Here is a 45000-nt window from a genome sequence, read left to right on the forward strand (position 1 = left end):
GTAAGCGCTCCATGAATCCCACATTCCAAGCGCTTATCTGATGCTCGATGCTGTGCTCCCGATTCTCTCAGGAGCACGTTCGCCATGATGCGACCCGACGCCAAAGTCGAAAAAGTCTATCTCTACCCCAAACCCGTCGACTTCCGAAAATCCATTGACGGCCTGGCTGCCCTGGTCGAGTTGGATATCAAGGTCGCAGTCTTTGACCCAGTGCTTTTTGTTTTCCTCAACAAGCCACGCAACCGCGTGAAGATCTTGTACTGGGAACGCAACGGCTTCTGCCTTTGGCTCAAGCGCCTGGAGTCCGAACGTTTCAAAACATCGCCTGACGTGACGGACGAAGCGATTGTCCTGACTGTCCAGGAACTCAACTGGATGCTCGACGGTTTTGACCTCTGGCGTAACCGTCCTCATCAGGTTTTGACGCCGCGATTCGTGGCCTGATTCGGTATAATCCAGGGCATGAAATCCATGCCCGACAACCTTCCCGACGATCTCCAACTGCTCAAGCAAATGCTTGCGAAGATGCAGTCGCGGGTCGGTTTTCTTGAAGAGGAAAACGCGCTGCTGCGTCAGCGCTTGTTCGGACGTAAGTCCGAGCAGACGGCTGATCCTGCCACGCCTCAGCTAGCCCTTTTCAATGAAGCAGAAAGCATCGCGGACATCGCCGACGAAGACACGGAAGAAGAGGTCGTCGCACCCACCAAGCGCCGTGGCAAGCGCAAGCCGCTGCCCGCTGGCCTTCCGCGCATCGAGGTCATCCACGAACTGCCCGAACATGAGCTGACTTGCACCTGCGGCTGCCGCAAGCATGCCATCGGTGAGGAGATCAGCGAGCAGCTTGAAATCGTCCCGATGCAGATCCGTGTCATCAAACACGTCCGTAAAGTCTATGGTTGCCGCGACTGCGAAGCCGCTCCGGTCACTGCGGACAAGCCAGCTCAGTTGATTGAAAAAAGCATGGCCAGCCCGAGCGTTCTGGCGATGTTGCTGACCACCAAGTATGTGGACGGCTTGCCGCTTCATCGATTTGAAAAAGTATTAGGTCGCCACGGCATTGATATCCCTCGCCAGACCTTGGCACGCTGGGTTATCCAGTGCGGCGAGCACTTCCAGCCGCTGCTGAATTTAATGCGCGATAGCCTATTGGCCAGCCGCGTCATCCACTGCGATGAAACGCGGGTGCAGGTGTTGAAAGAGCCTGACCGCGAGCCAAGCAGTCAGTCGTGGATGTGGGTGCAAACCGGCGGCCCGCCGGATAAGCCGGTGATCCTTTTTGACTACTCCACCAGCCGTGCGCAGGAGGTACCGACTCGCCTGCTCGATGGCTATCGTGGTTACGTCATGACTGATGATTATGCCGGTTACAACGCGCTGGGCGCCCAAGCTGGAGTTGAGCGTTTAGGATGCTGGGCCCATGCGCGCCGTAAATTCGTTGAAGCGCAGAAAGTGCAGCCCAAAGGTAAAACAGGACGCGCGGATATCGCGCTGAATCTGATCAACAAGCTTTACGGCATCGAACGCGACCTAAAGACTTGCGGCGACGCTGAACGCAAGATCGGCCGTCACGAACAAAGCCTGTCGATACTGGCGCAGTTGAAAAGCTGGATCGAAAAGACGCAGCCACAGGTCACCGCTCAGAACGCCTTGGGCAAGGCTATCAGTTACCTCGCCAGTAACTGGAGCAAGCTGGAGCGATACGTCGAGGAAGGCTACCTGCCGCTCGACAATAACGCCGCTGAACGCGCGATCCGCCCCTTCGTGATCGGAAGAAAAAACTGGCTGTTTAGCGACACGCCCAAGGGCGCGACGGCCAGTGCTCAACTTTACAGCCTGGTCGAGACCGCCAAAGCCAACGGCCAGGAGCCCTATGCGTGGCTGCGCCACGCACTCGAACGCCTACCGACGGCGACATCGGTTGAAGACTACGAAGCCTTGCTGCCGTGGAACTGCTCACCTGCATCGCCTAGCTGAGCGCGCCACCCATATTGAGCACGGTGGGGTTTATGGAGCGCTTACAAATCTAACGTCGCAAATGACGAATGATAAGACGCTACAAAAAATAATGGCGAAGTACGTCGAGGATGTGACTAAAGACGGTTGGGCGATGGCTGGGGGTTTTTATCAGCGCCTCTCTGGAATTCGGCAAGAGATGGGAGCTATGTTTGCAGAGCCTGTTGCGGTTGCAACGCAGCCGAACCTGAACATGCTGCCTAGAGGCACGAGGGGCCAGTTGGCGTTAAACAGCTATCAGACTGTATATCAGGCAATCATTAGCAAGTCGCTTGATGGCTCAAACTATAAGCAGCCCGTCACGCCCAATGCAGCAGACATTAAAGCGGCTTTAGCGCCGGCATCGCTGGATGATTTGAACATCGATACCTTGGGTAGTCGTGGCGACAGCATTATGAGCAACTTTATCGGCTGGGGTATGGAGCGAGTTACGGCCACGCTAATTGGTACAGACGGTGATGTTGATGCAATTGCCCGGATCAAGACGACTGGTGACGTTCTGGCACTTATGCAGGCATCCGCTATCACAACAAATCGCATCGTGCATACTGCGCTATCAGGTGCTAAAGCGGTAGCTGCTGGGGTTGGGTCAGTATCATTTTTCGGAACTAGTATTGATGCAACTCCGTTGGCTGACACATTGCTTGAATGGGTTATCTATAATTTCTTAAAGCCACTTGTTGAAGTTGCTAGCTGGGTAGGAATACTAGCATTTTACTTTGGTGTTTTTCTGCCATCTCTGCCCTACACCATTTTCATTATTGCCGTGGTCGGGTGGGTTCTTGGTGTTCTGCAAGCAGTTGTGGCTGCGCCACTTTGGGCGCTGATGCACATGACGCCAGAGCGTTCTTTTGTCGGTTCGCAGACACAAGGTTATTTAATGCTGTTATCGCTGTTTGCTAGACCTGTACTGATCGTTTTCGGTTTGTTTGCAGCGATGGCAATAGCAAATCCAATCCTGCTGTATATCAGTAAAGCGTTTTGGGCAATGCACGCGGCCAATGTGACCAGTGCGGAATCTTTGGGCTGGTTTGTTGAGTTCTTCCAATGGCGCAACTGGTTAATCATGTATGGCCTGCTATTGCTGCCTGTCATATACATGATCTTTGGACTATCTCAGACTCTGCCGGATGTTGTCTTGAAATGGATCGGCATCGGCATCGACTCTATGGGGTCTACGGAAGCTACTGGTGAGATGCGAAGCAACACAGAAAAATTGGGGCCAAGCAGCTTGGGCGGTAGTAGTGGCGGAACAAAGCCAATTCCCGGAGGAGGAACATCTGGTCTTCGAGACGATAACGGCAATAACGATGGTGGTGATCGAGGTGGCCGAAAAGGCAGTGGGGTTCCCCTTAACATAGGCCCACAAGGCGTTGGTCCTAATATGGCTGATGAATCATTAGGTGGTGCGTCCTCTTCTGAACCCTCGACTCGGCCCGGCGGCCGAGAAGGTGAGAGTCTGATGCTGGGCCCACGAGATGGTGTTTTGCCTGAGACTTCTGCTAATCCTGCGGAGGCGGATGGAAAAAGTTCTTCGTCCGAAGTCAAAAAAATCAATAGGCAGAATCGTAACGCAAACGACGACAAGCCCATAATTTCTTAAAGGAATAGAAATCATGTCATATGACTTTAACGCAGAAACCACTGGGGTAATTATCGGCCGCAGGCAGGGTTATCAAAAAGGACGTAATGAAGGTTATGACGCAGGTTTTGAAGATGCAAATAGCCAATGGATTGAGGTTAATAACAAATGGAAAGCGGGCTATGCCCAGCTTAAAAAAGAAAATGAACAGCAGGCAAAGACCATAAAAGAGGCAAACTTTGCAATGTCTAGCCTTGCGATTATTGCAATTAGCACAATGCATGGCTTAGGCAATGCAAATGATAAAGAAATAAACAAAGTTGTTCTGCGCTATTGCGAGCTTTCCAAAAGTTGGTTGGATGGTGGTTACATACGCACCGCTCCCGCTCAGGAACCTGTCCTTCTACAACTTTCACCTCACATTTGCGAGGTGATGCAAGGGTGGTGTGATCGAATAATCGAAGCACACAGGCGAGAAAAGCTACACATCCCTCACCACGACGCACCAAAGTAGTTTCGCGGCCCGTGAGGGCCACTAGTTTTTATCACTGACCCTGGAGGTTGGAACCATGAAACAAGTATGCATTTTAGAAGAATCTCCCTCTCAGGACATCCTGGCGGTGCTCATCGCCGTGGCCGAAAAGGTTTTGACTAATATCCCTGTAAAACGTCGCCGTTGCGCGCGTAAGGTGTTTTGAATGAGTTTTTTTAAAACTGCTCAGAAAGCTGCAAAATTCGCTTTCGTGTCTATGCCACTCTCTGTCTTCGGATGGCGCAATATTTCATCTAATCACCGGCATTTGAAAGACTTGGTAAGCACGATAAGAAACCCGCACTGCCCTATGTGCGACAAGGGAGTGATGTTCGTTCATCGCGACGCGGAACCGGATGAAAAATCGCTTTACCCCTGGACTTGTTCCGCGGACTGTGGCTTTGGCGTCCTCACAAAGCGAGACCAGAAATCAATTACGGAAGTGTTGCTGCCGCTGATCACTAAAAAGGGGCGTACTCAACTTGACGGCATGAGCGAAGAAGAGCAAACCAGTCTAATCAAGTCACACACGCGACAATCTCGAATGTTCTGGGCATTTGCCATGTTTTGTCCGCTTATCGCTGTGCACAGCCTGGCAACAAGTGGAGTGGTCCTCACTTGCATCAGTATTTTGTCGATGACACTGCCCTTCTCAATTCTTGCTGTCAAATGGAGCTATCGGGCATGGCAGGTGCGCACTGGCACGCTGTACGTGGAAGGCGCATTTAAACAGTTCGTGACGCGTGGCCTTTGGATTCCGGGGATAGACATATGATTAAGCAAAAAAAAATCGAGGGAGGGCTTGTTGTCGGGGATGCGGTCTACTGGACTGCGCTTGAATATGCTGCGGATCAGTTCTTGGCCCGCGAGGCTGCCGCAATTAAGAACAGAACCTGCAGGGATGTTTCCACCCGCCCCGCTAGGGCCATAGGGGCTTTGCCCCTCTGGACTCCCCAGATCTGCCTTGCGACGCGGCGGGAAGCTGACGGGAAGAGCGCCCATCAGCCTCCCTTGCATAGGCTGGGGTCGTTCCAACCGCATCAAGGGTAAAGGCTTCGCCCCGGCGCTCCGTTCATCGGGCAGGCCCGATGAGCCGGTGCGGCGGCCCTTGACCCGGCTCTCCACTTCACTCAAGCAGAAACGAAAAGGATTCACGAAATGAGCCAGGGGTAGCTCATGCTTGAGCGATAGCGTCCATGGTAACCAACCAAGGGAACGAATCTTGATCGGGCATGCGCTATTTGAGCAACAGCCTCGGACATTAATATTTTAGCAATCACTTAGCCCCAAACTACATCACTGCAATATCTAAACGTAACTGCCGAACACTACTGATCATAGCCTTGGCTGACTTTAGCTTATCCCACGAAACCTCAGTCATTTCACCGACCTCGATAATCTCTTCAATAATACTTTCTGCTAGTATTATCAACTCATCAACTCTGCGCTGAAGTAGACGATTCTTTCTGACAACAACTCTACTCGGCCGATTTAAACCGAGCAACTTAATCAAATAGTTGGATGGATCTTGTTTAGCAGTCAGCTTTCCATCCACTTCCACAAAAAAGAAATCAAGCCTTTTATGTTGAAACGGGTCAATGAAACCGAACGCACCTTGAAAGCTAACGCCCGATAAAATATCTACCGGCCAGTGAGAAGATTTGCTTCTATTACATTTGGCACAAGCAGCGACTAGGTTCGTCGGATCATTAGTTAAGTGTGGAAATTTTTCTTGTGGCCTAAAATGGTCTAGCGCAAACCCCTCGTGACCACATTCATCCAATTTTACATCGCAGTAAACACATCGATACTGGCAATCTTCATGAATCTGATCTTTGTAATAAGAATAACCATGATAGCCACCACATTTTTTTACGTCATATTTTTCGCAACGCACTATTTCTGGAAAAAATGTCATGACTTAGTTCTTCTTAAAGTTATTCTCAATTTCTTGAATCTTAAGCTCAAGCGCGTCTAGCCTTTTAAGCTTCTCATCACTATATATCTCGCTAACTTCGAATGGAGCAGAGCGTAAATAGTCTAATTCTAGAAACTCAGACTTTTCATCATCATCAAGACTGGATGACATCGACTTTCTCAAAAGTAATTCGAAACGATTCTCTCTGATCGATGAAACATCCAAAAAACTATCAATCCTTCTCAAAACCCGCGCACCAACAATATCCTTCCGGGCAGGTAAATCTTGCTTACTTAAAATATCTTCGACATTTATTTCGCCCTCTATCAACTCCTCTGAGTCAGGATAGCTAGTAAGTATATATATTGGGACTTTCTTATTCAGCCCACGAAGATATTCTGCCAATTCAATACCCAGGTAAGTAGCAACTCCTGACTCTTTTAATTGTTCATCTAGCACAATGCTAACTACACCATCATCCTCTACCAGAAATCTCATATCACTTAATTTCGGTCTTGGAGGAACTCCTATTACTACCGGCGAAGACGGATCCTTAGGAAAGCACTCCTGCAGCATCAGGCTATAGGTTTCACGCTGATCGTCATCTTCATCCACAAAAAAAATTTTCACAATTAAATCCCTGTATTAATTGCTGGTACTTTTATCAGAAACCGAGCGCCACCTAAATCGCCTCTAGACGCTAAGGCGATACTGCCCTTAGAATGTTCTTCTACAAATGTCCTTACAATAGAAAGCCCCATACCTGTCCCAACGGTATCCCCCTTCCTATTCCTTTTAGTGGAAAATGTTGCTTTGAAAACATGACTTTCTACGCCTGCCTCAACGCCGCACCCACTATCTTCAAACTCTATGATTCCAAAACCATCTTCAAAGCCAATTTTAATGTTTATTTTTCGTTTGTCAGCAGGGGTGTCAGATAATGCCCAGCAAGAATTTGTAATAAGATTGGCAAATATACTCTCCCAATCAATTTCGTAAGCTTTAATCTTTAAACCGGAAGATGTGGTGTCATTCAATGCAACTGTAATTTTTCTTTTATCTAGCATTTCATCAAAACTAGTAAGAACGTTAGCAACAACAACAGACAAATCAATTACCCGCCTATTTCGCTTATCGCGCTTAACATTACCGAGAGAAAAATTACCAAAGACTTTAATATAGTTCAGCGATTTTTCAATTGAATCAAAACGCCTATTAGCAAAATCTACCGTATCCACCGGAAGCATGAAAAAGCCTTCAACCATTTTACTTCTGAGCAATGCGCCATTTGTAATCGCATTAGATATAGCCGCGAGAGTTTCATGCCCAAAGGAAACAGACAAAATTCCTAAAGATGCCAAATTAGCAAGTGTGTCCTTCTCAGCCTCCAACTCGTCCATTCGTCCTTTAACTAAAGCTGTACGCTGGCTCTCCTCAGCCAGGGTAGATTCAATCACCTCTAATTGCTTCTTCATCTCCAAGTCGACAGAGCTATCTTTGAGTTTTCCTATTCGCTCCATGACATCTTTATAAGCACTTTCGCTCTCAACAAGGACATCAGAAAGCACTACTTTTTGAGGACGTAGCTTTTTTTCTACCAAAGCATGTGACTGGATATGCCTCTCGAATAGTTCTATGCACTTTAAGGAAAATTTCCTTAACTGAAAATACGCGGGTGTCTCTGTTAACCCTTCCCTATTTGTTTGATCAACGAGGTTAGGGTTCGCTTCTCTACCTATAAAAACTGCACCTACAACCTGGTTATAGCCGATCCTCCAGTTATCCATAGTTATACTTTCGGGATTAATGACCCGACGCATCGCTAACCCAAGCCAGTCACCATCTCCGCTAGGATCACCATAGGGTTTAACTCTGAAATTATCTCTATAAACCCTCACACCCTGGTTGCTTTTCAAAAATGCTCTTATCTCTTTAGGTTTAAATTTATTCGTATCCACCTCTTTACTGGACAGATTACGCATAAAGTAAACGCTGAAACGCAGCGGACCACAGAGCGGCATTTTTTCCGAATTAGCCATCCAGCTCCCCCACTCGGACGGCTTAGGGGGCAAACTTAGATTTCCATTTCTATCATATATAGCGACTGAAACATTTAAATCCTCTGTAATTTCGGCCTCTAACCTCCACTCCGCCGCTTCTAGAAAATGGTCTGAAGCTACATAACCATCTAAATCAGGCTGATAACCGCCTGTATCAAACTTTACTCTGAATCCAAGCGTTTTAGAAAACGGTGACACCAATAATGACAACTCTTTTCGCAGCTCAAATAAAAACTCGTCATCCCAATTATCTTTGAGCCCTGATAATATATATTGAGATCCTTTACCTTTTCCCTCCAAAGGAAACGAGTTATCCTCAAGAACTAACGAATCAATCTCAAAAACGTCATGCCTGATACTATCCAGCTCAACGCTTTTAATCTGGTTGTATTTATTCCAGTCCACATCAACTTCAAAAATCTTGTCACTTTCTTCAGTTTTAGTAAAAAGATTCAATTGAGTGCACAGACGGTCGATACCTAAACGTCCAAGCCCCTTAGCGCCTGTGTAAACTCGCTCTCTTACACTTTTTCCAACTTCGTACTTATGCGTAGTACCAATTCGCATCCATCTCGTTAGCAAATTATCTTTATCCATACCATCACCATCATCGGTGATGGTCAACACGGGCTCATTAGTATCCAGGCCACTAAACTTTATAATTACTTCATCCGCGTCCGCATCGTAAGCATTTTTCACTAACTCACTTACCGCAACTAGAGAGCTAGATATACTCTCCCGTCCCAGCTGAATAGCAACCCGCGCCTCAACACTAAAAGGATGCCCTCCCAAACTATTCCTTTTGCTCATACCACTCCCCTATTGGTAGGCTCTTGATTACGCCAACAGTTAAATGCCTACATCTTATTTTTGAGTTTATATAATCATTCACTTCGGAAGTTTTAAATAGCTTTAGTAAGGATATACAAGCTTCCATGGTTCCGTCGTTCGGGCATACTGCAATTATATGGTTTTCTACAGCGACAGCATCCTCGCAATCTACAATAGTTCCTACAACACGAAATTTATCCTTCGGGCTTGACGTTCTTCTAACAGCTATAAACGGACATTTTACTTTCCGCCCAGGGTGCCTAATCCTTTCCGCCAACTGCGTTACTGTAGACCAAGGAGGTAGAATTTTAGCGTGCGCAAACGGCGCATCAATACCAACCAAAGGATCTCTATGAGGCACTACTGGCCCTACGCTAACGGTAAATTTATCAGCTAGAAGATGAATACACTCCCCAACATCATCGGCGCCCAGATTTTCCTCGACATTCAGTTCAGTTTCTTTCGCTCCGCTAAACACAAACACGTCGATTTGAACATCTTTTTCGAAGCTACCGAAGTCTTCAATTTTTGGGTTAACAAGGTTGAATACTTTATTCCGCCAAGTGTTGTATCTGCTACCACTTTTTAAAACGTCTGGAAGAATACCTAAAATCCTCCCCCCGATCGGAATTATATCAATTGCATGCGCCGTGAATAGTGCAGCTGCGTTTGACTTTCCCGATGTCCACCTCACACCTTGGGGAGTATCAATCGGGCAAAATGGGGGGTTCATTACCACATTATGAATTACACCAGAATAGTTATGGTATTCAACTAAAAAATCTCCAACCTTAATATTACTCAGCAGTGCCATCGCATCTTTTAACTTAATGCCGCAACTAGGGATCGCACCTTTTGAAATCGCCAAATTAATAATTTTCTTTTTCGCAACGCTCACAAATTCACAATTAATATCAAGACCGTATAGTATCTTGTTCCATTCAGTTAGACATTCAGCTAGTGAGTCCTTAGCCTCAAAACCATTCGCAAACTCAACCAATAGATTTCCGGTACCACAGGCCGGATCGAAAACATTACTATTAGCTATGAAATCTATTTTCGATATCGCTAACTTTGCTAATTCGTGTGGAGTAAAAAAAACTCCTTGACGCTTCCTCTGCTTTGCCCCCATAACGGACAAGAGACGTTCTTCTTCTTCCTGAATATTCTCAAAACTAACTAAACGGTACTCGTCTTTCTCTATAACTTGAGTTTGTTTGTGCCTATAAAATTGTTCAGCCGCTCGCAAGCTCTGGACTCGTTCCTGAGCGCTCATGCTGTTTCTTTCACAGAAGCAGCGCAGGGTGGAGTTTTTTCAGAAAACCTAATCTCCATTCCTAATACAGAAAGTACTGCGAGAATTTTCCTTGCCCCAAATTCCGAGCTACGCCCCCTTTCCAATCGGGAGAGGGATTCCTGGGTGATCCCAGCCAGCCCCGCGACGTATCCCTGCTTGACTCCAAGGACTTGGCGGCGTTTCGCGATAGCTTCGCCCAGCTCATACAGCGTTTCCATCAATGGCACTCGTGTTTTTTGACGTATATGTCAAAATTTAACCTTTTTTTTTCTCTAACGCGAGCGCGCTGACTTAGGCACTGAACGCCTGACTGAGAAGACGGAACAATTCTGCTGCTAAATAGCCCATGCGGTTGAAAAAACCCAGTAGGCCTAATGCTCCAAGCGTCAACCATGTCTCGCTCAAGCTTCGATTCATCACCTGCCATCCTCCTGCAGAGCAGCCCGCCTAAGGGGCGATCAAGGTAAAGGGGCGCTTTTCGCTAAGCAAATGGATATGGCAAATATGGGGGTACAAATAGGGGTATTTTCCACCAAAACGGGAAAATTCCCTGCTTCATTATTCACTCAAAGTATTGATATTAAACATATTTTATCGATAAAAACGCGTCCTAGCCTCTTTAACGTGTGATTAACGTCTGATCCGCTAAAGACGTCACTGCCCGCAGTGACACTGCCTTAAGCCCAAAAAGCCCCGTTGATCGGGGCTTTTTGCGTTTCAGGGCAAGCGTCAGCGCATGGCCTGCGTGCTAACCTCATCACTGACAAACGGGATCGGGCAAACACAGCCTGCTGCCGAACCAGAATCGACAAGAACCACACAGTGCGCGCCGATAACTCATGAAAATTCTTCTGCTGGGAAAAAACGGTCAGGTGGGCTGGGAGCTGCAACGCTCGCTGGCAGTGATGGGCGAAGTCATTGCGCTTGATCGTCAGACGGTATCAAGCGCCTATGGCGAACTCGCCGGTGATCTGGCCGACCTGACCCTGCTGCGCGATACGGTCCGCCGTGTTCAGCCTCAGGTCATCGTCAATGCTGCCGCCTATACCGCCGTCGACAAAGCCGAGACCGAGCGTGAGCTGGCGCACCGGGTCAACGCCCTCGCCTGCCAGGTCATGGCGCAGGAGGCCAGCGCCCTGGATGCCCTGCTGGTTCACTACTCCACCGATTACGTCTTTGACGGCTCGGGAAGTACGCCCTGGAAAGAGATCGATGCGGTGTCGCCCGTCAATTACTACGGCGCGACGAAACTCGAAGGCGAGCAGTTGATCATCGCGTCGGGGTGCAAACATCTGATTTTCCGCACCAGTTGGGTCTATGCAGCCCGCGGTAATAATTTCGCAAAAACAATGTTGCGGCTGGCCAGGGATCGCGATGCACTCAGCGTTATCGCGGATCAGATTGGCGCACCTACAGGCGCTGAATTGCTGGCCGATATAGCGACAGCGGCTTTGCAGCAGACGCTCGCACGACCGCAGTTGTGCGGGGTTTATCATCTGGCGCCCGCAGGGGAAGTGTCCTGGCACGCGTATGCGAGCTACGTCATTGATGTGGCCCGCGCCCAGGGTCAGACGCTAAAGGTGCAGTCCATCAACCCTATCGCGACGACCGAGTACCCGACACCGGCAAGGCGTCCGCTGAACTCGCGCCTGAATACCGAGAAGCTGCAAAACAATTTTTCGCTGCATTTGCCCGACTGGCAAACTGGCGTTACCCGAATGCTTACGGAAATCCTGACCCCATGACGTCCATCAATCGTAAAGGCATCATCCTGGCGGGCGGCTCAGGCACACGCCTGCACCCGCTGACCCTTGGCGTATCCAAACAGATGCTGCCGATCTACGACAAACCGATGATTTTCTATCCGTTGTCAGTGCTGATGCTGGCAGGCATGCGTGAAATCCTGATTATCTCAACGCCCGATGACTTGCCCGGTTTCCGCAAGTTGCTGGGCGATGGCAGCCAATACGGCATCACACTCAGCTACATCGAGCAACCCAGCCCCGACGGACTGGCGCAGGCGTTCATTCTGGGCGAGTCATTCATCGGACAAGACCCCTGCTGCCTGATTCTGGGCGACAATATCTTCTACGGGCAGCATTTCACCGACAACCTGCGTTCGGCCAATGAGCGAACCACAGGAGCGACGGTCTTCGGCTATCACGTTTCGGACCCTCAGCGCTTTGGCGTCATCGAGTTCGATGAAAGCGGCAGAGCCCTGAGCATCGAAGAAAAGCCAGCGACGCCGAAGTCCAACTACGCCGTGACCGGCCTCTACTTTTACGATAACCAGGTCGTGGACATCGCCAAGCGCATCAAGCCTTCGGCCCGTGGCGAACTGGAAATCACCGACGTAAACAGCGCCTACCTGCAACAGCGCGAACTGACCGTGGAACTGCTGGGGCGTGGTTTCGCCTGGCTCGATACCGGTACACACGAGTCGTTGCTGGAAGCCAGCCACTTCGTGCATACCATCGAGCAACGTCAGGGACTGAAAGTGGCCTGTCTTGAAGAAATTGCGTACACCAACGGCTGGATCACCGCTCAGCAACTGGGTGAGCAGGCCGAGAAACTCAAAAAAACGGGCTATGGGCAGTATCTGCAGAAGCTTCTGGATCTGGGATCGTTTTAATACGGCCGACCTTTACACATTGATAGCGCAGGGTTGCGACTTTTATGTGTTCAGATCTTCCCAGGGTGGCCGTGCTGCTGGCCGCCTACAACGGCATGTCGTGGCTGGAAGAACAGCTCGACTCCATTCAGAGGCAGGCGGCGGTCGCCGTCAGCGTCTTCATCAGTGTCGACGCGTCCAGCGATGGCACTGAAGCCTGGTGTGCGGCCTACACGCAGCGCCACTCCAACACGACCTTGCTGGCACCAGCAGGTCCATTCGGGGGCGCAGCCGGCAATTTTTTCCGCTTGATTCGCGATGTGGACTGTTCGGACGTCGACTACGTCGCGTTCGCCGATCAGGATGACATCTGGTACGCGGACAAGCTTGATCGCGCCGTATCGACCTTGAAGTCAGGGCACCTGGACGCTTACTCCAGCAATGTCGTCGCCTTCTGGCCAGATGGGCGACGCCTGCTGCTGGACAAGGCTCAGCCTCAAGTGCGCTGGGACTACCTGTTCGAAGCGGCAGGGCCAGGCTGCACCTACGTCATGACGCGTCGCCTGGCAAACGCACTGAAGGTGTCAGTGCGCAATCAATGGGACCTGCTACAGCACGTCGACCTTCATGACTGGTACTGCTACGCCTTCGCCCGCACGCATGATTTCAAATGGTTCATTGATCCCGTGCCCGGCCTGGATTACCGACAGCACGGGCACAACCAGATCGGAGCGAATGCCGGCCTTGTACCGTTCACCGCCAGGTTGAGGCGAATCGTGAATAACTGGTGGCCCGAACAGGTGATGCTCATCGGACGTCTGGCTGGCAACAGCACGATGTTCGAACCGCAACGCACAAGACGCCTGTCCTTTCTCAGGCTGATCCCCAAAGCCGGCCAGTGCCGCAGGCGGACACGGGACAAGTTTCTGTTTGTGATTGCGTGCCTGGCGGCCGCCCTGAGACGCTGACCCGCCGAACTCACACCTTCCCCAGGCACACGGCCAGCAACAGGCTCAGATTGCCCCGCAGCGTCTGTCGATAGACGCCCGCCTCGCGAAACGCTCGTATACGCCCGAGAACGCCTTGACTGCGACTCCTCTCGAAACACGCCAGTACGTATCGATTCTCTTCGGTCAGTACGTGCTCAAGCGTGTGCAGAATCGAAAGGTTCGAGTCATTCCACTGCATGAAGCGTCCCGACAGCATTTTGTAGACACGCATCACCCGGTCCCGAGCGCTTGCATTGGCGCCGATCAGGTTGGCGCCATGCTGTCGGTAATCAAGGCTAGGCGCAGCCTCATAGATCACCCGCCCGCCACAACCGGTCACCAACAGGTAGGTCAGCCAGTCGTGAGCGACCACGGGAGTCTGCCTGGGGAGTTGCAAAAGCAGACTGCGAGCAGCCTGATTGATCAGCATCGTGTTGGCGCCCGCCAGGCTCTGGACCAATGCATTACGGAAGGACGGCGGTTTATCGAACAGCGCCGAAACGCCAATCACCTGTAGCCGGGCATCGACCAGACGGGTCCGGGAGCAATAGAGCGCAGGGGTCTGCTCACTGACGCCCGCAAGGCCGCTCACGCCGCGCATCAGCTTGTCGCTGAACCAGACATCATCCTGATCGCTGAACGCGAAGTAGTCGGCGCTCAGCTCGACGCGCTGGACGAGAGAAATGAAATTCTCGGCAAAGCCTCTGCAAGGGCCGCTGAAGACGGTAAGACGATGATGCCCCCAACGGCGCTGGTACTCGGCAAGAATGTCGCGGGTCGGGTCGGTCGAGGCGTCGTCGGAAACGTAGAGCGCCCAATTCGAAAAGGTCTGTGCGGCAAATGAATCGAGTTGTTCCCTGAGGTACGTGGCTCCGTTGCAGGTGCACATCAGGATCGCCACACGGGCAAGGTCTTTGGCGCAGCGCCCGGTCGAGCGAGGAAGGTTATCCGGTGACGGCTCAGCGTCGTTCGCCATGGCATTCTCGGTGGTCTGCGTGTGGGAACTTCACCTTTAAGGCCTGGCCATTATGCCGCCCTGCCCGACTGCCCGTCAGCTCTCCTGACGTTCGTGGCGCGCCCGTTGGTCGCACAACACCCAGCCTTCAGAAACGAAAAAGGCCGGACCGAGAATCCCGGACCGGCCTTGATGACGCGTGTGTGACGCTGTCAGCTCAGACGGAATCGCGCGGTGTTGTCGTTCAACGCCCGACTGCCCTGGCTCAGCGTATCTGCTGCGCGGTTGACCGCACGCGCCCCTTCGAGCAAGCGCCCGGCAGCCTGATCGACCTGCTGGATGTTGCTGCTGACTTCATCGGCCGTCGATGCCTGTTCTTCCACCGCGGTGGATATCTGCACCAGCGTGTCGGTAACGCCCTGCACCGCCGTGGCAATTTCGCCCAGCCGCTCACCGAGCCCGGTAACCGAGCGTGCATCATTGACCGCCTGACCACAGGCAGCTTCCATCAGATCAACGGCCTGCGTCACGGTAGCGCGCAGGCTGTCCACGGTGCCGGCAATCTGCGCCGTCGACGCCTGAGTGCGTTGTGAAAGGCTGCGCACCTCGTCGGCGACCACCGCAAAGCCGCGACCCTGCTCCCCTGCCCGTGCAGCCTCGATAGCGGCGTTGAGCGCCAACAGGTTGGTCTGCTCGGCAATGCCGCGAATGGCATCCACCACCGATTGAATCTGCTGGCCCTGTTCGCTGACACGGCCCAGTGCAGCGGCGGTTTCGGTCAGGCGCTGATTCAGTTGCTGAATACTGCCGGTGGTGCGCTGGCTGTCCTGGCTGCTCTGCTCGGCGATGGCACGGGTGTGCCGTGCGCTGGCCGAGGCCTGCTCACAACTTCTGGCAACACCCTGAGACGTCGCTGCAAGCTCCGTGGCTGCCGCCGCAATCTGACTGATTTGCTGCTGCTGATCCTCGACTTCGTTGAGCGTACCGCTGGACTGAGCATTGAGCGTCAGCACTGCATCACCCACCCGCACGGTTTCCTCATTCACACCCAGCAAGCTGGTGCGCAACTGCACGACCGCAACGTTCAGCGCGCGACTGATAGCGGCCAGTTCATCGCGCCCCTGCACAGGGACCTCAACACACAGGTTGCCGTCGCGCAGGGATTCGGCGAGTGTCGTGATACCGCTGGCACTCTGACGAATCGATGACTGCAGGCAGGCGAACAGGTACATCGCCAGCAGCATCAGTACCCCGAAGACCACTGCCAGCGGGATGAACTCCATGTTCGAGGAGTCATGGTAATAATCGAGCCGGTCATAAAGCGCGGTCAGCGACTGATTGCGGAAATCCGCCATGCTTTTGGTCATGTTGTCGATGCTGCGCTCAAACTCTTGCGGCTTGAGCTTGATGCTGCCACCGAAGACGCCGTCATCGAGCACCTTCAACTCAGCGTTCAGCACCTGCGTCATGGCCGCGTACTGCGTAGCCCACGCCTGCATTTGTGCCGGCAGCTTGGACATCAGCAGAGCGCCAGCCTTGTTCATCTGATCCTTCGCATCGTCGATACGACTGCGCAGGTCGCGCATCTGCAGACGGCTTTGCAGGCTGAATTGCCCCGAGGCGACCGAGGTCTGGCCAATACTGGACATGCGCCCGATACGCTCGATGAGGTCCGGCACCTGTTGGGTGGACAGCTGCATCAGCATGTAGGTTTCAAGCCAGGGGTCGAGGATCAGCCCGCTGTCCATGGCGATCTGCTCGCGCAAGGCCTGCACGTTACTCAGGGCGGTGGTGAAACGGTCGTACCCGTCCGGCCACCAGCCCACAGTGCGCAGCGAAGCGGTGTCCATGCCGGTAACGGACCCCTGAAGCGTCTTGTAGCGGTTCATGGTGTCGTCGGGGGCACTTTCCTTGATCAAGGCCGAGCTCAGGTTTTCAAGCGCCTTGGCAATGCGCGGATTGCCTGCATCGACATTGGCCATCGCCGCGCGGGCTTCCGGGGTCGGTTCCTTGAGGATGTCGGCAGCCTTCCAGCGCGCCGCATGATCACGTTGGGCGGACAGCTCGACGTTCAGCTCATCAAGCGCCATCAATTGCCGTACACCTGACTGCTCGCCGGAAATGACGGCCAGCTTGTTGCGATAATCAGTAGCGATCACCCAGCCGCTGCCCACCAGCGGCAGCATGAACAGCAGGAACAAGACCTGAAACTTGCGAGCAAAACCAAAATGCCCCATCAAGCGCATGCCCGGTGACAAAAGACTGTTCATGTCCTGCAACTCCCCGTGTACACCTGCAACAGCGCAGCAGGTGTTTTTTTATAAAACGCTAACGGCAAAATGCCATGTAATTGATTCAGTTGCGATACTCGTCGCCTCACATTGGTACGAAAAGTGAGGTCGCTATTCTTTTTTTGTGTTGAAAAGCACTGTAATTGACGTATCACACGTAATGAAGCAAGAACCGGACCGAACTGACAGCTCTGAGAATCTCTTTTGCCCATGAATAATTGATTTTGTATTGGCACTATGAAAAGTAAGCTTCGCTCCCGGACAACCGGTTCAACCCACTGAGATTTCTGACATAGGAGGCCTTACCCATGAACACGCCTTCAGCCTCGCCACGCATAGCCGTACAGCCGTCAAAACCCCAGTTGAGCAAAGAGCAGAAAAGATTCAACACGTTGATGGAAAAGCTCGAAACGAGGCGCGCGCTGCTGCAGCAGTGGCTTACCGCCTGGACGCCCTGTGAGCAAATCTGGGCCTGCGAGCTGATTCCACTGTTCAAAGAACAAGAGGAAAACGACGTCGAGCGGGTTCACCTGCTCGACCAGGCCAATGATCGATTCCGCCTGAACAAAAAGGATCGCACCACCCTGCAAGAAATCATCTGTGAATTGATCACAGGGCTCTTGAGTGCAGGGCATCAGGGTGAACTGAAAAGCCTCTACCTCAAATACACCGGCAACGACTACGACGAAGACGCGCGCCAGGCAGACGAGAGGTTCCGGGCGTCACTGGAAGAAACATTGGGTGTGGAGTTGGGGGACGACGTCGATCTGAGTTCCCTGGACGATCTGACAGACATCATCGGCGAACAAATCAGGGCACGGGACGAAGCGGCACAGGGTGACAGACAACCGAAGAAGCCGTCCGCCAGCGAGGTGCGTCGCGAGCAGGAACAGGTCGAAAGCAGTCAGTCGGTGCGCGAGATCTACCGCAAGCTGGCCAGCGCGCTGCACCCCGACCGCGAGCAGGATGCCGATGAGCGTGAGCGCAAGACATCACTGATGCAAAGGGTCAACGACGCCTACGCCAACAATGACCTGCTCGCGCTGCTTCAAATGCAGATGGAAATTGAGCAGATCGATCAGGAGCACGTCGACAGCCTCTCGGAAAAACGCCTCAAGCACTTCAACCTGATACTGCGCGATCAACTGACCGAGATTGAAGACGAGATCCATGACCGCAAGATGGCGATCAGGGAACGGTTCATCATGGAGCCCGATACCGACATCAGACCCAAAACGGTGGTTGCCAAGTGCAGGAAACGCGTTCAATTGGTGAATGAGCATGTCCAGGGCATGCGCGAAGAGCTGCAACTGCTCACCGATCCAGGAGAACTCAAGGACTGGCTCCGTTATCAACGCGACCTGATGATGGAGCTCGATGACTTCGACGAATTTATCGACATGAATGGACCCGATCCGTTTCGCGATCAGTTCCGCTAACCCCCTGAAAAAGCGGCCTCGAAAGCGGGTCACTGGCTAACCGGTTGATCACACGCAATTATTTTTCACATCGACGCTTGACACATATGCGTTCTGCGCGAATAATGCGCGCCACTTGGCTACATAGCTCAGTTGGTTAGAGCATAGCATTCATAATGCTGGGGTCCGGGGTTCAAGTCCCTGTGTAGCCACCAAGTACCGGTTTACAGACGTCTACAGCAGTCTCTAAACCACCTCAAGAAGCCCGCCTCGTGCGGGCTTTCTTGTTTCTGGCTGTAAGCCTTTTCTCTACCTCTACCTCCCCACCGTGTATCCCAGCGTCTATCTTTCGCAAGAAATTGAACGGAAGGGATACAAGCCGTTGGCGTCTACACGGACAGGCAGATTTTGCGCACGACTTCGCGCACTCAGGTTGGGGTACCAGGCCCTACTAAGCCCTACGCCCTACGCCCTACGCCCTACGCCCTACGCCTCTGGCGCAAGGTTCGCGTACTTGCCGTGAAGTGCGGCGAGGCTTGCTGCAAGTTCGCTTTTGCGAAACGGCTTGGTGAGCCGCGGAAGATCCGGGTCAAGGACCTCACGTTCGGCATACCCGGAGACCAGCAGGATCCCGGCTCCAGGCCTTGAGGAGCGGACCATCCGGGCCAGATCGGTTCCGTTGATGCCCGGCATGAGGTGATCCGTGATCAGCAGATCAAATACCCGCCCGTTGGCCATCAGTTGAATGGCTTCTTCGCCTGACCCGGCCTCGATCACGCGGTAACCCAGCTCGTCCAGCATGTAAGAGGTGCTTGCCCGTACCAGCTCCTCATCGTCGACCAACAGCACGATCCCGCGCGTCGATGGCGGCTCTGACACCTCGGCAATGCGCAGAGCCGATGTCGGCACCGTCATGCTGCGCGGCAACCACAACTCCACGTTCGTCCCGGAATCTGGCGAACTCTGAATCGTGAGAGCACCGTTCAACTGTGATGCCAGCCCGTGCACCATCGATAGACCCAGGCCAGTCCCTTTGCCGACACCCTTGGTGGAGAAGAATGGCTCCACCGCTCGGCTAAGCGTGGCAGCGTCCATGCCAGTGCCCGTGTCTGCGACAGTTAAACAGAGGTATTCGCCTTTCGGCAGCTTCGAACGATGCCCATCGCCGACCAGCGCCGTGCGGGCAGAAATACGCAAGGTGCCGCCCCCAGTCATCGCGTCACGTGCGTTCACTGAGAGGTTGAGAAGAGCCATCTCAAGCTGGTTTTGATCGGCAATGGCGGCGGGTAGATTCTCTGGAGCATCGACGACCACCTTTATCTTGGGCCCTGTCGTGCTGGCCACCAGATCGCCCATATCGCTGAGCAACCTCGCCACATCAACTGGAACCGTCTGCAACGGCTGACGGCGCGCGAAAGCAAGCAGTCTCTGTACTAGCGTCTTGGCACGCTCCGCCGATTGCATCGCGCCCGAGATGAGACGTTGCTCTCGTTCGCCACCCACGCCACGTCGCAGGAGCAGATCAAGCGTGCCAACGATGGGCGTGAGCAAGTTATTGAAGTCATGGGCGACGCCGCCGGTAAGCTGCCCCATCGCTTCCATCTTCTGGCTCTGGCGCAGCGTCTTCTGAACCTCCTCGCGCTCGGCGATGGCCTGGAGAATTCGGCCCTCAAGTGTGTCATTGAGCTCCCTCAGCTTCTCCTCGGCAGCCTTGCGCGCTGTGATTTCGATTGCCGTGCCGGTGACGCGCACACAGTTACCAGCCGCATCGAACACCCCGCGCCCCTTGGCCGCGATCCAGCGAACGATACCGTCCTCTCGGCCAATCGTGCGGTAGTCGACCTCATAGAGCGCGCGACGCTTTGGATCGGCGGCCGCCAGGAAGGCATGGATCGTCGCGTCACGATCCTCGGGATGCAAACCATCATAGAAGTCCTGCAGCGTGACCGTCACGTTAGCCGAGATGCCGAACATCGCTTTGGTTTGTGAAGGCCAGACCAGCGTGTTGTGAACCAGGTCCACGTCCCAGAAACCCACATCGGCGTGGTCAACGGCAAGTCGCAACCTCGACTCGCTGATACGGATCGCGGAATCCGTTCGTGCACGGTGAACGATCAGCCCGACCGTATGAGCTACGAAGTCGATGATCTCAGTGTCCGCCGGCAAAGGCTCACGCAGCTCACGGTGGTACAGGACGAAAGCACCCAGCAGCGCGCCCTGCGCCGAGCGGATAGGGATTGACCAGCAGACGAGCAGCTCATGTCCGGCGGCCAGGTCGCGGAACTCGCTCCAGCGTGGGTCGATCATGATGTCGGCCACTGCCGTTAATGCGGTCTGGTAGCCCAGGAACGGGGCGACAGCAATGGCTTTGACAGCGTCAGTGTAAGCGTCAGGCAGACTCGGGCCGGCGCAGTGCTCCACGTGTTCCCCGTCCTCATCCAGAAGCAAGATGCTCCCCACGAATCCTGATATTGACAGCGCTTCCACCTCACGGACGATTGCATCCAGAGTAGCGTTCAGGGTTATTACTTCTACAGCCAGCTCCAGGATCCGGTTCTGAGTGGCCGCTAATGCTGCCTCGTGATTGCGTGCCTGGGTCAGACGCGCATTCTCGATAGCGATCGTTGCCAGTCGCGCCAGACTTTCCAACCGTTTGATCGTATCGGGATCATGATCGCGAACGTCCGACCAGTAAGCGCCCAGCGCCGAGATCGGAACAGGTCTACCAATGGGCACCATCACGAGGCTTCGGACAAAAGTCGGCGTGTAAGCGTTCTGCGGGATACGTGGATCGAGCCAAACATCACGGATCGCAACCGTCTCACCGTGGCGAATCGCCCAACCAGAAATGCAGTGGTCGATCGGGAAGCTCTGACCTTGCCAAAGGGGAGACACTGCATCTTCGGCGACATAAGAACAGCGGCCTTTATTTTCGATGACAACCGCAATGCCCTCCGCGCCCACCGCAGCGCGCGCCGTGTCCCTCAACACAGCGACGACCTCGTCCACCGAGGCTGCACTGGTCAGCCTCTCACTGGCATTCAGCACATGAGACAGGCGATCGTCACCGATCAGATCCTTGGGAACATTAAGCAAACGGATCTCCCAACGGCCACAGAATACTGTTCAGCGGCATGGTTCAAATTGAAGGAGGGAAAGAGATGCTGAAGCGCTACTCTCTTTTCGCAATGGTCGAATTTCAGTCTCTCAGAAAATCGTGTATCAAGCATCACCATAGCGGTGGTCAAATCCGATGCACACAACGGGTCAACTCGAACTCAAATGGGTAGTCAGTGGCAATGAAAGCTGGGCACCCGGCATAAAATCGGCCACGGAATCGACATGCAAACCAACGCCAAAAATCGACTATTAGCAGGCTCTTGTCATTGCGGAAACGTACGGGTGTTCATTCCGCATTTGCCGGATCATGCGATCCAGTGTAATTGCTCGATATGCCTGAGACTCGGGGCGCTCTGGGCTCAGTACGAAGCCGGTGCAGTCACGTTCGAAGGGCACCCTGAAAAAACCTCATCGTACGTTTGGGGCGAGAAAACATTGAGGACAATCCGTTGCAACAATTGTGGATGTGTCACGCACTGGGAAGCCATCCTGCCTGAACCAGGTGTCGGGGTTGGCGTGAATATCAATAATTTCGATCGGGAACTGATCGGGATGACGCCCATACGTCATTTCGACGGTGCCGATAGCTGGACCTATCTAGACTAGGGCTGTCGCGTGTATCGGCAGGACGCTCACACTTATGACCCGTTCTACCGAGGCAACAAGGCCGTCGATGAGTGTTCGGAAGTAGACGGGTTCAGGAGAGTGCCGGACTTTTCCGCCCGCCTATCCCAGGCGCTTCATGGACAATTCCATCTGCCCCATGAGGTCTCTCTGCTCTTTCAATGAGAGCACCAGCCGTGCGATGGACCTGCTGGTCGAAAGCTCGGACAGTGGCATCCCCGTGACATAAAGCTGCAGGTCGCCTGATTCGGGGTTGAGAAGCTTGACGGAAAAGGTGTCGTTCGCCGCCATGACGCATTCGCACCGCGAAGGCGAAAAAGCTGTTTCAAGAATTCGTTGAAGATCGGGCTTTGAATACATCGTGCATCCTCCGCTGACTAAATCGCTTCATCCAGAGCTTTATCCAGAATAGACGACTACCACGCCAAATAGCCAGGCAGATGTTCGACGTTCGAAACCCTGGCGGGTAACTACAAGAGTTGCCTACCCAATCCTATTAAGAACAAGCTCATGATTGTTCTTATCTATCACTAAGGTTACATATTATTAATTAGGCCCGCTGTCACCTCTGACGTATGGTCTCGAATCTCAGGATGATGACGCAATGACATCATCGCTAGACCCCGGTACTCCGAGACCATCCCATGAAAAAACCAGTCCGCCTCGCTACCCGCATCGGTCTCGGCTTCGCCGCGATCGTATCGCTGCTTGTCCTGATCACGGCCGTGGGTATCCAGCGCGTCGGCGTGATGGACGCCACACTGCAGGACGTCAATGACAACGCAGCCAAGGTCCAGCGCTACGCCATCAACTTTCGGGGCAGCGTACACAATCGGGCCATCGCCATACGCGATGCCGTGCTGGTGAACAACGATCAGGACCTGGCCGTCCATCTGGCTGAGGTCACGAGCCTGGAAAAAGCCTACGCCGATTCGGCGCAACCCATGGACATGCTGATCAGTTCGTCCGGGGTGACACGTGAAGAGAAGGACCTGCTGCGCGCGATCAAGGACACGGAAGTGAAGACGCTGGCCTCGACCAAGGCTGTGATAGACCTGCGTCGCGCCGGTGACATTGCGGGAGCACAGGCCCTGCTGCTCAGTCGCACGTCAGGCGATTACAGCGAATGGTTGAAGCGCATCAACGCACTGATCGATTACGAAGAAGCCACCATCAAGGCTCAGCTCAATGAGGTGCAGACAACCGCTGGCCGGTTTTCCGGACTGATGCTGCTGGCCACCGGTGCGGCCTTGCTGCTGAGCATCGTGCTGGCGTTCTTTATCGTTCGCTTCGTGAAATCCACACTGGGCGCCGAACCTGTCGAAGTCGCCGAAGCGATCCGGCGGCTGGCCGCCGGCGACCTGCGGCAGACCATCGTCACACACTACCCCGATAGCGTGATGGGTGTGCTGAACACCACACTTGGCCGACTCGCCGACACCATCACTCAGGTGCGCCTGTCCGCGCACGAGGTCAATCAGTCCTCCAGCCAGCTTTCGGCGACCTCCGCACTCAACAATGACCACATCAGCCTTCAGACCCGCGAGGCCGAGCAGGTTGCGATTGCCATCAAGCAGATGGCGGCAACGGTGAGCGAGGTTTCCGACTATGCCTCCAGAGCAGCAACGGCCACCCGCGAGGCGGACAGTGAGGTCGAGAGCGGCAACCGCCTTGTGGCCGATACCACGCAAGCCATCGAAGCGTTGGCAACTGCGCTGGGACAGACCACGGTCACTGTCGAAGAGGTGTCCAGGCACAGCGAAAGCATCGAGACCGTCATTGAAGTCATCAACTCCATTGCATCACAAACCAATCTGCTGGCGTTGAACGCAGCCATCGAAGCGGCTCGTGCAGGCGAGTACGGGCGAGGGTTTGCCGTGGTGGCCGATGAGGTACGTTCGCTGGCCAACCGTACTCAGCAGTCGACCCAGGAAATTCGTGAAATGATCGGCAACCTGCAAAGCGGAACCGAGGCTGCGGCACAGACCATGCGCAATTGTTGCGACCTGGTCACCCGGACAGTCACACAGACCCGCAACGCCCAGAGTGCGCTGTCGAAAATCAGTCAGGAAGTGAGCGCCATCAATCAGATGAACGCCCAGATTGCCAGCGCCGCCGTCCAGCAAAGCGCCGTTGCCGAAGATGTTGCCAAAAACATCGGGCGCATTCACGACTCGACAGTCAGGTCGGCAACGGGATCGCTCCAGATCGCAGGCGCCAGCAAAGCGCTGGAATTGCTCGCCGACCACCTGACCCAAAAAGTAGCCATTTTCAACGTGGGTAACGGCTGAGCGACGGGCCCGGCATCTGCCCAACGTTTTCACCTGAACCAGCCAAAAAAACGGGCAGCGCCTAGCCGTAAAAATATCGGCAGTTGAAAAAGCATACGTCGTATGATGGCACTAAGACATCGTCTACGCTGTCGTAAAAGACTCGTTGTTATGACCCGGTGCCGCATGCTCACTCCCGCCCTCGACCGTCCAGGCCTTGAAGACTCGCAGACGCTTGCCGAAGTAGAGCGAACGATTGCCTCAGGGGTGAGCAGGTTGAGGTTCAGCCCGGCGCTCGAGCAACGGTATGAGGCGGATACGCAGCAACAGCGACGTCGCTTCATCACCGCTGTCGGCATCGTCGGTGCGGTGGTCTACAACCTTTACCTGATCAGCGACTGGCTGATGCTGCGTGACGTCTTCGTCTATGCGGCGGTAGGCAGGCTGTGCGTGGTCACCCCGATGTTTATCGTCATGCTGCTACTGATTCAGCGCATGAAGTCCAGACGGGCCATGGAGACGACTGCGGCGATCGGCACGGTACTGTCGTCACTGATGCCGCTGGTGGTCATGTTGTACAGCGACACCCCCTATAAACTCCATTACCAGTTAGGCATGCTGCTGGTCATGGTGTACTGCACGATGATCCAGCAACTGCCGTTTCGCTACGCCGCCGTTGCAATGCCGTGCATGCTCACCATCCTGCTCGTCATCACCCACCTCGCAGCCTTCCCTGATGCCATGACCTGGCAGGCCAATGCATTGCTCTTCTTCTGTACCGTGGCCCTGCTGTTGATGGCGTCCTACTTTCTCGAGCGAGGTGCCCGGCTGAGCTATCTGTTCGCGCTGCGCGGCCGGCTGCTGCACGTGCAACTGATGGAAGTTGCGCGCACCGATGCCCTGACCCGACTATTCAATCGCCGCTATCTGGACGAATTGGTGACCTCCATCTGGGAGCGAGCGCGTGAGACGCCAACGAAGGTCGCGTTCATCCTGCTGGACATTGACCATTTCAAATCCTACAACGACAACTACGGTCATCCTCAGGGCGACAGCTGCCTGAAGCTGATGAGCCAGGTGATTCAGCAGAATGCGCAGGAAAAGGGCGCCGTGGCGTTTCGCTACGGCGGCGAGGAGATTCTGATTCTGATGGTCAACACGGACGCGGCTCAGGCCAGGGATCTTGCCGATACCCTGAAAGCCGCACTGGCCAAGCTCAAACTGCCCCATCCGGCGCAAGGTGACGGCGCAGTGGTCACCATCAGCCTGGGCGTCGCTGCGGCAACCGCACCCGGCGCCACTGCCGATCAGTTGATCAACGCCGCTGATATCGCGCTTTACGCGGCCAAGCACGCGGGACGCAACTGCGTCCGCATGGCCTGACGCGACGCTGTCAGGCTCGTGTGCGGCGCCTGGACTTTACCCTGTTTGCATAGCGCTCTACTCTCCCGGGTTGCAATCCATGGCTGGGAGCCACCGTATGAGCGTGCACATCGAAGTCAAGACCGACCCCTGCGAAGACGATCGCCTGGCGATTCTGGAGCCTCTGAGGCGCTATAACGCCGAGCAGGCCGGAGATGGCCTGTCAGAAAAAATCGCGCTGCTGGTGCGTGATGACCAGACAGGAGACATCATCGGCGGCCTGCATGCACGGGTTCTTTATCGCTGGCTGTTCATCGAGCTACTGGTGGTGCCTGAGCAAACCCGAGGACAAGGCACGGGCAGCCGTCTGATGCAGATGGCCGAGGAACTGGCCATCGAAAAAGGTTGCGTCGGAGTCTGGCTGGACACGTTCGACTTTCAGGCACCGGACTTCTATCGACGCCACGGCTACACCGAATTCGGCCAGATAGACGATTACCCACCTGGCCACACGCGCTTCTTTTTTCAGAAGCGCCTGAGCCTCTGACCGAATGCGTCATTCGTAAACGCCGCGCTCTCCGGGAAGCGCGGCGCTCGCTCAACCATCAGACCTTGAATTTGCCCACAAGATTGTTGAATGAAATAGCCAGACGCGACAGTTCCTGACTCGACGCGCTGGTCTGGTTGGCGCCAGCGGCGGTTTGAGTGGAAAGGTCCTGAATGTTGATCAGGTTGCGATCCACTTCGCGAGCCACGTGGGACTGCTCTTCCGACGCCGTCGCAATCAACATGTTTCGGTCGTTGATTTCCGAGATGCTCTGGGCAATGCGTTCCAGCGATTGCCCCGTGGCTTGTGCCAGCGACTGCGTGTTGCTGGCCAGTGTGCGGCTGTTGCCCATGGCGCGAACCGCCTGGTCAGCGCTGCTCTGGACGCTGCCGATCATCGCCTCGATTTCGCCAGTGGATGCCTGGGTACGCGCGGCCAAGGCACGCACTTCATCAGCCACGACCGCAAAGCCCCGGCCTTGCTCGCCTGCACGGGCCGCTTCAATGGCTGCGTTGAGCGCCAGCAGGTTGGTCTGTTCGGCAATGCCGCGAATCACGTCCAGCACCTGCCCGATTTCGCGAACACGTCCTGCCAGCTCTTCCACCATCGCGGTGGAACTGCTGATCTCGCTGCTCACTGTATTGATGGCGTTCACCGCTTCACGCGCCTGGTCACGACCGTTGGCGGCCTCGGTACTGGTCAGCTTCGAGGCATCGGAGGTCGACATGGCGTTGCGTGCTACCTCTTCAACGGCGGCAGTCATTTCCGTGACGGCAGTGGCGGCCAACTGGATCTCGTCATTCTGACGCGTCAGACCACGACTGCTTTCCTCTGTCACCGCATTCAGCTCCTCGGCGGCCGATGCGAGCTGGTCAGCGGCGCTGGATATCTGCCCGATGGTGCCCTTGAGGCTGCTCTGCATATCCCCCAGCGCAGACAGCATCAGCCCGGCTTCATCGCGATGCGTGCTGACAATCGGCTGGGTCAGGTCGCCGCCAGCAATACGCTGCGCATTGACCAGCGCGGAGGCAATCGGGCGGCTGATCACGCGGCTGATGAACATCCCCAGCAGGAATGCTGCGAGAAACGCGACGCCGATGCCGATGTACAGGTTGAGCTTGGCGGCAGACTCGGTCTTGCCAGCAGCGACGGCGCCCTCAGCGGTCTGACGCGCGTTGGAGTCCACCATGATGTTGAGCTCGTTCATGATCTTGCGATAAAGGTCGCGCACTTCGCCGTCGACCAGGGACCTGGCCGTTCCGACGTCGCCGGACATTGCCACGCTGATGGCCCGATCAATTGATGCCTGGTAAGCAGCCCAGTCCTTGTCCATCAGATCGCCAGCAGCGCGCTCGTCATCCTCAAGCGGCGTGGCGCGGTAAGTGGCGTAGGCCTTTTCAGCCTGAGCACGGTTGTCACGCTGGCTGGCGATGATCTCGTCCTTGGCGCTCTGCGGCGCGTTGGCTGCTACTGCCGACAGCAGACGGTACACGTCACGGTTCTGGGCAATGGCGTTGGCCTTGGTCTCGCTGGTTTTGGCGACCGAGACCAGGTTGTTGGAAAACGCGAGTTTGAGGCTACTGGAAAGGTCACCGATGCCTTGGCTACCGATCAGGCCTACCACAAGGGTGATGAGTGCACAGATCGCAAACGAGGTGAAGAGTTTGGTGGACAGCTTGGCGTTGTAAAACCAGTTCATGACAGAACCCTTAGTCAAAACAGCTGGGTGAGACTCCATTTCAGACGCGTGCATGCATCGACGTGAAGCTCCATGTAAAAGGTCTATCGGCAACGCGCGAAACGACTACAGTGTGCGAACGACACTTTCCTGGATGACGTCGGACTTTTCTTACCGAAAGCCCTGCCTTTGCGAGACTTTGAAACATGCTGAGAGCAATGCGCTTTTGTGTAACAGGAACTTTCCAGCTGCGCTGCGTTACTATTTCCAGTCACTAATCAGCCAGAGCCTCAAACCAGGATGCACCCCTCGCCCGCAACACAGCCTGCTTCGTTACCTGTCGTTCTTGCCGGTCCCGTGCTGCGCCGCCAGGAAACCAATCGTCTGGTTTTATGGCTCGTGGGCTCACGCCCGCTGCCCCTGACGTTGCGCCTGCGGGCTGTCGAACAGACTGATACGGCGTTCGCGGACTACCCGCTTGATGACCCGCAATGCCAGGTCATTGCCATCGGCCAGCGTGCATTCATCCATTTGATTGATGTGCATCTGGACCGTGAGCTGCCCCGGGACTGCCTGATCGACTACGATCTGCGCATCGACGACGAGCAGACCGGCATTGCCGACTGGGCACCTCACCTGCTGTACAGCGGCGCGAGCTACCCCAACTTCGTGGTGCGCAGCACTATCGACCACATGCTCCACGGCTCGTGTCGCAAGCCTCATCACGGCTCGGCGGAAGGGTTGCTGTGCGTTGACCGCCTCTTGGCGGAGGCCACCGATCCATTGCAGCGCCCCGCGCTGCTGATGATGAGTGGCGATCAGGTTTACTCGGACGACGTTGCAGGCCCGATGCTGCGCGAGATTCATCTGCTGATCGACCGCCTGGGGTTGTTCGACGAGACGCTTGAAGGCGCCGTGGTCGACGACAGCCAAAGCCTGTATGACCACCCGGCCAGCTATTACCAGCGCGCCGACCTGCTGCCCGCCTTGAAAAGCAACGATACGCTGCGCGAGCGTTTCTTCGGCGGCACCAGCAAGCCGGTGTTCACCAGCGCGACCGCCGATAACCATCTGGTGACGCTGGCAGAGGTCATGGCCATGTACCTGTTGGTCTGGTCGCCGACCCCTTGGTCCCTTGTCAAACCGGACATGCCGGAACTCGACCCCGAAGAGCGCGAGCGCTATGCCAGGGAGCAGGTGGTCATCGACGACTTCCGTGACGGTCTGGGTGACGTCGCGCGCGCCATGGCTCACCTGCCGTGCATGATGATCTTCGATGACCACGACATCACGGACGACTGGAACCTGTCGGCGAACTGGGAGGAGACCGCTTATGGTCACCCCTTTTCGAAACGCATCATCGGCAACGCTCTGATCGCCTACCTGCTGTGTCAGGGCTGGGGCAACAACCCGGATGCGCTGAACGAACTCATCGGGCAAGCCCGTATGCTGAGCGGGGAAGCGCTCAGCGGCAACAATCAGTTGGGCAGCAAGACTCAGGACGCGCTGATTGATCAACTGCTGAAATTCCAGCAATGGCACTACGTGCTGCCGACCCACCCCGCGCTGGTGGTGCTGGACACGCGCACGCGTCGCTGGCGCAGTGAATCGAACTTCAATCACCCGTCCGGCCTGATGGACTGGGAAGCGCTGTGCGAATTGCAGCAGGAACTGATCGATCACAAATCAGCGATCATCGTTTCACCTGCGCCGATCTTCGGGGTCAAGCTGATCGAGGCCATCCAGCGCATTTTCAGCTGGTGCGGCTACCCGTTGCTGGTCGATGCGGAAAACTGGATGGCCCATCGCGGTGCCGCCCAGGTCATTCTGAACATCTTCCGGCACTCCAGAACGCCGGGCAATTACGTGATCCTGTCGGGCGATGTTCACTACTCGTTCGTCTATGAAATCCTGATTCGCCATCGCAGTGGCGGGCCCCGTATCTGGCAAATCACCAGCAGTGGAATCAAGAATGAATTCCCTCGACGTCTGCTGGACACTTTTGATCGGTTGAATCGGTGGTTATACTCACCGCGTTCGCCGCTGAACTGGTTCACCAAACGACGCCTGATGAAGGTGATCCCACGGACGCCAGAACACAGCAAAGCTGGCGAACGGCTGTGGAATTCGGCGGGTGTGGGTCAGGTTTTGTTCAACGACAAAGGCCAGCCAACGCTGATCAACCAGCTCAATGCCAATGGCGCGCCACCTACCCGCTTCGTCGAACCGGAAGAATACAGAGACGAGCGGTCAGGCTCGGATCGCCGTTTTCTGGAAAACGACAGGGAAACGAGCGATAGTCACCGCTGAACCTTATCGCCGGTTGCCGGGTCGATAGTTGCTACCGGTCAGGTTTACGGCAAACCCTGACAAGCATTATTTCCTGGAGAGCGCCCCGTGATAACCAATCAACGCATAGCCAGACTCAACGCCTGGGGCGCGCATGGCTTCACCGCCACTGGCGTGGTCCTTGCGTTCCTGGCGACGATTGCCTTGTTCAACAATGAACCCAAAGCCTGCCTGTTGTGGCTTGGCGCTGCCCTGATCGTGGATGGGGTGGACGGTTCGCTGGCCCGCAAAGTCAACACCACCTCGGTGCTGCCGCACTTCGACGGCTCGGTGCTGGACCTGGTCATTGACTACCTGACCTATGTGTTCATTCCCGCACTGTTCCTCTACCGATACATTCCGGTGCCTGATTACACGCTGCTGCTGAGCGTGTCGGTGATTCTGGTGTCGTCGCTGTTCTGCTTCTGCAACGTCGACATGAAGAGCAAGGACAATTACTTCCAGGGCTTCCCCGCTGCCTGGAACGTTGTCGTACTGTGCCTCTACATTCTCTCGCCAAGCCCGTGGATGACGTTCATCACCATCATCGCTCTGGCGCTGCTGACCCTGACCCGCATGAAGTTCCTGCACCCGTTCCGGGTACGTCGCTTCATGCCGATCAACATTGCGGTCACAGCGGTCTGGTTGCTGTCCAGCGCACTGCTGATCATCAACCATCCGCACAACGGCCCGGTCGTCATGGGGTTGTGGTTGGCGATGTCGGCGTATTTTCTGGGGATCTGTATCTGGAGAACGTCGCTGGAATGGCTGGGCCGTCTCAAGGCCTGACCTGACGAGTTCGCTGACCGGCCAGGCCGGTCAGCGAGTCAATGCCCTGATCAGAACTTGCGTTCGGCCTGAAGCTCGGCAGCATCTGCCGACTTGCCGAAGTGATACGTGGTAAAGCAGCACAGCGCCAACCCGCCCAGGGCCAGCAGGCCACCGACAATACCGACGTCCGATACGCCCAACTGACTGCTCACCACACTGCCGAGCAGCGCCCCGCCGCCGATCCCGATATTGAAAATCCCCGAGAACAGCGCCATTGCCACGTCCGTGGCATCCGGTGCCAGCGACAGCACGCGGGCCTGCAACAGCAAGCCGAAGCTCATAATCGCCATGCCCCACACCACGGTCAGCGTGCCCAGCGTCACAGCATCACCGGACAACGGCAGCAGCATCAGCAGACACAGCGCAATGGTGCCAATGGCTGTGATCAACAGGCCATTGGGAAAACGGTCACTGAACAGGCTGAACACGATCGACCCCATGACGCCCGCGCCACCGAAGACCAGCAGCAGGATGGTGGTGACTTCGCCGCTCAGGTGCGCAACGGTCTCCGTAAACGGCTCGATATAGCTGTAGGCCGTGAAGTGAGCGGTGACGACCAGCACCGTCAGCAGATAGACCGCCATCAGTTTCGGGCGCTTGAACAGCATCGGCAGGCTTCTCAGTGAGCCTGAGTTCTGGCTGGGCAGAAGTGGCAGTGAGCGGGTCAACAGCACCACGACCAAGGCGGCGACACCTGCGATTCCCATGAAAGTTGTGCGCCAGCCCAGCGCTTCGCCCAGCACCCGACCCAACGGAATGCCCAAGACCATGGCCAGCGACGTGCCGGTGGCCAGCAATCCCAGCGCCTGAACCTGCTTGCCGGGCGGTGCGATACGCACGGCCAGCGATGCCGTGACCGACCAGAACACCGCATGCGCAAACGCAATGCCGACCCGGCTGATCAACAGCACCGTAAAGCTGGTCGCCATTGCCGAAACAATGTGGCTGACCACGAACACACCAAACACCACGATCAGCAATTTGCGCCGCTCGATGTTGCGCGTCATCAGCATCATCGGCAGCGACATCAGCGAAACGACCCAGGCATAGATCGTCAGCATCAGGCCGACCTGCGCCGTGGTCATGTCAAAACTTTTGCCGATGTTGCTCAGCAAGCCGATCGGCACGAATTCGGTGGTATTGAAAATAAAGGCCGCGAGGGCCAGAGCGAGTACGCCAAGCCAGCTGCCGGCATGTGCATTCGGAGGTGTCGTCATCAAAAATATACAACGCTCGAAGTGGGTTGCGACCCGAAGGCCTACCGCCACACATGTGCATCACGTATGGCCTGTTTACAAAACCGGGGGTTGCCGCGTATCAAACCCGCGCCATCATCCGTAAGCCGCCTTTCACAGCGCTCGTATGCCGCAAGACCGCACGCCCCGGACACATGACGACATTCCCAACGAAAAAACCAACGCGAAAACGCCCCGCTCAATGATGAAGACCGAGCGCAGCGTGCGAAGTGGATTATTGTCGATATGGGAGGTGTAACTGAATGAGTGGAATTCTACGGCCCGATGCAGTGGATCACAACACATCCATGAAACACACGTGCGGCAAGTGACCGCCGGTCATGCAAGAGTCGCCTTATCCACGCTCTGACGAAGACGAGCCGAGAAAGCGCGTCTCATGATCGGGCGATGGCAGCAGGCACTGATCGTATCGGCCAAACAGGCGATACCGGTTCAACGCGATGCGGTTGTAGGCCCAGTCGCGCAGGAAACGCGGAAACACCCGCAGCACACTCAGCAGCGGCCACGGCGCAGGCAGTAAACGCATGATGTGCAGAAAGCCGTCGGAGCGCAGGTACACCCGACCGTTCTGGATCACCGCGATGGTGTGAAACTCATCCAGCGGCAGCCCCGCCCACCTCAGCAATGTCTGGCCCTCTTCGGACTGCACCGCCGCCAGTCGCAGTCGCCGCTCAGGGTCGTGGCGAATCAGAAACTTCACGACGCCGTTACACAGCTTGCAAACGCCGTCGAACAGCACGACGCACTCATCCGGCTTGAGATAGGGTGCGGGAGTTTTCGGCATGAGCGGACCCTGCTATAGAAAAGAAAAGGCCCCGCCGGTCACAGGACCGACGGGGCGTTCAGGCTAAAGCGTGCGATGCGTGGAATCAAACCTTGCGGACAAACTCGGACTTGAGCTTCATGGCACCGATGCCATCGATCTTGCAGTCGATGTCGTGATCGCCATCGACCAGACGAATGTTCTTCACCTTGGTGCCGACCTTGACCACCAGCGAAGAACCCTTGACCTTGAGGTCCTTGATCACAGTGATGGTATCGCCGTCCTGCAACACGTTTCCGGTGGAATCCTTGATGACTTTCACGTCGTCAGCGGCATCGCTGCTGCCACCGTCAGCGGACCACTCATGGGCGCATTCCGGGCAGATCAGCAAAGAGCCGTCTTCGTAGGTGTATTCGGAATTGCATTTCGGGCAGGACGGTAAGCTCACAGGGGTTCTCGCATGGGGTAAAAACCATGGATTATAAAGGGCTTTTACACTTTCAGGGGGCGAGGTCGCGTTTTAACGCCCCGCCCTTCACAGGTGCGGCCAGGTTTCACCCAGCAACGCCAGCATCGGCTGGTTGTTGCGATACTTTTCCTGCAATTGATGCCACATCAGTTCCAGCTCGTTGCACCCGGCGAAGGTCGGATCGTCGGTGCAGGTGGTGACAAAACCCAGATAGTCGGTCACATCCGGGGCGACCGCTTCCTGAGGCTGCGTGCAGGACGGGCACGCGTTGAGTACAACTTGTCCCTGATCCAGCCAGCCGGAGACCAGCGTGCCATCCTTTTCCATATGAGAGGCATACACCCAGCCATCGTCGGTCACGCTTGAAACCGTCAGCGAATCGCCTACGCCCACCGACGCCCTTTGTGCCGAACAGGCTCGGCCAGGGGCTTCGTGGAACCAGACCTTCTCGGTGCCGGTCACGATCCCTTGAAGGACCGGACGATAACCGCCGTTATCCTGGGCCGTGTTCTTTTCCAACAGGCCACAGTCCACCGGCGGGGCTGGCGTGCCTTCGACGAACGCCACCTGTTGCATCAGAACCGGGCTGTGGTGATGACCTGAGATTGCACTGAAAAACGTGCCGCTCAGTGTGACGATCTGATTCAGATAAGGCCGCAGCTCGTTGTAACCCTGCTGATTGAGCACCAGCTGAACCAGGCGCACGTTTTCGTCCAGCGCCAGCGCTTCCTCATTGTCGTTGCCCGTCACACACAGCGGTGATTCCAGCGCCAGGTAAAACCCCACCTCGGGCTCGTCACCGGTGGCAAGGTCTTCGAAACCGGGGGCGCCAGGGAAGACATGTCGCTCAAGCTTGCCGCGCAACGTCCAGGCGTCCGGCGCATAAGACACGCACTCTTCATCCGCCCAAGCGTAAGGCAGCGTCAACACACACAGAGCCCATCCGCAGATCATTGCCAACCGTAAGGTAAACGCCATGTTTGAACCTCCCCTGCAAAACGTCGGATCGACGCGGGCAGCAGGTTAGAACAAAGCAATGAGCCCGTCAGCTGTCGCATGGCAAATCGGACTGCGCGGTGCCGTATTGTTTCCGGCAGTGCGCTGTTATCCCGATCAGGTTTCTGCAATGCTTCGGTCAGCGCACACACATCGGGAGACGTAGATGATTGCCGACCGTTTCACCCCGTTCGAAGACCTGGCTCGCGTGCTGATCCCGCATACGCACACTGAGAAGGTCGACGGTTCACACGATATCGCGCACCTGCTCCGCGTCTGGAAGAATGTCTGTGCCATCCGCAACCATGAGGGCGGTGACGCGCGCCTGCTATTGGCGGCCACGTTGCTGCATGACTGTGTCGCCGTTGAAAAGAACTCGCCCTTTCGCGCCAGCGCATCGCGACTCGCGGCAGCCAGGGCAACCGACGTGTTGACTGAAATGGGCTGGGACGAACTCAGCATTGCCTCGGTCGCCCATGCCATTGAGGCCCACAGCTTTTCTGCGCAGATCACGCCGCTGACGCTTGAGGCCAGAATCCTGCAGGACGCCGACCGCCTCGATGCGCTGGGCATGGTCGGCGTAGCGCGGGTGTTTTACGTGTCCGGACGCATGGGTCGCCATCTGTACGACCCGGCAGATCCCCAAGCCACACAGCGCCCCTATGACGACCAGCAGTTTGCGGTCGATCACTTTCACACCAAACTGCTGCATCTGGCCGACGGATTTCAAACCGCTACGGGCGCCGCTCTGGCAACAGTCAGGCATGAGCGACTCAAGCGCTGCCTGGACGAATTGATGGAAGAAATAGGCGTTTCAGACGACTGACACCCCAGGATCCGGCCCTTTCGGACATCCAGGCGACACGCGCAAAAGATGTCACAAAGACATCATACAGATGCCTTATAAACGGCTCTCCGAAAGGGTCCGCTTATTAAGGTCATGTGCCGTGAAAAAATTCCTGCCTCGTTTCTTGCGCCGACAGTCCGGGACGACAGTGCTGCGTCGCTTCAAAATCACGCCACGTCTGGTCATCTGCTTCGGTATCACATCATTGCTGATGGTCGCGCTGGGCGCTTTCTGCCTGCTGCAGATGCAGTCGATCCGCAATCAGGGCGAAGCCGTGGAGAGCGGCGCGTTGCCCAGTATTGCCATGGCCGATGCTATCGCTATCGGTCTGGTGAAATTGCGCAGCGAGACAACCCGCCTGATTGCCAATGCCGACGATCCGGGCGCAGTCATCAACAGCAAGATCAACGTCGAGCAGCTCAAGAACGAAGTCGAAAAAGGCTTCGCCGATTACCTGACGCGTGTCACCACAGGCACCGAACATGATTCGATCATCGCCCTGCAGGACGCCTATAAGGCCTTCATGCCGGGGTTGCAGGACCAGATTGCCCTGATCGAACAAAACAAGCTGAATGAAGCACGCATGCTGGCCAATACCATGCTGGCGATGCAGGGCGACCTGATGGACATGCAGGTGCAATTGCTGCGCGAACTCAATAAGCAAAGTGCCGCTGCCGCCGTAGACGCCGCAAGCGTGAGTTTCGAGCAGACACGCATCATTGCGCTGAGTGCCATTGCAGCCGCGCTGGCATTGACCCTGCTGCTGGCCTGGCGCCTGAGCGTGAGCATCATCCACCCGGTTCGCCACGCCCTGCACATCGCCAGTACCATTGCCGACGGCGACCTCACCCAACACGATATCCCGGAAGGCAAGGACGAAACCGCGCTGCTGCTGACCACACTGGGGCGTATGCGCACCAACCTGCATGGCACCATCGATCAGATCTATGCGGCCGCCACGCAGTTGTCCCAGGCGGTTCAGGAAATGGGCAGCATCGCCGAAGCCAGCGCCCTCAATCTCAAATTGCAGAACAACGAGATCGAACAGGCCGCAGTGGCCGTCAACCAGATGAGTCAGGCCGCCGTCGAAGTGGCGGGCAATGCCAGCAACACAGTGAGCGAATCCGAAGCGTCCACTCAGGCGGCAGCGCAGGGTCAGGTCAAACTGTCGGCAACCATCAGCTCAATCAAGGAATTGACCGAGAACGTGCTGGACTCTTCGCATCAAGCCGAAGGGCTGGCCGAGCGCACTCAGAGCATCAGCAGCATTCTTGATGTGATTCGTGCCATCGCCAACCAGACCAACCTGCTGGCGCTCAACGCCGCCATCGAAGCGGCACGTGCCGGTGAAGCCGGGCGCGGGTTCGCGGTGGTCGCTGATGAAGTTCGCTCACTGGCGCAGCGCACCAGTGCCTCGACCACGGAGATCGAAGGTTTGATCAGTGGCGTGCAGCAAAGCACCCAGCAAACCGCCAGCTCACTGCGGAACACAGCTTCGCAAGCCAGCCTGACCCTTGAACAGGCCGCTGCGACCGGCGAGGCACTTAACGTGATCATCAGCTCGACCGGCACCATCAACGACCGCAACCTGCTGATCGCCAGTGCCGCAGAACAGCAGGCGCAAGTGGCGGGTGAAGTGGACCGCAACCTGAGCAGCATTCGTGACCTGTCCACGCAAACCGCATCCGGTGCGCAGCAGACCACAGTCGCCAGTAACGCATTGTCGATGCTGGCGACGGATCTGAACCTGATGGTGCAACGATTTGTCCTGTAAGCACCCGGCGCTGTGTGCCCTGGAGGCAGCACAGCGCCGGATACGGACGTTCGATCAGTCCTGCGGACGCAGGCGATACTGAGGCGGCAACTGCTCGAAGCCGCTGATGGTGGTGTCCAGACTCTTCCAGCGGCCATCCTTGATGCCATAGATGCAGCCATGCACCGAGAGACTCTGACCACGATGCCAAGCGTTCTGCACGATGCTGGTGTGGGCAACGTTGGCGACCTGTTGAATCACGTTCAGCTCGCACATGCGATCGACACGCTCTTCTTCAGTAGGCAGTTGCGCCAGCACGTTGCGATTCTCGTAATACAGGTCACGAATCGAGCGCAGCCAGCCGTCGATCAGGCCGAACTGGCGGTCCTGCATGGAGGCGCGAACGCCGCCACAGCCATAGTGACCGGTCACCAGAATGTGTTTGACCTTCAAAACGTCAACGGCGTACTGAATCACTGACAGGCAGTTCAGGTCCGTGTGCAGCACAACGTTGGCGACATTGCGGTGTACGAACAGATCGCCAGGCAACATGCCGACAATCTCGTTGGCGGGAACGCGTGCATCCGAGCAACCAATCCACAGAAACTCCGGGGTCTGCTGGCGAGCCAGCTTGGCGAAGAAATCAGGATCCTCCTGTTTGATCGCCTCGGCCCAACGTGCATTGTTATCAATCAAATCTTGTAGATCGTTCATGCTTTGATGCCTCGTTTATGGTGCTCAGCGTTGGACTGGCCTTCGGCACCGGGAGTCACGTCTTTGTGCCACTACTTGCAATCACCTTGCATGACAAAAAAAGGAATCTTCAAAGGTGCGACCGGTCCACCTAACAAGACCACCTGCTAAAGAGGATTTGTCATGAACGATTCACGCCGTCCATTCGATGCCACCCAACCGGAGCCCATCGACGACAACGAAGACCGCATGGGCTCGATGGAAGAGCTGAACTTCAAAGATGAAGAAACCGCCCGTATCGGTGATCTTATTCCCGAAGACGAGCTGCAACATGAAATTCCGGATGAGCGCGTACGCCAGGCGGGGATGACAGGGGCATCCACGCCAGACCATCAGCCAACCGACGACGACCTGTCCCCGGAAACATTGATTCACGAAGACGGTGCGCGTTCGGCTAATGAACGCGGAGAAAACAGCCCTGCGGACCTGGACCTGACGGTCGTCGATGAAGACGATATCGGTGGAGGTGATGGGCTGGATGAGGAAGAAATGGCTATCGTCGACCCGCTGGACGGCAAGGCCGGGCGCTGAAGCCTGTTATTACCCGGTTTATTCCAGCAGGGTGCAGGCCATGACCACAGCGTCTTCGCGACCGCCCACTGCCGGGTAATAATCGCGCCGCCGGCCTATCTCGTTGAAACCGTAGTTTTCATACAGACGATAGGCCGGGCGGTTGCTGTCGCGCAGCTCGAGGAAGCACTCACGGGCATTGAGCTCGTAGGCACGCTTCATCAGGTAGTCCAGCAGCAGAAGCCCCAGGCCACGGCCCTGACTCTCGGGTTTCACCGTGATGTTGAGCAAGTGTGCCTCGTCGATGATGACTTGAACCACACCATGCCCCACCTGCTGAGCGCCTTCGAACATCAGCCAGATTTCGTACGTCTTGAGCCCGTCCAGAAAAATGCCACGGGTCCAGGGATGGCTGAAGGCTGCGTATTCGATCTTCAGCACCGCATCCAGATCGGCCTCGGTCATGGGGCGGAAGCTTATTGCATCACTCATCAATTGTTTTCCAGCGCGTCATCAGCCGACGCATGGCTGTCCAGACATCGGCCTTGCGTTCAGGCTCGTCCATCAGTAATTCCAGCCCCGGCAGCGCCCAGGCAGTACCAAGGCCCTCCACCTGAAGCTCGCGATTGTAGGATTCGGCATCGGCTTCGCCAGCGAATTTCACGGCAGGCAGACCGACCAGCCACAGACAGGCGCACGGCTCATCCTCAAGCCTGGCCCCTACGAAACCCTGCAAGAAATCACGTGCTGCTTCCGGGCCCTGATCCATCTGGCCGCGAACCAGCAACGGCCAACGCACAGGCTCGCCGATGATCTGCGGGCTGTCTGGCAAACCGGCGGCACGCAGCATGTCCTTGAGCAACAGATACGATGGGTCGCGACTCTGGAACGGTTGGCCAGTGGATAACTCAACCAGCAGCAAGCAACGTCCGGCACGCAGCAATTGCAGAGCAAAGCGCGGCGGCGGGATCACCACTGCCTTGGGCGGCGCGGGTTCGGCCTCCTCAGCAGCTGCCGCGACGGTTCGGGTACTGGCCAGAGATGGCCGTGGTACTTCGATCCTGGGGCGCTCAGGCGGCCGTTGCATCGGTACGACGTTATCCGCGACCACCGGCTCAGGCGAAGAAACCGCTGGTACGGCACTCGGCATCTCGACCGGCGGCGGCAACGGCGCGAGCAGTTCCGGACGGGACGGTGCAGCGAACGGCAGTTCAGTGCGCGGCAGCCAGTTGACCACCTGCATGGCGGTCAGATAGGCGCGGCGACGGGACTCATTGAGCAAGGGTCGGCCACCTGTGGATAAGTTAGGCGCGCAATTCTAGCGTTGTTCGCCCGTTAGTGCTGCAGCATATCGTCCGGCGGTGAAATCTTGGGCGAATGATGCAGTACAATCGCCGCCTTTCATTTGCCAACAGTCGGCCTCTCCATGATCGAACCCAAGCGCGTCTTGCGCGCCCTTGCCGAGCATTGGGCGCTACTCGAGCCCTTATGCGAACACTTCGACCAGGGCACCCTGAGCCTGAGCGAGCTGCGCCTGCAGCTTGCCGCTCAACAACAGGACAGCACCCCGCAAGACATCACCAACCTGCTGGACGTGTGGATTCGTCTGGACATTCTGGTGCCTGTCGCCAAAAGCCCGAACCGCTTCGAACTCAACGCGCAGATTCACGACTTTCTGTCGTACCTGCGCCGCGAACACCGTCTGGGCCTGTGCCTTGAGATCGAAGCCTATCTGCGCCATCTGGAGCGCCTGGCCGGTTATATCCAGGACGCTTTCGATATCCGCGATGCCAACGACCTGGCCCGGCAACTGCGGCTGCTGGACATGCGCGTACGGGACGTGCTGAAAAAGCTCGCCAATGACGAGCAGGCACTGGTCGCCGTAGCGGATCGCGCCAAGACCAGCGACCGACAGATCCCGCTACGCCAACGCTACGCAGAAGTGCTGGCCACGTGGGATGAATACGTCGAGCCGATGATTCAACTGGTCAACGCCGACGGTGCGTTCGAGCAAGGCGTGCGTAAGGTCGAGAACGTTCTGCTACGTCTGCTGACCGAACAGCAACGCCTGGGTCATCTGGTCGATGACGACATGCTGCTGCGCACCCACGCGCGCATCCTGGAAATGCAGACCAGCGCCCAGCTCACCTTGCGCCATGCCCGTGAATTGCTGCTGCCGTTGCGTGAAGAAGCACGCCGCCACAACGCGGTCACCCGAGGCGCTGCGCTGGCGTTGTCGGCCATCCGCCGCAAGGGGCTCGATGCGGTGCCGCAGGCGGCGATGCCGATGTTCACCCGCCCGCAAAGCACCTTTCTGGGCAGCGCCAGCCAGGTTGAAGCGTATGTGTACGCCCTGGCACGCTTCGAACCCAAGCCTGCACGCTTTCCCAAGGCCAGCAGCACGCGCAAGGGAGAACCACCGCGCGCGCCACGTACGGTCAAGGAAATGCTTGAGCGCTGTGAAAGCGCTCTACCAATGCCGGACCTGATGACCTGGCTGCTGGAGCAGGAACCGAACGGCGAAACAGAAGAATTGCTGTACTGGTTTTCGCGCCTGTCCCGCGACAAGCGCTTCGAGCGCGAACGCCTGGAACGCCGCGACTACTACACACGGGAGCACCGCGTCAGCCTGCGCTCCTTTGCCCTGCTTGCTGGTGAAGACAAGCAGCCAGAGAATTCCGAGAGCACTGTTCATGCATCTTGATCTATCCGAAATGTCCCAGCTCGCCCCGATCTTTCGCGAGCTGTTCAAGGGCTACCACGTCAGCCGCCGCGACCCGGAACTGTACGCTCAGCTCTCCAATTTTCAGGACCAGTACCGCACGCTGTTCAAAGCACTGGGCTTTGAGCTGGTGTGTGATACCCGCGGCTTCTATTACTTCGTGCCAGACCTGGCTGCCGCACAAGTCAACAAGACTGCGCAGCGCCTGGCACTGTTCACCTTCATTCTGGTCGAGCACCTGGCCGATCAGGGTCGCGACCCGATGGCGGTGCTGGACGGCGGCAGTCTGGGGCGCGATGAGCTGCCCTCCATGCTGGAGAAATACCGCGACCTGTTTCTGCAGGCCGAGGTCCAGACCCAGGAAGAACTGGAAGAGAAAATCATGCGCCGCATGACCCAACTGGGTTTTGCCAGCGAAGAAGTCGGCACCTATCGCTTCTTGCCGCCCATGCACCGTTTTCTCGACGTGTGCCTGTCAGTGCAGCAGGACCGCGATCTGGCAGCAAGCCTGCACAGCGCCCTGCCCTTGCCGACGCCCGTGCTCATCGATGACGACAGCGATGAAAAGCTGCTGGAAACCGACGATCCACTGGACCTGGCTGAATTCAGCGAAGAAACCGAAGAAGAAGCTCTGGCTCGTGCCATTGCCGATGAACAGGAGTTGGACGCATGAGCCAGGAACGCTTTGGCATTCGCCGTTTCGCCCTGTTGAATACCGCAGGCTACAGCCTGGGTCTGTTCCCGCTGGAGAATCCGCTGTCGGTGTACGGCGCGAACAACCTCGGCAAAAGCGCCTCGATCAACGCGCTGCAATTCCCGATTCTGGCGCGCATGTCAGACATGAGCTTCGGCAAATACAGCCTGGAGCAATCCCGGCGTTTTTACTTTGCCTCGGACACCAGCTACATCCTGGTCGAGGTTTCCCTGCCTCACGGCCCGCACGTCATAGGCGTGGTCGGACGCGGCCCGGGCGGCGGCTTCGGGCACCAGTTCTTCGCCTACGCTGGCGAGCTGGACCTGGGGCATTACCAGAAAGATGACACCTGCCTGCGTCAAAAAGAGCTGTTCAGCAATCTGGAAAGCAAGGGCCTCAAAGCCTACGAACTCAAGCCAGACGAACTGCGTCGCCTGCTGGTCGGCGGCCACACCTCGATTCCGCTGGACCTGACGCTGATTCCGCTGCGCTCGACCAGCGAGCAGAGCCTCAAGACCTTCCGTGCACTGTTCATCAACCTGTTGCACATGCGCGAGATCACCGCCGCCAAACTCAAGCAGCTGTTTCTCGATGCGTTCGAGCACAGCCTGCGCTCCGGTAGCGTCGATTACATTGCCGCGTGTGAAGAAGCCTTTCGCGATGTGCGCCGCATGGAACAGGACTACAACTCGCTGGTGCTGGCCGGACCGTTGGTCGAGGCACTGGCTGCCGGCGTCAAGCAACGCGACCTGTTGCGCGGCAAACTGCATCGCCTGTCACCCGTGCTGGACTCGCTGCTGGGCACCTGGTCGGACTATTCCGGGGCCCGCAAGGAAGAACTGGTCATCCAGGCTGAGCACTATCGCGCTCAGCAGGATGCAATGCAGAACGACCAGCGCAGCAGCACCCAGGAGCTGATGCGTCTGGAACGCGAAATCAGCAGCCTTCAGCGTTGGCTCGGTGAGCTTTCGGTACTGAAAAACCGCTTTGCCCTGGTCGACGACGTCAAAGTCCTGGAGCAGCAATTGCTGGCTGCCAAGGATGCTCACGATGAACTGGCCGGTGCGCTGGCACAGTCTCGGCAGTTCAGCGCCGAGGACCTTGATGAACGACTGCGCGATCTGGAGAAGCGCCTCAAATCGGTCAAACAGCAACTCGATCACGCAGACAACAACAGCTATGCGCGCTTGCGGGAAGAGTTCTCGCAGCCGGATGTCGAACGCCTGATGCGCCTGTTCAACAGCTCGCTGTTCAGCCTGCCGCTGGGCGACCAGGGCATTGCACTGGATGACGGCGATGCGTGGGTCAAATCGCTGGAAACCATTCTGGATGGCTTCAAGGGTGATCAGTTCGCGGTGCCTGGGTTGACGATCAACCTGTCAAGCATCGAACCTCCCGCACTGCAGGCTTTGGCCGATCGTGCCGCGCTGCGTGATCAGAAAGAGCGGCTGGAAAAAGAACTGAAGCAACTCAAGACTCAGCAGGCTGTGGCGGCAGACCGCTCGGCCAGCAAGACGCAAACCGAAGCGCTGTATCAGCAAGTGCTGGATGCCCAGAAAGCACTGGAAGACTTCCGTCGTTGCCAGACCTTGAGCGCAGAAGAGTCTTCCAAGCTTGAAGATCTGGCGCAGATGGAAGCGGCGCAGGATGAACTGAAACGTTCAAGCGATGCATTCACCGAGCGCGTCCAGCAACTGTCGGCCAAGCTGCAATTGGTCGCACGACAGATCGGCGATCTGGAATCCAAGCAACGCACGCTGGACGACGCCTTGCGCCGTCGACAGTTGTTGCCGGCGGACCTGCCGTTCGGCACGCCATTCATGGACCCGATAGACGACTCCATGGACAACCTTCTGCCGTTGCTCAACGACTATCAGGACAGTTGGCAAGGTTTGCTGCGCAGCGATGGTCAGATTGAAGCGCTGTACGCACAGGTTCGCCTCAAGGGAGTGGCGAAGTTCGACAGTGAAGACGACATGGAGCGTCGCCTGCAGTTGCTGATCAATGCGTACGCACACCGCACCGATGAAGCGCTGACACTGGGCAAGGCACGTCGCGCGGCAGTCACTGATATCGCGCGTACCTTGCGCAACATTCGCAGCGACTATGACAGCCTCGAACATCAGCTCGCCCTGTTCAACCGCGAGATCAACAAGCGTCAGGTGTCCAACCTGTCGAGCTTCCGTATCGTGCTGGCACCTAACAAGGAGGCGCTCAAGCACATTGATCAGATTATCCACAGCGCGGGTCAGTACGAAGAAGGCGAGACACTGTCGGTTTTCGACCTGAGCCAGAGTGCTGAACAGGACAACAAGAACGAAGAAGCCAAGGAGTATCTGGCAAGGCTGGTGGCGGCAAACCATAACCAGTTGGGCCTGAAAGACCTGTTCGAACTGGCTTTCGAGATCACCAAGGTCAACGGCCAGCCGGTTATCCACACCGATATCGACGGCGCTGCCTCCAACGGCACCACCATGACCATCAAGGCACTGACCAACATGTACCTGTTGCTGCACTTGATGGATCGCGACCAGGCGGGTCGAGTGCGCTTGCCTTACTACCTGGATGAAGCTGCAGACATCGACGAAAAGAACCAGGCAGCATTGCTGGAAACCAGCTTGCAACTGGGCTTTGTGCCGATCCTGGCGAGCGTGAAGCCGCAAGTCTCCGCCCATGTCGCCATCGACCTGGAAGGCGGCAGCGGGCCTAACGGCATCTATATCGATGAAGCTGACTGGAAGTACATTCAGCGTCGTGACGTAGTGAAGGCTGAGGCTTCAGAGCTGGCTTCGTAAGCCTGAGGAGTTGTGATGAGAAGGCCGCATGCAGATGCGGCCTTTTTTGTGGGCTGCGTACCATGGGCGTTACAGATCTGTGCGTGGCAGAGGGCAAGCGCACCGGAATGCTATACACACGTTGAACGCAGAGATAGCTGGCGAGGGCGACGCGCCTTTTGGGAACGCCAGATAGACAAAACCCC

Annotated in this window: 39 protein-coding genes, 1 tRNA gene and 3 pseudogenes; 25 read left to right on the forward strand and 18 right to left on the reverse strand. The window is 56.1% G+C overall.

The annotated features are described in order from the left end of the window. Positions 1 to 84: 84 nt before the first annotated feature. From tnpB to BUB69_RS27290, 6 genes are read left to right on the forward strand one after another with little or no spacing between them, the layout of a single operon-like run. Positions 85 to 444 (forward strand): IS66 family insertion sequence element accessory protein TnpB, encoded by a 360-nt coding sequence (tnpB, locus tag BUB69_RS27270; RefSeq protein ID WP_007247730.1) that lies wholly within the window; start codon positions 85 to 87, stop codon positions 442 to 444. Positions 445 to 462: 18 nt separating this feature from the next. Then, complete coding sequence (gene tnpC, locus BUB69_RS27275) at positions 463 to 1974, forward strand: IS66 family transposase (protein WP_073172532.1); 1512 nt, start codon at positions 463 to 465, stop codon at positions 1972 to 1974. Continuing rightward, complete coding sequence (locus tag BUB69_RS27280; protein WP_281250966.1) at positions 1871 to 3616, forward strand: DotA/TraY family protein; 1746 nt, start codon at positions 1871 to 1873, stop codon at positions 3614 to 3616. Before tnpC ends, BUB69_RS27280 begins: the two co-directional genes overlap by 104 nt. Before the next feature lie 13 nt (positions 3617 to 3629). Continuing rightward, positions 3630 to 4109 carry a FliH/SctL family protein gene (locus tag BUB69_RS27285; RefSeq protein WP_073173118.1) on the forward strand — a complete coding sequence of 160 codons (480 nt, stop codon included), beginning with the start codon at positions 3630 to 3632 and terminating at the stop codon, positions 4107 to 4109. 55 nt (positions 4110 to 4164) lie between these two features. Beyond that, positions 4165 to 4293 carry a hypothetical protein gene (locus BUB69_RS29360; RefSeq protein WP_281250967.1) on the forward strand — a complete coding sequence of 43 codons (129 nt, stop codon included), beginning with the start codon at positions 4165 to 4167 and terminating at the stop codon, positions 4291 to 4293. Beyond that, positions 4294 to 4902, forward strand: coding sequence for a hypothetical protein (locus BUB69_RS27290; protein WP_073173121.1), 609 nt, complete (start codon positions 4294 to 4296; stop codon positions 4900 to 4902). 516 nt (positions 4903 to 5418) lie between these two features. Here BUB69_RS27290 and BUB69_RS27300 read toward each other — a convergent pair. Genes BUB69_RS27300 through BUB69_RS27320 form a run of 5 tightly spaced genes read right to left on the reverse strand, consistent with a single transcriptional unit; the run spans position 5419 to position 10451 of the window. Continuing rightward, positions 5419 to 6045, reverse strand: coding sequence for an HNH endonuclease (locus BUB69_RS27300; RefSeq protein WP_073173127.1), 627 nt, complete (start codon positions 6043 to 6045; stop codon positions 5419 to 5421). A gap of 3 nt (positions 6046 to 6048) precedes the next feature. Then, a complete protein-coding gene (locus tag BUB69_RS27305; RefSeq protein WP_073173129.1) occupies positions 6049 to 6675 on the reverse strand; it encodes a hypothetical protein in 627 nt (208 codons plus the stop codon). Between the two features lie 2 nt (positions 6676 to 6677). Beyond that, on the reverse strand, positions 6678 to 8915 hold the full coding sequence (locus BUB69_RS27310) for a sensor histidine kinase (RefSeq protein WP_073173132.1): 2238 nt from the start codon (positions 8913 to 8915) through the stop codon (positions 6678 to 6680). Beyond that, complete coding sequence (locus BUB69_RS27315) at positions 8899 to 10212, reverse strand: N-6 DNA methylase (RefSeq protein WP_073173135.1); 1314 nt, start codon at positions 10210 to 10212, stop codon at positions 8899 to 8901. The genes BUB69_RS27310 and BUB69_RS27315 overlap by 17 nt, the downstream gene beginning before the upstream one ends. Further along, positions 10209 to 10451, reverse strand: coding sequence for a helix-turn-helix domain-containing protein (locus BUB69_RS27320; RefSeq protein ID WP_073173138.1), 243 nt, complete (start codon positions 10449 to 10451; stop codon positions 10209 to 10211). The genes BUB69_RS27315 and BUB69_RS27320 overlap by 4 nt, the downstream gene beginning before the upstream one ends. Before the next feature lie 621 nt (positions 10452 to 11072). Between BUB69_RS27320 and rfbD the strand changes: the two genes are divergently transcribed. From rfbD to BUB69_RS27335, 3 genes are read left to right on the forward strand one after another with little or no spacing between them, the layout of a single operon-like run. Next, positions 11073 to 11978: a dTDP-4-dehydrorhamnose reductase gene (rfbD, locus tag BUB69_RS27325; protein ID WP_073173141.1), complete on the forward strand. Its 906-nt coding sequence runs from the start codon at positions 11073 to 11075 to the stop codon at positions 11976 to 11978. Beyond that, the gene (gene rfbA / locus BUB69_RS27330) at positions 11975 to 12865 is read left to right on the forward strand and encodes a glucose-1-phosphate thymidylyltransferase RfbA (RefSeq protein WP_073173144.1); all 891 of its coding nucleotides are present in this window, start codon (positions 11975 to 11977) and stop codon (positions 12863 to 12865) included. Before rfbD ends, rfbA begins: the two co-directional genes overlap by 4 nt. Before the next feature lie 44 nt (positions 12866 to 12909). Beyond that, on the forward strand, positions 12910 to 13812 hold the full coding sequence (locus tag BUB69_RS27335; protein ID WP_073173147.1) for a glycosyltransferase: 903 nt from the start codon (positions 12910 to 12912) through the stop codon (positions 13810 to 13812). Positions 13813 to 13822: 10 nt separating this feature from the next. On the opposite strand, the gene BUB69_RS27340 is transcribed toward BUB69_RS27335, so the two are convergent. Further along, entirely contained in the window at positions 13823 to 14722 is a 900-nt protein-coding gene (locus BUB69_RS27340; protein WP_084537217.1) for a glycosyltransferase family 2 protein, read from the reverse strand. Positions 14723 to 15000: 278 nt separating this feature from the next. Next, complete coding sequence (locus BUB69_RS27345; protein WP_073173154.1) at positions 15001 to 17058, reverse strand: methyl-accepting chemotaxis protein; 2058 nt, start codon at positions 17056 to 17058, stop codon at positions 15001 to 15003. 329 nt (positions 17059 to 17387) lie between these two features. On the opposite strand from BUB69_RS27345, the gene BUB69_RS27350 reads away from it, so the two are divergent. Together BUB69_RS27350 and BUB69_RS27355 are read left to right on the forward strand one after the other, a co-directional pair. Further along, on the forward strand, positions 17388 to 18518 hold the full coding sequence (locus BUB69_RS27350) for a J domain-containing protein (protein WP_073173157.1): 1131 nt from the start codon (positions 17388 to 17390) through the stop codon (positions 18516 to 18518). Between the two features lie 117 nt (positions 18519 to 18635). Then, positions 18636 to 18712 (forward strand) — tRNA-Met (locus BUB69_RS27355). A gap of 271 nt (positions 18713 to 18983) precedes the next feature. Here BUB69_RS27355 and BUB69_RS27360 read toward each other — a convergent pair. Continuing rightward, complete coding sequence (locus BUB69_RS27360; protein WP_342744078.1) at positions 18984 to 21488, reverse strand: GAF domain-containing hybrid sensor histidine kinase/response regulator; 2505 nt, start codon at positions 21486 to 21488, stop codon at positions 18984 to 18986. 351 nt (positions 21489 to 21839) lie between these two features. Here BUB69_RS27360 and BUB69_RS27370 point away from each other — a divergent pair, with 351 nt between their 5' ends. Next, complete coding sequence (locus tag BUB69_RS27370; RefSeq protein ID WP_073173160.1) at positions 21840 to 22223, forward strand: GFA family protein; 384 nt, start codon at positions 21840 to 21842, stop codon at positions 22221 to 22223. A 120-nt stretch (positions 22224 to 22343) separates the two neighbouring features. Here BUB69_RS27370 and BUB69_RS27375 read toward each other — a convergent pair whose 3' ends face one another. Further along, positions 22344 to 22601: a DUF1652 domain-containing protein gene (locus BUB69_RS27375; RefSeq protein WP_073173163.1), complete on the reverse strand. Its 258-nt coding sequence runs from the start codon at positions 22599 to 22601 to the stop codon at positions 22344 to 22346. A 284-nt stretch (positions 22602 to 22885) separates the two neighbouring features. Between BUB69_RS27375 and BUB69_RS29785 the strand changes: the two are divergent. The 4 genes and pseudogenes from BUB69_RS29785 to BUB69_RS27390 all read left to right on the forward strand — a co-directional run. Continuing rightward, positions 22886 to 23398 (forward strand): annotated as a pseudogene (locus BUB69_RS29785) (MCP four helix bundle domain-containing protein); the annotation flags it as partial. A 420-nt stretch (positions 23399 to 23818) separates the two neighbouring features. Beyond that, complete coding sequence (locus BUB69_RS29790; RefSeq protein ID WP_425439413.1) at positions 23819 to 24532, forward strand: methyl-accepting chemotaxis protein; 714 nt, start codon at positions 23819 to 23821, stop codon at positions 24530 to 24532. Between the two features lie 165 nt (positions 24533 to 24697). Continuing rightward, positions 24698 to 25894, forward strand: coding sequence for a GGDEF domain-containing protein (locus BUB69_RS27385; RefSeq protein ID WP_073173170.1), 1197 nt, complete (start codon positions 24698 to 24700; stop codon positions 25892 to 25894). Between the two features lie 97 nt (positions 25895 to 25991). Then, on the forward strand, positions 25992 to 26420 hold the full coding sequence (locus BUB69_RS27390; protein ID WP_073173173.1) for a GNAT family N-acetyltransferase: 429 nt from the start codon (positions 25992 to 25994) through the stop codon (positions 26418 to 26420). Positions 26421 to 26478: 58 nt separating this feature from the next. On the opposite strand, the gene BUB69_RS29795 is transcribed toward BUB69_RS27390, so the two are convergent. Together BUB69_RS29795 and BUB69_RS29800 are read right to left on the reverse strand one after the other, a co-directional pair. Further along, positions 26479 to 27363, reverse strand: a complete 885-nt coding sequence (locus tag BUB69_RS29795) for a methyl-accepting chemotaxis protein (RefSeq protein ID WP_425439414.1) — start codon at positions 27361 to 27363, stop codon at positions 26479 to 26481. Beyond that, positions 27337 to 28173, reverse strand: a pseudogene (locus tag BUB69_RS29800) (MCP four helix bundle domain-containing protein); the annotation flags it as partial. The gene BUB69_RS29795 and the pseudogene BUB69_RS29800, both read right to left, overlap by 27 nt. Before the next feature lie 225 nt (positions 28174 to 28398). On the opposite strand from BUB69_RS29800, the gene BUB69_RS27400 reads away from it, so the two are divergent. Further along, entirely contained in the window at positions 28399 to 30408 is a 2010-nt protein-coding gene (locus BUB69_RS27400; protein ID WP_073173180.1) for an alkaline phosphatase D family protein, read from the forward strand. Positions 30409 to 30495: 87 nt separating this feature from the next. After that, entirely contained in the window at positions 30496 to 31215 is a 720-nt protein-coding gene (pcsA, locus tag BUB69_RS27405) for a phosphatidylcholine synthase (RefSeq protein ID WP_004879872.1), read from the forward strand. A gap of 50 nt (positions 31216 to 31265) precedes the next feature. Here pcsA and BUB69_RS27410 read toward each other — a convergent pair whose 3' ends face one another. The 4 genes from BUB69_RS27410 to BUB69_RS27425 form a co-directional block, all read right to left on the reverse strand. After that, the gene (locus BUB69_RS27410; RefSeq protein ID WP_073173183.1) at positions 31266 to 32477 is read right to left on the reverse strand and encodes a sugar transporter; all 1212 of its coding nucleotides are present in this window, start codon (positions 32475 to 32477) and stop codon (positions 31266 to 31268) included. A gap of 370 nt (positions 32478 to 32847) precedes the next feature. Next, positions 32848 to 33297, reverse strand: coding sequence for a thiol-disulfide oxidoreductase DCC family protein (locus tag BUB69_RS27415; protein ID WP_073173186.1), 450 nt, complete (start codon positions 33295 to 33297; stop codon positions 32848 to 32850). Positions 33298 to 33382: 85 nt separating this feature from the next. Beyond that, positions 33383 to 33724, reverse strand: a complete 342-nt coding sequence (locus tag BUB69_RS27420) for a zinc ribbon domain-containing protein YjdM (RefSeq protein ID WP_024686074.1) — start codon at positions 33722 to 33724, stop codon at positions 33383 to 33385. Positions 33725 to 33811: 87 nt separating this feature from the next. Next, on the reverse strand, positions 33812 to 34723 hold the full coding sequence (locus BUB69_RS27425) for a DUF4431 domain-containing protein (protein ID WP_084537215.1): 912 nt from the start codon (positions 34721 to 34723) through the stop codon (positions 33812 to 33814). Positions 34724 to 34907: 184 nt separating this feature from the next. On the opposite strand from BUB69_RS27425, the gene BUB69_RS27430 reads away from it, so the two are divergent. The 3 genes and pseudogenes from BUB69_RS27430 (at position 34908) to BUB69_RS29810 (ending at position 37362) form a co-directional block, all read left to right on the forward strand. Continuing rightward, on the forward strand, positions 34908 to 35567 hold the full coding sequence (locus tag BUB69_RS27430) for an HD domain-containing protein (protein WP_073173191.1): 660 nt from the start codon (positions 34908 to 34910) through the stop codon (positions 35565 to 35567). A gap of 70 nt (positions 35568 to 35637) precedes the next feature. Next, positions 35638 to 36504: pseudogene (locus BUB69_RS29805) on the forward strand (MCP four helix bundle domain-containing protein); the annotation flags it as partial. Between the two features lie 69 nt (positions 36505 to 36573). Then, positions 36574 to 37362: a methyl-accepting chemotaxis protein gene (locus tag BUB69_RS29810; protein WP_425439415.1), complete on the forward strand. Its 789-nt coding sequence runs from the start codon at positions 36574 to 36576 to the stop codon at positions 37360 to 37362. A gap of 54 nt (positions 37363 to 37416) precedes the next feature. Here the strand turns inward: BUB69_RS29810 and can are convergent, their stop codons facing one another. After that, entirely contained in the window at positions 37417 to 38055 is a 639-nt protein-coding gene (can, locus tag BUB69_RS27440; protein WP_073173199.1) for a carbonate dehydratase, read from the reverse strand. Between the two features lie 162 nt (positions 38056 to 38217). On the opposite strand from can, the gene BUB69_RS27445 reads away from it, so the two are divergent. Beyond that, on the forward strand, positions 38218 to 38625 hold the full coding sequence (locus tag BUB69_RS27445; protein WP_024685762.1) for a hypothetical protein: 408 nt from the start codon (positions 38218 to 38220) through the stop codon (positions 38623 to 38625). A gap of 18 nt (positions 38626 to 38643) precedes the next feature. On the opposite strand, the gene rimI is transcribed toward BUB69_RS27445, so the two are convergent. Together rimI and BUB69_RS27455 are read right to left on the reverse strand one after the other, a co-directional pair. Continuing rightward, positions 38644 to 39096: a ribosomal protein S18-alanine N-acetyltransferase gene (gene rimI / locus BUB69_RS27450; RefSeq protein WP_073173202.1), complete on the reverse strand. Its 453-nt coding sequence runs from the start codon at positions 39094 to 39096 to the stop codon at positions 38644 to 38646. After that, positions 39089 to 39886: an energy transducer TonB gene (locus tag BUB69_RS27455; RefSeq protein ID WP_073173205.1), complete on the reverse strand. Its 798-nt coding sequence runs from the start codon at positions 39884 to 39886 to the stop codon at positions 39089 to 39091. Before BUB69_RS27455 ends, rimI begins: the two co-directional genes overlap by 8 nt. 144 nt (positions 39887 to 40030) lie before the next feature. On the opposite strand from BUB69_RS27455, the gene mksB reads away from it, so the two are divergent. Genes mksB through mksF form a run of 3 tightly spaced genes read left to right on the forward strand, consistent with a single transcriptional unit; the run spans position 40031 to position 44815 of the window. Continuing rightward, positions 40031 to 41308, forward strand: coding sequence for an Mks condensin complex protein MksB (mksB, locus tag BUB69_RS27460; RefSeq protein WP_073173209.1), 1278 nt, complete (start codon positions 40031 to 40033; stop codon positions 41306 to 41308). Continuing rightward, the gene (gene mksE, locus BUB69_RS27465) at positions 41298 to 41999 is read left to right on the forward strand and encodes an Mks condensin complex protein MksE (protein ID WP_073173212.1); all 702 of its coding nucleotides are present in this window, start codon (positions 41298 to 41300) and stop codon (positions 41997 to 41999) included. The genes mksB and mksE overlap by 11 nt, the downstream gene beginning before the upstream one ends. Beyond that, the gene (gene mksF / locus BUB69_RS27470; RefSeq protein ID WP_073173215.1) at positions 41996 to 44815 is read left to right on the forward strand and encodes an Mks condensin complex protein MksF; all 2820 of its coding nucleotides are present in this window, start codon (positions 41996 to 41998) and stop codon (positions 44813 to 44815) included. The genes mksE and mksF overlap by 4 nt, the downstream gene beginning before the upstream one ends. Positions 44816 to 45000 lie beyond the last annotated feature (185 nt).

Origin of the sequence: Pseudomonas asturiensis, from assembly GCF_900143095.1 — a bacterium.
Lineage (GTDB): Bacteria > Pseudomonadota > Gammaproteobacteria > Pseudomonadales > Pseudomonadaceae > Aquipseudomonas > Aquipseudomonas asturiensis.

What these genes read in the sequence shown, in the direction of transcription:
- can (WP_073173199.1), bottom strand. Translation starts at nt 38,055, where the DNA reads ATGAACGATCTACAAGATTTGATTGATAACAATGCACGTTGGGCCGAG.
- rfbD (WP_073173141.1), top strand. Translation starts at nt 11,073, where the DNA reads ATGAAAATTCTTCTGCTGGGAAAAAACGGTCAGGTGGGCTGGGAGCTG.
- BUB69_RS27315 (WP_073173135.1), bottom strand. Translation starts at nt 10,212, where the DNA reads ATGAGCGCTCAGGAACGAGTCCAGAGCTTGCGAGCGGCTGAACAATTT.
- BUB69_RS27425 (WP_084537215.1), bottom strand. Translation starts at nt 34,723, where the DNA reads ATGGCGTTTACCTTACGGTTGGCAATGATCTGCGGATGGGCTCTGTGT.
- BUB69_RS27335 (WP_073173147.1), top strand. Translation starts at nt 12,910, where the DNA reads ATGTGTTCAGATCTTCCCAGGGTGGCCGTGCTGCTGGCCGCCTACAAC.
- BUB69_RS29810 (WP_425439415.1), top strand. Translation starts at nt 36,574, where the DNA reads ATGGGCAGCATCGCCGAAGCCAGCGCCCTCAATCTCAAATTGCAGAAC.
- BUB69_RS27370 (WP_073173160.1), top strand. Translation starts at nt 21,840, where the DNA reads ATGCAAACCAACGCCAAAAATCGACTATTAGCAGGCTCTTGTCATTGC.
- BUB69_RS27345 (WP_073173154.1), bottom strand. Translation starts at nt 17,058, where the DNA reads ATGAACAGTCTTTTGTCACCGGGCATGCGCTTGATGGGGCATTTTGGT.
- mksB (WP_073173209.1), top strand. Translation starts at nt 40,031, where the DNA reads ATGATCGAACCCAAGCGCGTCTTGCGCGCCCTTGCCGAGCATTGGGCG.
- BUB69_RS27390 (WP_073173173.1), top strand. Translation starts at nt 25,992, where the DNA reads ATGAGCGTGCACATCGAAGTCAAGACCGACCCCTGCGAAGACGATCGC.
- mksE (WP_073173212.1), top strand. Translation starts at nt 41,298, where the DNA reads ATGCATCTTGATCTATCCGAAATGTCCCAGCTCGCCCCGATCTTTCGC.
- BUB69_RS27285 (WP_073173118.1), top strand. Translation starts at nt 3,630, where the DNA reads ATGTCATATGACTTTAACGCAGAAACCACTGGGGTAATTATCGGCCGC.
- tnpB (WP_007247730.1), top strand. Translation starts at nt 85, where the DNA reads ATGATGCGACCCGACGCCAAAGTCGAAAAAGTCTATCTCTACCCCAAA.
- BUB69_RS29790 (WP_425439413.1), top strand. Translation starts at nt 23,819, where the DNA reads ATGGCGGCAACGGTGAGCGAGGTTTCCGACTATGCCTCCAGAGCAGCA.
- BUB69_RS27340 (WP_084537217.1), bottom strand. Translation starts at nt 14,722, where the DNA reads ATGTGCACCTGCAACGGAGCCACGTACCTCAGGGAACAACTCGATTCA.
- rimI (WP_073173202.1), bottom strand. Translation starts at nt 39,096, where the DNA reads ATGAGTGATGCAATAAGCTTCCGCCCCATGACCGAGGCCGATCTGGAT.
- BUB69_RS27290 (WP_073173121.1), top strand. Translation starts at nt 4,294, where the DNA reads ATGAGTTTTTTTAAAACTGCTCAGAAAGCTGCAAAATTCGCTTTCGTG.
- BUB69_RS27350 (WP_073173157.1), top strand. Translation starts at nt 17,388, where the DNA reads ATGAACACGCCTTCAGCCTCGCCACGCATAGCCGTACAGCCGTCAAAA.
- BUB69_RS27320 (WP_073173138.1), bottom strand. Translation starts at nt 10,451, where the DNA reads ATGGAAACGCTGTATGAGCTGGGCGAAGCTATCGCGAAACGCCGCCAA.
- BUB69_RS27430 (WP_073173191.1), top strand. Translation starts at nt 34,908, where the DNA reads ATGATTGCCGACCGTTTCACCCCGTTCGAAGACCTGGCTCGCGTGCTG.
- BUB69_RS27375 (WP_073173163.1), bottom strand. Translation starts at nt 22,601, where the DNA reads ATGTATTCAAAGCCCGATCTTCAACGAATTCTTGAAACAGCTTTTTCG.
- mksF (WP_073173215.1), top strand. Translation starts at nt 41,996, where the DNA reads ATGAGCCAGGAACGCTTTGGCATTCGCCGTTTCGCCCTGTTGAATACC.
- BUB69_RS27300 (WP_073173127.1), bottom strand. Translation starts at nt 6,045, where the DNA reads ATGACATTTTTTCCAGAAATAGTGCGTTGCGAAAAATATGACGTAAAA.
- rfbA (WP_073173144.1), top strand. Translation starts at nt 11,975, where the DNA reads ATGACGTCCATCAATCGTAAAGGCATCATCCTGGCGGGCGGCTCAGGC.
- BUB69_RS27280 (WP_281250966.1), top strand. Translation starts at nt 1,871, where the DNA reads ATGCGTGGCTGCGCCACGCACTCGAACGCCTACCGACGGCGACATCGG.
- BUB69_RS27310 (WP_073173132.1), bottom strand. Translation starts at nt 8,915, where the DNA reads ATGAGCAAAAGGAATAGTTTGGGAGGGCATCCTTTTAGTGTTGAGGCG.
- tnpC (WP_073172532.1), top strand. Translation starts at nt 463, where the DNA reads ATGAAATCCATGCCCGACAACCTTCCCGACGATCTCCAACTGCTCAAG.
- BUB69_RS27445 (WP_024685762.1), top strand. Translation starts at nt 38,218, where the DNA reads ATGAACGATTCACGCCGTCCATTCGATGCCACCCAACCGGAGCCCATC.
- BUB69_RS29360 (WP_281250967.1), top strand. Translation starts at nt 4,165, where the DNA reads ATGAAACAAGTATGCATTTTAGAAGAATCTCCCTCTCAGGACATCCTG.
- BUB69_RS27415 (WP_073173186.1), bottom strand. Translation starts at nt 33,297, where the DNA reads ATGCCGAAAACTCCCGCACCCTATCTCAAGCCGGATGAGTGCGTCGTG.
- BUB69_RS29795 (WP_425439414.1), bottom strand. Translation starts at nt 27,363, where the DNA reads ATGCTGTCTGCGCTGGGGGATATGCAGAGCAGCCTCAAGGGCACCATC.
- BUB69_RS27400 (WP_073173180.1), top strand. Translation starts at nt 28,399, where the DNA reads ATGCACCCCTCGCCCGCAACACAGCCTGCTTCGTTACCTGTCGTTCTT.
- BUB69_RS27385 (WP_073173170.1), top strand. Translation starts at nt 24,698, where the DNA reads ATGCTCACTCCCGCCCTCGACCGTCCAGGCCTTGAAGACTCGCAGACG.